The sequence below is a fragment of the Klebsiella sp. G-Nf4 genome (assembly GCF_002810615.1).
Lineage (GTDB): Bacteria > Pseudomonadota > Gammaproteobacteria > Enterobacterales > Enterobacteriaceae > Klebsiella > Klebsiella variicola.
On record NZ_PION01000017.1, the window covers coordinates 1 to 57,671 of the forward strand.

52 protein-coding genes are annotated in these 57,671 nt (G+C 55.4%); 33 read left to right on the forward strand and 19 right to left on the reverse strand.

All coding sequences use genetic code 11. The annotated features are described in order from the left end of the window. The first annotated feature begins 379 nt into the window (after nucleotides 1-379). Together CWM57_RS25165 and mdtD are read left to right on the forward strand one after the other, a co-directional pair. The gene (locus tag CWM57_RS25165; RefSeq protein WP_074385285.1) at nucleotides 380-1,081 is read left to right on the forward strand and encodes a FadR/GntR family transcriptional regulator; all 702 of its coding nucleotides are present in this window, start codon (nucleotides 380-382) and stop codon (nucleotides 1,079-1,081) included. A 12-nt stretch (nucleotides 1,082-1,093) separates the two neighbouring features. Next, the gene (mdtD, locus tag CWM57_RS25170; RefSeq protein ID WP_100676558.1) at nucleotides 1,094-2,491 is read left to right on the forward strand and encodes a multidrug transporter subunit MdtD; all 1,398 of its coding nucleotides are present in this window, start codon (nucleotides 1,094-1,096) and stop codon (nucleotides 2,489-2,491) included. Here the strand turns inward: mdtD and rbsR are convergent. From rbsR to kup, 7 genes are all read right to left on the reverse strand, one after another. Next, entirely contained in the window at nucleotides 2,488-3,480 is a 993-nt protein-coding gene (gene rbsR, locus CWM57_RS25175) for a ribose operon transcriptional repressor RbsR (RefSeq protein ID WP_074385287.1), read from the reverse strand. The genes mdtD and rbsR overlap by 4 nt on opposite strands. A 3-nt stretch (nucleotides 3,481-3,483) precedes the next feature. Further along, nucleotides 3,484-4,416: a ribokinase gene (gene rbsK, locus CWM57_RS25180; protein WP_162678220.1), complete on the reverse strand. Its 933-nt coding sequence runs from the start codon at nucleotides 4,414-4,416 to the stop codon at nucleotides 3,484-3,486. Nucleotides 4,417-4,516: 100 nt separating this feature from the next. Then, entirely contained in the window at nucleotides 4,517-5,407 is an 891-nt protein-coding gene (rbsB, locus tag CWM57_RS25185) for a ribose ABC transporter substrate-binding protein RbsB (protein ID WP_012969238.1), read from the reverse strand. Between the two features lie 27 nt (nucleotides 5,408-5,434). After that, nucleotides 5,435-6,400: a ribose ABC transporter permease gene (gene rbsC / locus CWM57_RS25190; RefSeq protein WP_048268358.1), complete on the reverse strand. Its 966-nt coding sequence runs from the start codon at nucleotides 6,398-6,400 to the stop codon at nucleotides 5,435-5,437. A 5-nt stretch (nucleotides 6,401-6,405) separates the two neighbouring features. Next, the gene (gene rbsA, locus CWM57_RS25195) at nucleotides 6,406-7,911 is read right to left on the reverse strand and encodes a ribose ABC transporter ATP-binding protein RbsA (protein ID WP_022064880.1); all 1,506 of its coding nucleotides are present in this window, start codon (nucleotides 7,909-7,911) and stop codon (nucleotides 6,406-6,408) included. A gap of 10 nt (nucleotides 7,912-7,921) precedes the next feature. Next, nucleotides 7,922-8,341: a D-ribose pyranase gene (gene rbsD, locus CWM57_RS25200; protein ID WP_002882527.1), complete on the reverse strand. Its 420-nt coding sequence runs from the start codon at nucleotides 8,339-8,341 to the stop codon at nucleotides 7,922-7,924. 185 nt (nucleotides 8,342-8,526) lie between these two features. Further along, nucleotides 8,527-10,395, reverse strand: coding sequence for a low affinity potassium transporter Kup (gene kup / locus CWM57_RS25205; protein ID WP_012543298.1), 1,869 nt, complete (start codon nucleotides 10,393-10,395; stop codon nucleotides 8,527-8,529). A gap of 217 nt (nucleotides 10,396-10,612) precedes the next feature. On the opposite strand from kup, the gene ravA reads away from it, so the two are divergent. Both ravA and viaA read left to right on the forward strand, forming a co-directional pair. Then, entirely contained in the window at nucleotides 10,613-12,112 is a 1,500-nt protein-coding gene (gene ravA, locus CWM57_RS25210) for an ATPase RavA (RefSeq protein WP_100676559.1), read from the forward strand. Next, a complete protein-coding gene (gene viaA / locus CWM57_RS25215; RefSeq protein ID WP_008806714.1) occupies nucleotides 12,109-13,557 on the forward strand; it encodes an ATPase RavA stimulator ViaA in 1,449 nt (482 codons plus the stop codon). The genes ravA and viaA overlap by 4 nt, the downstream gene beginning before the upstream one ends. 4 nt (nucleotides 13,558-13,561) lie before the next feature. On the opposite strand, the gene asnA is transcribed toward viaA, so the two are convergent. Next, on the reverse strand, nucleotides 13,562-14,554 hold the full coding sequence (asnA, locus tag CWM57_RS25220) for an aspartate--ammonia ligase (RefSeq protein WP_032733977.1): 993 nt from the start codon (nucleotides 14,552-14,554) through the stop codon (nucleotides 13,562-13,564). A 151-nt stretch (nucleotides 14,555-14,705) separates the two neighbouring features. Between asnA and asnC the strand changes: the two genes are divergently transcribed. From asnC to CWM57_RS25345, 23 genes are all read left to right on the forward strand, one after another. Further along, nucleotides 14,706-15,164, forward strand: coding sequence for a transcriptional regulator AsnC (gene asnC / locus CWM57_RS25225; RefSeq protein ID WP_002882510.1), 459 nt, complete (start codon nucleotides 14,706-14,708; stop codon nucleotides 15,162-15,164). Between the two features lie 98 nt (nucleotides 15,165-15,262). Continuing rightward, the gene (gene mioC / locus CWM57_RS25230) at nucleotides 15,263-15,703 is read left to right on the forward strand and encodes an FMN-binding protein MioC (RefSeq protein WP_008806716.1); all 441 of its coding nucleotides are present in this window, start codon (nucleotides 15,263-15,265) and stop codon (nucleotides 15,701-15,703) included. A 381-nt stretch (nucleotides 15,704-16,084) separates the two neighbouring features. Further along, a complete protein-coding gene (gene mnmG, locus CWM57_RS25235; protein ID WP_061156287.1) occupies nucleotides 16,085-17,974 on the forward strand; it encodes a tRNA uridine-5-carboxymethylaminomethyl(34) synthesis enzyme MnmG in 1,890 nt (629 codons plus the stop codon). Between the two features lie 116 nt (nucleotides 17,975-18,090). Next, nucleotides 18,091-18,714 (forward strand): 16S rRNA (guanine(527)-N(7))-methyltransferase RsmG, encoded by a 624-nt coding sequence (gene rsmG / locus CWM57_RS25240; RefSeq protein WP_050887797.1) that lies wholly within the window; start codon nucleotides 18,091-18,093, stop codon nucleotides 18,712-18,714. A 616-nt stretch (nucleotides 18,715-19,330) separates the two neighbouring features. After that, complete coding sequence (gene atpI / locus CWM57_RS25245; protein ID WP_008806719.1) at nucleotides 19,331-19,711, forward strand: F0F1 ATP synthase subunit I; 381 nt, start codon at nucleotides 19,331-19,333, stop codon at nucleotides 19,709-19,711. A gap of 7 nt (nucleotides 19,712-19,718) precedes the next feature. After that, a complete protein-coding gene (atpB, locus tag CWM57_RS25250; RefSeq protein WP_016162026.1) occupies nucleotides 19,719-20,534 on the forward strand; it encodes a F0F1 ATP synthase subunit A in 816 nt (271 codons plus the stop codon). Between the two features lie 48 nt (nucleotides 20,535-20,582). Then, nucleotides 20,583-20,822: a F0F1 ATP synthase subunit C gene (gene atpE / locus CWM57_RS25255; RefSeq protein ID WP_000429386.1), complete on the forward strand. Its 240-nt coding sequence runs from the start codon at nucleotides 20,583-20,585 to the stop codon at nucleotides 20,820-20,822. A 50-nt stretch (nucleotides 20,823-20,872) separates the two neighbouring features. Further along, nucleotides 20,873-21,343, forward strand: a complete 471-nt coding sequence (atpF, locus tag CWM57_RS25260; RefSeq protein ID WP_004107293.1) for a F0F1 ATP synthase subunit B — start codon at nucleotides 20,873-20,875, stop codon at nucleotides 21,341-21,343. Between the two features lie 14 nt (nucleotides 21,344-21,357). Then, nucleotides 21,358-21,891 (forward strand): F0F1 ATP synthase subunit delta, encoded by a 534-nt coding sequence (atpH, locus tag CWM57_RS25265; RefSeq protein ID WP_004202307.1) that lies wholly within the window; start codon nucleotides 21,358-21,360, stop codon nucleotides 21,889-21,891. A gap of 12 nt (nucleotides 21,892-21,903) precedes the next feature. Next, nucleotides 21,904-23,445 (forward strand): F0F1 ATP synthase subunit alpha, encoded by a 1,542-nt coding sequence (atpA, locus tag CWM57_RS25270; protein WP_012543303.1) that lies wholly within the window; start codon nucleotides 21,904-21,906, stop codon nucleotides 23,443-23,445. Nucleotides 23,446-23,495: 50 nt separating this feature from the next. Then, nucleotides 23,496-24,359, forward strand: coding sequence for a F0F1 ATP synthase subunit gamma (gene atpG, locus CWM57_RS25275; protein WP_008806722.1), 864 nt, complete (start codon nucleotides 23,496-23,498; stop codon nucleotides 24,357-24,359). 26 nt (nucleotides 24,360-24,385) lie between these two features. Further along, the gene (gene atpD / locus CWM57_RS25280; RefSeq protein ID WP_008806723.1) at nucleotides 24,386-25,768 is read left to right on the forward strand and encodes a F0F1 ATP synthase subunit beta; all 1,383 of its coding nucleotides are present in this window, start codon (nucleotides 24,386-24,388) and stop codon (nucleotides 25,766-25,768) included. Nucleotides 25,769-25,788: 20 nt separating this feature from the next. After that, the gene (locus tag CWM57_RS25285) at nucleotides 25,789-26,208 is read left to right on the forward strand and encodes a F0F1 ATP synthase subunit epsilon (protein WP_008806724.1); all 420 of its coding nucleotides are present in this window, start codon (nucleotides 25,789-25,791) and stop codon (nucleotides 26,206-26,208) included. Between the two features lie 693 nt (nucleotides 26,209-26,901). Beyond that, on the forward strand, nucleotides 26,902-28,272 hold the full coding sequence (gene glmU, locus CWM57_RS25295) for a bifunctional UDP-N-acetylglucosamine diphosphorylase/glucosamine-1-phosphate N-acetyltransferase GlmU (RefSeq protein WP_061156290.1): 1,371 nt from the start codon (nucleotides 26,902-26,904) through the stop codon (nucleotides 28,270-28,272). 183 nt (nucleotides 28,273-28,455) lie between these two features. After that, nucleotides 28,456-30,285: a glutamine--fructose-6-phosphate transaminase (isomerizing) gene (glmS, locus tag CWM57_RS25300; RefSeq protein WP_061156291.1), complete on the forward strand. Its 1,830-nt coding sequence runs from the start codon at nucleotides 28,456-28,458 to the stop codon at nucleotides 30,283-30,285. 336 nt (nucleotides 30,286-30,621) lie between these two features. Beyond that, nucleotides 30,622-31,662 (forward strand): phosphate ABC transporter substrate-binding protein PstS, encoded by a 1,041-nt coding sequence (pstS, locus tag CWM57_RS25305; RefSeq protein ID WP_061156292.1) that lies wholly within the window; start codon nucleotides 30,622-30,624, stop codon nucleotides 31,660-31,662. 128 nt (nucleotides 31,663-31,790) lie between these two features. Further along, entirely contained in the window at nucleotides 31,791-32,750 is a 960-nt protein-coding gene (gene pstC, locus CWM57_RS25310) for a phosphate ABC transporter permease PstC (RefSeq protein WP_061156293.1), read from the forward strand. Then, nucleotides 32,750-33,640 carry a phosphate ABC transporter permease PstA gene (gene pstA, locus CWM57_RS25315; protein WP_061156294.1) on the forward strand — a complete coding sequence of 297 codons (891 nt, stop codon included), beginning with the start codon at nucleotides 32,750-32,752 and terminating at the stop codon, nucleotides 33,638-33,640. Before pstC ends, pstA begins: the two co-directional genes overlap by 1 nt. Before the next feature lie 47 nt (nucleotides 33,641-33,687). Further along, nucleotides 33,688-34,461, forward strand: a complete 774-nt coding sequence (gene pstB / locus CWM57_RS25320; RefSeq protein ID WP_004145006.1) for a phosphate ABC transporter ATP-binding protein PstB — start codon at nucleotides 33,688-33,690, stop codon at nucleotides 34,459-34,461. 50 nt (nucleotides 34,462-34,511) lie between these two features. Further along, entirely contained in the window at nucleotides 34,512-35,237 is a 726-nt protein-coding gene (gene phoU, locus CWM57_RS25325) for a phosphate signaling complex protein PhoU (RefSeq protein WP_004145007.1), read from the forward strand. Between the two features lie 482 nt (nucleotides 35,238-35,719). Then, a complete protein-coding gene (locus CWM57_RS25335; RefSeq protein ID WP_074385291.1) occupies nucleotides 35,720-37,354 on the forward strand; it encodes a carbohydrate porin in 1,635 nt (544 codons plus the stop codon). A 38-nt stretch (nucleotides 37,355-37,392) separates the two neighbouring features. Then, nucleotides 37,393-38,559: an alpha/beta hydrolase-fold protein gene (locus tag CWM57_RS25340; RefSeq protein WP_074385292.1), complete on the forward strand. Its 1,167-nt coding sequence runs from the start codon at nucleotides 37,393-37,395 to the stop codon at nucleotides 38,557-38,559. Between the two features lie 49 nt (nucleotides 38,560-38,608). Beyond that, nucleotides 38,609-39,328 carry a glucosamine-6-phosphate deaminase gene (locus CWM57_RS25345; protein ID WP_074385293.1) on the forward strand — a complete coding sequence of 240 codons (720 nt, stop codon included), beginning with the start codon at nucleotides 38,609-38,611 and terminating at the stop codon, nucleotides 39,326-39,328. Nucleotides 39,329-39,407: 79 nt separating this feature from the next. Here the strand turns inward: CWM57_RS25345 and yieH are convergent, their stop codons facing one another. Continuing rightward, the gene (yieH, locus tag CWM57_RS25350) at nucleotides 39,408-40,073 is read right to left on the reverse strand and encodes a 6-phosphogluconate phosphatase (protein ID WP_074385294.1); all 666 of its coding nucleotides are present in this window, start codon (nucleotides 40,071-40,073) and stop codon (nucleotides 39,408-39,410) included. Between the two features lie 170 nt (nucleotides 40,074-40,243). On the opposite strand from yieH, the gene CWM57_RS25360 reads away from it, so the two are divergent. Then, a complete protein-coding gene (locus CWM57_RS25360) occupies nucleotides 40,244-41,581 on the forward strand; it encodes an NCS2 family permease (RefSeq protein ID WP_074385295.1) in 1,338 nt (445 codons plus the stop codon). Between the two features lie 45 nt (nucleotides 41,582-41,626). Here the strand turns inward: CWM57_RS25360 and CWM57_RS25365 are convergent, their stop codons facing one another. The 10 genes from CWM57_RS25365 to rpmH form a co-directional block, all read right to left on the reverse strand. After that, nucleotides 41,627-42,193: an NADPH-dependent FMN reductase gene (locus CWM57_RS25365; RefSeq protein ID WP_074385296.1), complete on the reverse strand. Its 567-nt coding sequence runs from the start codon at nucleotides 42,191-42,193 to the stop codon at nucleotides 41,627-41,629. 36 nt (nucleotides 42,194-42,229) lie between these two features. Next, a complete protein-coding gene (locus tag CWM57_RS25370) occupies nucleotides 42,230-42,799 on the reverse strand; it encodes a 4'-phosphopantetheinyl transferase family protein (protein WP_165784261.1) in 570 nt (189 codons plus the stop codon). Nucleotides 42,800-43,107: 308 nt separating this feature from the next. Further along, complete coding sequence (gene yidZ, locus CWM57_RS25375) at nucleotides 43,108-44,067, reverse strand: HTH-type transcriptional regulator YidZ (protein WP_061156302.1); 960 nt, start codon at nucleotides 44,065-44,067, stop codon at nucleotides 43,108-43,110. Continuing rightward, the gene (locus tag CWM57_RS25380; protein WP_100676561.1) at nucleotides 44,042-45,220 is read right to left on the reverse strand and encodes an MFS transporter; all 1,179 of its coding nucleotides are present in this window, start codon (nucleotides 45,218-45,220) and stop codon (nucleotides 44,042-44,044) included. The genes yidZ and CWM57_RS25380 overlap by 26 nt, the downstream gene beginning before the upstream one ends. 99 nt (nucleotides 45,221-45,319) lie before the next feature. After that, nucleotides 45,320-45,739, reverse strand: a complete 420-nt coding sequence (locus tag CWM57_RS25385; protein WP_004151539.1) for a GNAT family N-acetyltransferase — start codon at nucleotides 45,737-45,739, stop codon at nucleotides 45,320-45,322. Between the two features lie 119 nt (nucleotides 45,740-45,858). Beyond that, nucleotides 45,859-47,223 (reverse strand): tRNA uridine-5-carboxymethylaminomethyl(34) synthesis GTPase MnmE, encoded by a 1,365-nt coding sequence (gene mnmE / locus CWM57_RS25390; RefSeq protein ID WP_008806740.1) that lies wholly within the window; start codon nucleotides 47,221-47,223, stop codon nucleotides 45,859-45,861. Between the two features lie 194 nt (nucleotides 47,224-47,417). After that, nucleotides 47,418-49,064 carry a membrane protein insertase YidC gene (yidC, locus tag CWM57_RS25400; RefSeq protein ID WP_061156305.1) on the reverse strand — a complete coding sequence of 549 codons (1,647 nt, stop codon included), beginning with the start codon at nucleotides 49,062-49,064 and terminating at the stop codon, nucleotides 47,418-47,420. Between the two features lie 2 nt (nucleotides 49,065-49,066). Beyond that, nucleotides 49,067-49,324 carry a membrane protein insertion efficiency factor YidD gene (gene yidD, locus CWM57_RS25405; protein WP_004151536.1) on the reverse strand — a complete coding sequence of 86 codons (258 nt, stop codon included), beginning with the start codon at nucleotides 49,322-49,324 and terminating at the stop codon, nucleotides 49,067-49,069. Next, the gene (rnpA, locus tag CWM57_RS25410; RefSeq protein WP_004151535.1) at nucleotides 49,288-49,647 is read right to left on the reverse strand and encodes a ribonuclease P protein component; all 360 of its coding nucleotides are present in this window, start codon (nucleotides 49,645-49,647) and stop codon (nucleotides 49,288-49,290) included. Before rnpA ends, yidD begins: the two co-directional genes overlap by 37 nt. Nucleotides 49,648-49,662: 15 nt before the next feature. Next, nucleotides 49,663-49,803: a 50S ribosomal protein L34 gene (gene rpmH / locus CWM57_RS25415; protein WP_000831330.1), complete on the reverse strand. Its 141-nt coding sequence runs from the start codon at nucleotides 49,801-49,803 to the stop codon at nucleotides 49,663-49,665. Between the two features lie 621 nt (nucleotides 49,804-50,424). Here rpmH and dnaA point away from each other — a divergent pair. From dnaA to yidA, 5 genes are all read left to right on the forward strand, one after another. Beyond that, nucleotides 50,425-51,828 (forward strand): chromosomal replication initiator protein DnaA, encoded by a 1,404-nt coding sequence (gene dnaA, locus CWM57_RS25420; RefSeq protein WP_061156307.1) that lies wholly within the window; start codon nucleotides 50,425-50,427, stop codon nucleotides 51,826-51,828. 4 nt (nucleotides 51,829-51,832) lie between these two features. Then, nucleotides 51,833-52,933: a DNA polymerase III subunit beta gene (gene dnaN / locus CWM57_RS25425; protein ID WP_008806743.1), complete on the forward strand. Its 1,101-nt coding sequence runs from the start codon at nucleotides 51,833-51,835 to the stop codon at nucleotides 52,931-52,933. 146 nt (nucleotides 52,934-53,079) lie between these two features. Further along, entirely contained in the window at nucleotides 53,080-54,153 is a 1,074-nt protein-coding gene (gene recF, locus CWM57_RS25430) for a DNA replication/repair protein RecF (protein WP_074385299.1), read from the forward strand. Nucleotides 54,154-54,181: 28 nt separating this feature from the next. Further along, nucleotides 54,182-56,596, forward strand: a complete 2,415-nt coding sequence (gyrB, locus tag CWM57_RS25435) for a DNA topoisomerase (ATP-hydrolyzing) subunit B (RefSeq protein ID WP_074385300.1) — start codon at nucleotides 54,182-54,184, stop codon at nucleotides 56,594-56,596. Nucleotides 56,597-56,799: 203 nt separating this feature from the next. Then, on the forward strand, nucleotides 56,800-57,612 hold the full coding sequence (yidA, locus tag CWM57_RS25440; RefSeq protein ID WP_074385305.1) for a sugar-phosphatase: 813 nt from the start codon (nucleotides 56,800-56,802) through the stop codon (nucleotides 57,610-57,612). Nucleotides 57,613-57,671: the final 59 nt, after the last annotated feature.

Sequence of the window (57,671 nt, forward strand, 5' to 3'; positions counted from 1 at the left end):
CACTTTGAGTGCCCACACAGATTGTCTGATAAATTGTTAAAGAGCAGTGCCGCTTCGTTTTTCGCTGCGGCGCGGGGTGTGCATATTACGCTTTCCCGCTGCAGAGTCAAGCATTTATTTTTGCTTTCCCCCGCGAGGTTCTCACCGGAACCCCGCTGACCCGGCGGCTTGCTTGCCGTTGTTCCGTGTCAGTGGAGGCGCATTATAGGGAGTAATTCTGAGGTGACAAGGGGAAATTCAAAAAAACTTTTCAACCGTCTCTTTTTTCAACAAAGCGGCGAGGAATGTCGCAAAAAACCGCCGTTTTGCTGTTTTAACCGACGAAACGGGGCGCCTGGTGGCATACTGTTAGAGTAAAGAAAAGAAAGGAACGGCATTTATGTCTTTAAGCGCACAGCAACTGGCGGCACAAAAGAACATCTCCTGGGTACTGGCCGAGAAGCTCGCCCAAAAAATACTGACTGGCGAATATCAGCCGGAAAGCATTCTTCCCGGCGAGATGGAGTTGGGGGAGCAGTTCGGCGTAAGCCGTACCGCCGTCCGTGAAGCGGTGAAGACGCTTACGGCAAAAGGCATGTTGCTACCTCGACCTCGCATTGGCACCCGGGTGATGCCGCGCAGCAGCTGGAACTTCCTGGATAAGGAACTGCTGTCCTGGTGGCTAACAGAAGATAACTTCGAAGAAGTGGTGAGCCACTTTCTCGTCATGCGCAGCAGCCTGGAGCCACAAGCCTGTTTTCTCGCTGCCGCTAATGGCACCACAGAGCAAAAAGCGCAGCTCAATACCTTAATGGAAGAGATGATTGCCTTGAAACGTCATTTTCAGCGCGATCGCTGGATAGATGTCGATATGGCCTGGCATGAACACATCTATGAAATGAGCGGTAATCCATTCCTCAGCTCATTCGCTTCTTTATTTCATTCGGTCTACCACACCTACTTCACGTCGATTACGCAAAATGAAGTGGTGAAGCTCGATCTCCACCAGGCGATTGTCGATGCCATTCTCAACAGTGATGCGCCAGGTGCCTTGCTCGCCTGTCAGGCGTTGTTGAACGCCCCTCACCACGTAAATCAATAACAAGGAATTGGCATGAGCAGAAAAAAAGGGCGCAGCATGGCCGGCCTGCCGTGGATCGCGGCGATGGCCTTCTTTATGCAGGCGCTGGATGCCACCATTCTCAACACCGCCCTCCCGGCTATCGCCCACAGTCTTAATCGTTCTCCCTTAGCAATGCAGTCTGCCATTATCAGCTATACGCTGACGGTGGCGATGCTGATCCCGGTCAGCGGCTGGCTAGCCGATCGCTTTGGTACGCGCCGGGTCTTTATCATCGCTGTTAGCTTGTTCACTTTGGGGTCCCTCGCCTGCGCGCTCTCCAGCTCATTAATGGAGCTGGTCATTTTTCGGGTAATTCAGGGGATCGGCGGGGCGATGATGATGCCGGTGGCGAGACTGGCGCTGCTGCGCGCCTATCCCCGCAGCGAGCTGCTTCCGGTACTCAACTTTGTGACCATGCCAGGTCTGGTGGGGCCGATACTGGGCCCCGTGCTCGGTGGGGTGTTTGTCACCTGGGCCAGCTGGCATTGGATTTTCCTGATAAACATTCCCATCGGCATCATCGGTATTCTCTATGCCCGCAAATACATGCCAAATTTCACGACGCCGCGCAGGCGCTTCGATATAACCGGTTTTCTGTTATTTGGCTTAAGCCTGGTACTGTTTTCCAGCGGTATTGAACTGTTTGGAGAAAAAATCGTGGCGACATGGCTGGCGCTGGCCGTAATTGCCGTCAGTCTGTTACTGCTCGCGGCCTATGTTCGCCACGCGCGCCGCCATCCTGCGCCGCTTATCTCGCTCTCTTTATTTAAGACGCATACTTTCTCAGTCGGCATTGCTGGCAACCTTGCCACGCGTTTAGGTACCGGCTGCGTACCATTCCTGATGCCGCTGATGCTGCAGGTTGGCTTCGGCTATCCGGCCATTATCGCCGGCTGTATGATTGCCCCTACCGCTATCGGCTCCATTATTGCGAAATCTACCGTTACCCAGGTGCTGCGCTGGTTTGGCTATCGTAAGACCCTGGTGGGGATCACGGTATTTATTGGCCTCATGATTGCCCAGTTCTCGCTGCAGTCGCCAGAGATGCCGCTGTGGATGCTTCTTCTGCCACTGTTTGTGCTGGGGATGGCGATGTCCACGCAGTTCACCTCGATGAATACCATTACGCTGGCCGACCTGACGGATGACAATGCCAGCAGCGGTAACAGCCTGCTGGCGGTGACCCAGCAGCTTTCAATCAGTCTCGGGGTGGCCATCAGCGCTGCGGTGTTGCGCTTCTATGAAGGTTTTGACAATGCCAGCACGGTACAGCAGTTTCACTACACCTTTATCACCATGGGCGTGATCACCATCGTGTCGGCATTGATGTTTATGCTGTTAAGAGCGAAGGATGGCCGCAATCTGATTAGCGAGCGGCACAAACGCTAAGCGGAGCCACGAACCACCAGCTCCGGCGTTAACTGAACGCGCTGCTGTTTTTGCTGCGGATCGGCCATTCGATGGATCAGCACATCGATGGCCAGTTCTCCCAGCTCATCTTTTGGCTGGTGAATGGTGGTCAACGGCGGCGTCATATAGCGTGCCAGCTCAATATCATCGTAGCCCACCAGCGCCATGTCCTGCGGGATCTGCAAACCGGCCTGGTACAACGCCTGATAAGCGCCAACCGCCATGGCATCGTTGCCGACAAATACCGCCTGCGGCCGCTGCGGCAAAGCCAGCAGCTGCTGCATCGCGCTAAACCCGCCGCCAAACTCAAAATCACTGGTCACCACGTATCCATCGGCAACCGGCAGGCCGCAGCGCGCCATCGCAGCATGGTAACCTTCAAGGCGCAGACGCGCCGGGGTTTTATCCAGCGGGCCGGCAATACAGGCAATGCGCGAATACCCCTGGTCAATCAGATACTGAGTCGCCATATCGCCGCCAAGCAGCGAGTTATCCTGAATCAGATCGCTATCGCCATCAAAGGGGGCCCAGTCCATCATGACCGTCGGTACCGACGGATAGCGCTGCATAATTTCCGGAGAAGGCTGATGGGTCTCCGTGCACAGCAGCAGTAGTCCATCGACGCGTTTTTGCATTAGCGTCTCCAGATTACGATTCATTCGCTGCTCATCACCTTCCGTATTACAGAGTACGAGGCTATAACCCCGCTCAAAACAGCTGCGCTCCACGCCCCTCACCAGCTCCGAATAAAACGGATTGGTACTGGCGGTAATGAGCATGCCGATAGTGCGGGTTTGATTAAGCTTGAGGCTACGCGCCAGCGCAGAGGGCGCGTAGTTGAGGCTTTTGATCGCAGCGTCTACTTTGGCGGTAATCGCCTCGCTGACAAAACGGTCCTTATTGATGACGTGTGACACCGTCGATGTGGAAACGCCCGCGATGCGGGCCACATCTTTCATCGTAGCCAAGCATTACCCCTGTTGCGCTAAAAATTCATCAATCTCTGTGCGCCACGGCACGGACGGCTGTGCGCCTTTGCGGGTCACGGCGATCGCCGCCGCGGCATGCGCAAAGCGGATCGCTTCTGGCAGGGAAGTCCCTTCCAGCAACGCGGTTACCAGCGCGCCGTTAAAGGTATCACCGGCCGCGATAGTATCAATGGCCTGCACGCGAAAGCCCGGGATCCGACGACTTTCGCCTTCGGCACTGAGCCAGACGCCGCGGCTGCCGAGGGTGATCATCACCGTACCAATGCCTTTGGCATGCAGCACGTCGGCGGCTTTTGCCGCATCCTCGTCGCTCTCAACGCGAATACCGGTCAGCTTTTCCGCTTCGGTTTCGTTGGGGGTAATGATATCCACCAGCGCCAGCAATTCATCTGAGAGCTCACGCGCTGGCGCGGGGTTCAGCACCACGGTAGTCTGATGGTGATGAGCGATTCTCGCCGCCGCCAGCACGCTCTCCAGCGGCGTCTCCAGCTGCATTAACAGTGCCTGTGCGCTGGCGATACGTTCTTTTTCGGCCTCAACCTGGGAGACGGAAAGCGCCGCATTGGCGCCGGCATGAATACCGATGACATTCTCACCTTCGGCGTTCACGAAGATTAACGCCACGCCGGTCGCTTCCCCGGCGACCGCGCGCACGGGCGCCACGTCGATTTTGTCGCTCGCCAGCTGACGACGGATGCGTTCACCGATATCGTCATCGCCGGTGCAGGCGATAAACGCGATATCCGCTCCGCTGCGCCCGGCGGCCACCGCCTGGTTAGCCCCTTTACCACCGAACGCCACCTGATAGTGGTTGCCGGTGACGGTCTCACCCGGCGTCGGGAAAGTGTCAAGGTTAAGAATGTGATCGGCATTGATACTGCCAAGGACGACAAGTTTGCCTGCAGTTTTCATCATTTCTGTTCCCGGGAAAGCGCGCCACCGGAATCCGGTGGCGCATGCCCTGCTTTTCTTTTTTTATATTGTCCCTCGGACCGTTGCCAGTCCGAATCGCATATTACTGCTTAACGACCAGTTTCAGCTCAACCGGGTAGTTAGCTTCCACTTTTTCGCCCTTCAGTACCTTATCAGCCGTCTCAACGCCTTTCGCGCCGATCTGCTCCGGCAACTGTGCGACGGTCGCCGCCAGTTTGCCACTGTTTACTGCTTTTTCGCCATCCGGAGTGCCGTCAAATCCAACCACCATCACATCGGATTTGCCTGCAGTCTGCAGCGCACGCAGAGCGCCGAGCGCCATTTCATCATTTTGCGCGAACACCGCCTGCACGTCAGGGTGTGCGGTCAGCAGGTTCTGCATCACGTTCAGCCCTTTGGTACGGTCGAAATCGGCCGGCTGGCTGGCCAGGACGTTAAACTTGTGCGCCGCCACGGCCTGTTTAAAGCCTTCGCCGCGCTCGCGCGCCGCAGAAGTCCCGGCAATGCCCTGCAGCTCAATGACTTTCGCACTTTCACCCACTTTTTTCGCGATGTAATCGCCAGCCATTTTTCCGCCCTGCACGTTGTCAGACGCAATATGGCTCACGACATCGCCTTTTGTGGCCTGACGGTCAAGGGTGATGACCGGGATTTTCGCCTGGTTTGCCATCTTCACGGCGTTGCCGACGGCATCAGAGTCGGTGGGGTTGATCAGCAGCAGCTTGGCGCCGCGCACCGTTAAATCCTGGACGTTCGCCAGCTCTTTCGCCGGGTTGTTCTGAGAGTCCAGCACCACCAGGTTGTAGCCCAGCTTGTCAGCTTCTTTTTGCGCGCCGTCTTTCAGCGACACGAAGAATGGGTTGTTGAGAGTAGAGATAACCAGAGCGATGGTGTCTTTGGCCATCGCGTTTGCGCTGACGGTCGCACTTAGCGCAACAGCAGAGACCAGGGTCGCCAGTTTTTTCATATTCATAGTTAAGATGTCCTGTAGAGTTCTCAGTTACTGCTTTTTGTTATCTACCAGTACCGCCAGCAAAATCACCACCGCTTTAACGATCATCTGGTAATAGGAAGAAACGCCTAAAAGATTAAGACCATTATTCAGGAAGCCAAGGATCAGCGCGCCAATCAGCGTGCCGACAATGCGTCCTTTGCCGCCCGCGAGGCTGGTGCCACCGAGCACCACCGCCGCAATGGCGTCCAGCTCATAGCCCGTCCCCGCCGTCGGCTGCGCGGAAGAGAGACGCGCCACTTCGATGATCCCGGCCAGCGACGCCAGCATCCCGCACAAGGCGTAGACGATAATTTTGACTTTATTGACGCTAATCCCGGACAGACGCGTCGCCGCTTCATTACCGCCCAGCGCGTAAATATAACGGCCCAGGCGAGTATGGTGCAGCATGTACCAGGCCGCCAGGAAGACAATCGCCATGATCCATACCGGCGTCGGGATCCCCAGCGGACGCCCGATGCCAAACCAGCCAAACAGATCGGCGTTATCGCTAAAGCCGGTGTTGATCGGACTGCCGTTGGTGTACACCATGGTCACGCCGCGCAGCAGCAGCATCATCACCAGAGTGGCGATGAAGGCCTGCACGCGGCCTTTCGCCACAATCACCCCGGTGACTGCGCCGATCGCGGCACCCAATGCGAGGGCAGCAGCGACCGCCACCAGCGCATTAACCTCAATGCCAACAATCGACGCTGCCACCGCACCGGTGAGCGCCAACAGGGAGCCGACGGACAGGTCGATCCCCGAGGTCAGTATAACCAGCGTCATCCCTACCGCCATGATGGCGTTAACGGAGGTCTGTTGCAGGATATTGAACAGGTTAGTGACGGTAAAAAAGTTGGGGCTCATGGTCGATACCACCGCGATCAGCACCAGCAGGGCAATCAGCGATTTTTGCTCCATCAGCCACGCTTTCGTGAAATAACGGCGACCAGTAACAGCCTGGGTTGTCATCTTTCTTACTCCTGATTCACACGGTTAAGCTTGCCCACAGCGGCAGCCATCAATACTTCCTGGGTGGCCTGCTCGCGTGTGAATTCACCGCCGAGATGCCCTTCATGCATAACAATGATGCGATCGCTCATGCCCAACACCTCCGGCATCTCAGAGGAGACCAGAATGATGCTCAGGCCATCGGCTTTGAACTGATTGATGAGCTGGTAGATCTCTTTCTTCGCCCCGACGTCGACGCCGCGGGTCGGTTCATCAAGGATCAGCACCTTTGGCCGGGTCATCAGCCCGCGGGCAATGGCGACCTTTTGCTGGTTGCCGCCGGAAAGCAGGCCGATCGCCTGCTCCATGGACGGCGTTTTGACGTTAAACAGCCGAATGAAATCACTGACCGCCTGCTGTTCATCTTTATGTTTGAGGCTGCCGCCCGCCCGGCTGAAGTAGCGCAGCGCAGTCAGGGACATGTTTTCTTTTACCGACATCCCGAGAACCAGGCCATCGCGCTTACGATCTTCGGAGATATAGACAATGCCGTTCGCCAGACCGTCCTGCGGCGAGCGGGTCACCACTTCATGGCCATCCAGCGTCACGGAGCCGCTGCTGCGCGGCAGCGCGCCGTACAGCACTTTCATCAGTTCGGTCCGTCCGGCGCCCATCAGCCCGGCGACACCCAGGATTTCCCCCTGGCGCAAGGTAAAGGTCACGTTTTCCACGCCCGGGCCGCAGAGATTATCGACCTTCAGGCGCACCGCGCCCGGCGCCTTATCGAGATGTGGATATTGATCTTCCAGCTTACGGCCGACCATCATCTCGATCAGTCGGTCCTCATCCAGCGAAGCCACTTCGCGCTCGGCGATAAACTGCCCGTCGCGAAAGACGGTGACGTCGTCGCAAATCTCGAAGATCTCTTTCATACGGTGGGAGATATAGACAATGCCGCGCCCCTGTGACTTCAGTTCGCGGATGACGCGGAACAGCGATTCAGTTTCGGTATCGGTCAGCGCATCGGTCGGTTCATCCATAATGATGACCTTTGACTCGAAGCTCAGCACTTTGGCGATCTCCACCATTTGCTGATCGCCAATCGACAGATCGCCCACCAGCTTCTGGCTGTTAAAGCGGAGATTCAGCTTTGCCAGCAGCTTGTCGGCTTCGGTATACATCTGCTTCCAGTCGATTTTGCCGAAGCGGTTAACGAACTCGCGGCCAAGGAAGATGTTCTCGGCAATCGTTAATTGCGGGATCAGGTTCAGTTCCTGGTGGATGATGCCGATCCCGGCTTCCTGGGAGGATTTTGGGCCGTTAAAGGTCGTCTCTTTGCCTAACCACAGCAAAGAGCCGGCATCACGGGTGTAGATCCCGGTCAGCACCTTCATCATAGTGGACTTGCCAGCGCCATTCTCTCCTACCAGCGCCATTACCCGACCGGCATAGACATTCAGCGCCGCGCCGGAGAGCGCCTTGACGCCAGGGAACGCTTTATCGATCCCTTTCAGTTGCAATAAGGCTTCCATGACGGCGACCTCAGAACGTGACGCCGGCACAGAGAATGATATTCGCAAACGGGGAACACTCCCCGCTGCGAATTACCGCCTGACTGTCTGCGGTTTGTTTTTTGAACTGCTCATGGCTGGTGTAACGAATTTCAATGGTATTTCCCTGGTGCTGCTGCAGCTGCTCAAGGTGAGTGAGCAACGTCGCGTGGAGCTGCGGATTATGGGTTTTAATCTCTTCCGCGATAACAGCCGCTTCAACCTGCATTTCCGTCGTCACCACTTCCAGCACCTGCATAAATGAAGGTACGCCCTGCGTCAGCGCCATATCAATGCGCGTGCTGCTGCGGGGAACCGGTAATCCGGCATCGCAGACCACCAGCGTATCGGTGTGGCCCAGGCGGGAGATGACCGCGGAAATATCAGCGTTAAGTACGGTGCCTTTTTTCATTTTTTCTCTTTTGCTCCACTAGCGAAACGTTTCGCTAACATAATTATTATCAATGCGTGAGCAGAAAACCATCATCAGAGAAGAGAAATGTGATCGCCATCGAAACGTTTCGCGAAGCATAGACAGGACGTTACAGCCGGAGTGAGAAACAAAAAGCCCTTCGCAATGGAAGGGCTTTTTTTACATCATATTTCGACCTGGGTACCGAGCTCGATAACCCGGTTTGGCGGGATTTCAAACTGATCCGGCGCGCGCAAGGCGTTACGCTGCAGCAGCAGATAAAGCTTGCCGCGCAGACGCAGATACCACGGTCGTTTGCCGATAATCAGCGACTCATGCGACATAAAGAACGAGGTCTCCATCATCCGGCAGCTGAGTCCTTCCAGGCCACAGCGATGGAATACTTCTTCAACGTTTGGCGTTTCCCGCCAGCCGTAGCTGGCCACCACCCGCCAGAACGACGGCGACAGCTGCTCGATCTGCACCCGGCGAACGTTATGCACGTAAGGCGCGTCTTCGGTGCGCAAGGTCAGAAGGATCACTCGCTCATGCAGCACCTTGTTGTGCTTCAGGTTATGCAGCAGGGCAAACGGGATCACGTTCAGGGCGCGGGACATATACACCGCGGTACCCGGCACACGCACCGGCGGTGACTTCTCCAGCGAAGAGATCATCGCTTCCAGCGAGTTACCGTGCTCGTGCATCCGGCGCAGCAGGCGGAAACGCTCGCTCTTCCAGGTGGTCATCACCGTAAACATCACCAGCCCCAGAGACAACGGTAGCCAGCCACCGGAGACAATCTTATCGAGGTTCGCCGAGAACAGCGGGATATCGATACACAGGAAGGCCACCAGCATCAGGCCGACAAACAGCTTATTCCAGTGCCAGTTTTTGCGCGCCACCGTTGCCGACAGAATGGAGGTCAGCACCATGGTGCCCGTTACCGCGATACCGTACGCCGCCGCCAGATTAGACGAATGCTCAAAGCTGACAATGACGATGACCACAGAAACGTACAGCAGCCAGTTAATGAACGGGATGTAAATCTGCCCGGACTCCATTTCCGAGGTGTGGATAATGCGCATCGGCGACAGATAGCCCAGACGCACTGCCTGACGGGTCAGGGAGAAGACCCCGGAGATCACCGCCTGCGAGGCGATAACCGTCGCCAGCGTGGCGATAATCAGCATCGGGATCAGCGCCCACTCCGGCGCCAGCAGGAAGAACGGGTTTTTAATCGCTTCCGGGTGCTTCAGCAGCAGCGCGCCCTGGCCAAAGTAGTTCAGCACCAGCGAGGGCAGCACGACGGAGAACCAGGCCACGCGGATCGGCAGTTTGCCAAAGTGCCCCATATCGGCGTACAGCGCTTCCACCCCGGTAATCGACAGCACCACCGCACCGAGCGCAATAAAGGAAACCGTTTTGTACTGCAGGAAAAAGTGCACCGCCCAGTAGGGGTTTAGTGCCTGCAGAACTTCCGGGTTATCGAGGATGCTGCGCGCGCCAAGCACTGCCAGCAACAGGAACCAAATCAGCATAATCGGCGCAAACAGCTTACCGACCATTCCGGTCCCGTGCTTCTGGATCACAAACAGCAGGGTCAGCACGATAATGGAGATAGGGACAATCCAGGTATCAAGCTGCGGGGCGATAATTTCTAACCCCTCTATCGCCGACATAACGGAAATCGCCGGCGTAATCACCACTTCGCCATAGAAGAAGCTACCGCCGATCAGGCCGAGGATCACCAGTACGGAGGTCATTCGGGCCGAGGTATTACGTCCGGCCAGCGACATCAGCGTTAAGATCCCCCCTTCCCCGGCGTTATCCGCCCGCATTACGAAGGTGATGTATTTAATCGATACGGTAAAGATTAACAGCCAGAAAATCAGCGACAAAAAGCCAAACACGGCATCGCGCTCAACGCCAAAGCCGAACTGACCTGACAGGCATTCGCGCAAGGTATACAGTGGACTGGTACCGATATCGCCGTACACCACGCCGATGGCCGCCAACGTTAATGCCGGCAACGATTGTTTATTATCAGTGCTCATAGACTAGTCTTTTCGTTTATAAAACAAATGTGTGCCTAGTCCCTTGGCCCACAAAAAGCGCACAGTATGCACGATTATTTGCGAAATCGTACCCCTAACAGACACCATATTAACCTGGCTCAAAAAAAATAAATCGATTCTTCAGGCTATTACCGCCCCTGCTCTAACATCTATACTCGACCCAATAACGATACATGACAAAGCACGCAACTCAATTATGGCTCAAACACATTTACTGGCTGAAAGAATTTCCCGGCTCAGCACCGCACTCGAAAAAGGACTCTTTGAACGCAGCCACGCGATACGCCTTTGCCTGCTGGCGGCGCTCAGCGGCGAGAGCGTTTTTTTGCTCGGCCCACCGGGGATCGCCAAAAGCCTGATTGCCCGCCGCCTCAAGTTCGCCTTCCAGCAGGCGCGCGCTTTTGAATACCTGATGACCCGCTTCTCCACCCCGGAAGAGGTTTTTGGGCCACTGTCCATTCAGGCGCTGAAAGATGAAGGCCGTTACGAACGTTTAACCGCCGGCTACCTGCCGGAAGCAGAAATCGTGTTTCTCGATGAAATATGGAAAGCGGGTCCGGCCATCCTCAACACCCTGCTGACGGCGATTAACGAACGTCACTTCCGCAATGGCGCGCACGAAGAGAAAATCCCGATGCGCCTGCTGGTGGCCGCGTCGAACGAACTCCCCGAAGCCGACAGCAGTCTGGAAGCGCTGTATGACCGAATGCTGATCCGTCTGTGGCTTGATAAAGTGCAGGATAAAGGTAATTTCCGTTCAATGCTGGTCAGCCAGCAGGATGAAAACATCAATCCAGTGCCCAGCGCGCTGCAGGTTAGCGACGAAGAGTTTACCCAATGGCAGCAGCAGATCGGCAATATCAAACTGCCAGACGCGGTGTTTGAGCTGATATTCCAGCTCCGCCAGCAGCTGGATGCTCTACCAAATGCGCCGTACGTCTCGGATCGCCGTTGGAAAAAGGCCATTCGCCTGCTGCAGGCCAGCGCCTTCTTCAGCGGGCGCGACAGCATCGCGCCGATAGATCTGATCCTGCTGAAAGATTGTCTGTGGCACAACGTCGAGAGCATGAACCTGATGTCGCAGCAGCTGGAAACGCTAATGACCTGCCACGCCTGGCAACAGCAGGCGATGCTGACGCGGCTGGGGGCCATTGTCCAGCGACGCATTCAGATCCAACAGCAGCAAAGCGACAAAACGGCGCTGAAGGTCACCCGCCTTGGCGGGATGTTTAGCCGCAAACCGCACTATGAACTGCCGGCGGAGATCCAGGGGGCCACCCTGACGCTGCTGCTGCAGCAGCCGCTCAAACTTCACGATATGGAAGTGATCCACATTACTTTTGAACGCGAGGCGTTAGCCAGCTGGCTGGAAAAAGGCGGTGAGATCCGCGGTAAGCTCAACGGGATCGGCTTTGCCCAACTGCTCAATATGGATGTCGACACCAGCCAGCACCTGGTCGTCCGCGACGTCAGCCTGCAGGGCTCACGCCTCGCGCTGCCCGGTAGCGCATCGCAGGAGAACATGCCGGCAGAAATTCGCCAACAGCTGGAGGCGCTCGATGATGAGTGGCACCAGCAACACAACCGCTTCAGCGAGCAGCAAAAGTGTCTGTTTATCCCGGTCGAGTGGCTGGGAAGAATCGAAGCCAGCCTGCAGGACGTCGGCGCGCAGATTAAACAGGCGAAGCAGCCATGACGCTCGATATGCTGAATGTCATGCTGGCAGTCAGCGAAGAGGGAATGATCGAGGAGATGCTGCTGGCGCTGCTGGCCTCTCCTCAGCTGGCGGTGTTCTTTGAGAAATTTCCCCGCCTGAAAAACATCATCGCGGCGGATATTCCACGCTGGCGTGAAGCCGTTCGCGCCCGTTTGAAAGAAGTTAACGTCCCGCCGGATCTGGACGCCGAAGTGCAAACCTATCAGCAGGCTCAGCTGCTCTCTACCTCGCAGTTTATCGTCCAGCTCCCGCAGATCCTCGGCAAACTGCACCAGCTACAGTCTCCTTTTGCCGCTCAGGCGCAGAAGCTGGTGGATGACAATGCCACCTTTACTCCGGCGCTGCATACGCTGTTTTTACAGCGCTGGCGCCTGAGCCTGGTGGTGCAAGCCACCAGCCTTAACCAGCAACTGCTGGATGAAGAACGCGACCAGTTACTCAGTGAGGTCCAGGAACGAATGACGCTCAGCGGTCAGCTCGATCCGGTACTGGCGGAAAATGACACTGCCGCCGGGCGTCTGTGGGATATGAGCGCTGGCGAACTCAAACGCGGCGACTATCAGCTGATCGTGCGCTATGGCGATTTTCTCAACCAGCAGCCGGAACTGCTGCAGCTGGCGGAACAACTCGGGCGTTCACGGGAAGCGAAATCCGTGCCGAAGAAAGACGCCCCGATGGAAACCTTTCGCAGCCTGGTGCGCGAGCCGGCGACAGTACCGGAGCAAGTCGACGGCCTTCAGCAGAGTGACGACATTCTGCGGCTGCTGCCGCCGGAGCTGGCGACGCTCGGCATCACGGAGCTGGAGTTTGAATTTTATCGCAAGCTGGTGGAGAAGCAGCTGCTCACCTACCGGCTGCATGGCGACGCCTGGCGTGAGAAAATCACCGAACGCCCGGTAACACGGCAGGATTTTGATGAACAGCCGCGCGGGCCCTTTATTGTCTGCGTCGATACGTCAGGGTCGATGGGCGGTTTTAACGAGCAGTGCGCTAAGGCCTTTTGTCTGGCCCTGATGCGCGTCGCGCTGGCCGATAACCGTCGCTGCTTTATTATGCTGTTCTCCAGCGAAGTGGTGCATTACGAACTGACCAGCGAGCGCGGGCTGGAGCAGGCGATCCGCTTTTTAAGCCAGCGCTTTCGCGGCGGTACCGATCTGGCCAGCTGTTTTCGCGCCATTATTGAACGTCTGCAAAACCCGCAGTGGGTGGATGCGGATGCCGTCGTGATCTCTGACTTTATCGCCCAGCGGTTGCCGGATGAGGTGATTGCTCAGGTGGGGGAGTTACAGCGTAAGCACCAGCACCGTTTTCACGCGGTGGCGATGTCGGTACACGGCAAACCCGGCATCATGCGCATCTTCGATCATATCTGGCGCTTTGATACCGGGCTGCGTAGCCGCCTGCTGCGACGCTGGCGGCGCTAATTCATTACAGCAGCGCGGAAACGCTTTCGCGAACCTGGGCCGGCCATACGCCGCACTGTACCTGGCCGATATGGTCAAGCTGCAGCAGCAGCATCGTCAGACGAGACTGGCCAATGCCGCCGCCGATAGTCTGCGGCATCTCGCCGCGCAGCAGCGCCTGGTGCCATTCAAGCTGTAGGCGATCTTCATCGCCGGTCACGGCCAGCTGGCGCTTCAGCGCTTCGGCGTCAACGCGGATCCCCATTGAGGAGATCTCGAAAGCATCTTCCAGCACCGGGTTCCACACCAGGATATCGCCGTTCAGACCGGCAAAGCCTTCAGAAACCTCTGTGCTCCAGTCATCGTAATCCGGCGCACGCACGTCGTGGCGCTTACCGTCAGACAGTTTGCCGCCGATACCAATTAAGAAGACGGCCCCCAACTCTTTGGCAATGGCTCGCTCACGGCCTTTGGCATCAAGATCGGGATAGCGGCTCAGCAGCTCCTGGCTGTGAACAAAATGGATCTGTTCCGGCAGAAACGGCTTCAGGCCAAATTCCTGGCTGACCGCCAGCTCGGTAGCTTTGATCCCGGCGTAGATCGCCTCGACGGTTGCCTTCAGAGTGCCGACGTGACGCTCTTCATCGCCCATCACGCGCTCCCAGTCCCACTGGTCGACATAGACGGAATGGATAGGCGTCAGACGGTCTTCATCGGGGCGAAGGGCCTTCATGTGCGTGTAAAGCCCTTCGCCCGCGCTGAAGTCGTGTTGTCCCAGGGTTTGACGCTTCCACTTCGCCAGCGAATGAACCACTTCGAACTGGGCGTCGGGCAGTGTTTTCACTTTTACCTGAACCGCTTTCTCGCAGCCGGACAAGTTATCCTGCGTCCCATCGCCCACGCGGCTTAAGATTGGCGCCTGGACTTCAATCAGGCCAAGCTTCTCTTCCAGCTGACGGGAAAAGTGGGATTTAACGAAACTGATCTGGCGTTGTTTTGCGATATATGCGGTTTTCATTTTTATAACTCCTGCGTCCTGTTGCCATTGATTAAGCAACAAAACAGGGCCGCAATACAATAATCAATCAATAAAAAGCCGCATCGACTTTTAATTCATCAAAATATGGCGCTAAAATAGCAAGAACCCTCAAACTTCATAAGAAAAAGATATGGAAAATTATCAGATCGACAATCTGGACCGCGGCATTCTCGATGCGCTGATGGCCAACGCTCGTACCGCCTACGCCGAACTGGCCAAACAGTTCAGCGTCAGCCCAGGCACCATCCACGTACGTGTTGAGAAGATGAAGCAGGCGGGCATCATTACCGGCGCGCGCATTGACGTTAGCCCCAAGCAACTGGGCTATGATGTCGGCTGCTTTATCGGCATTATTCTCAAGAGCGCCAAGGACTACCCTTCCGCCCTTGCTCGCCTGGAAAGCCTGGAGGAGGTCACCGAGGCTTATTACACCACCGGCCACTACAGCATCTTTATTAAGGTGATGTGTAAATCCATCGATGCCCTGCAGCAGGTACTTATCAACAAGATCCAAACAATTGATGAAATTCAGTCCACCGAGACGCTGATCGTGCTGCAGAACCCGATCATGCGTACCATCAAGCCCTGATCGCTTTTTTTAATCCCACATTTTTCCACAGGTAGATCCCAGCTCGCTCACAGCGTACAATACGCCACTCTGAACAGTTGAGCGGGCGATCGGCGATCATGGCAGACATTACACTTATCAGCGGCAGCACCCTGGGCAGTGCGGAATATGTAGCAGAGCATCTGGCGGAAAAGCTGGAAGAAGCCGGCTACAGCACTGAAATCCAGCACGGTCCGCTGGTTGACGATCTGCAGGCGGAAGGGATCTGGTTAGTTATCTCTTCAACGCATGGCGCCGGCGACATTCCCGACAACCTGGTTCCCTTCTATGACGCATTGCTGGAGCAGAAGGCCGATCTTTCCGCCGTGCGCTTTGGCGCCATCGGGATCGGCAGCCGCGAATACGACACCTTCTGCGGCGCGATCGATAAATTAGAAGCAGCATTGAAGGCCAGCGGCGCAAAACAGATCGGCGAAACGCTGAAAATTAACGTACTGGAACATGAAATTCCGGAGGATCCAGCGGAAATCTGGCTGGGATCCTGGAAAAATTTGCTCTGAGAATTGTAAAGATCGTCGGATCTTCTGTGGATAACCATGCTTAAAAGCTTGGATCAACCGGTAGTTATCCAAAGAATAACCGTCGTATGGTTTTTGTGCTGTGTATAACCCTTCATTTTGATCCCAGCTTATACGGACCAGGATCACCGATCATTCACAGATAGTGATCCTTCTTAAGCATTTGATCTTACTTCGCGGATCCGACTTATCCACAAAGAGAGTCGATCCTAATAAGAGATCACAATAGAACAGATCTCTATATAAAGATCTTCTTTTTAATACTCAGGATCCCGGAGTCTTTCTCAAAAGAGCAAAGCCGAGTAGAATCCACGGCCCGGGCTTCAATCCATTTTCAAACCGCGTTATGCGAGGCAGATCACCATGTTTTATCAGGATCCTTTTGACGTCATTATCATTGGCGGGGGTCATGCAGGCACTGAGGCCGCGATGGCCGCAGCGCGAATGGGCCAACAAACCCTGCTTTTGACACACAATATCGACACGCTGGGGCAGATGAGCTGCAACCCGGCGATTGGCGGCATTGGGAAAGGACACCTGGTAAAAGAAGTGGACGCACTTGGCGGGTTGATGGCAACCGCAATCGATCAGGCGGGTATTCAGTTTAGGATACTAAACGCCAGCAAAGGGCCCGCGGTACGTGCCACTCGTGCCCAGGCAGACCGCGTGCTGTATCGTCAGGCGGTACGCACCGCGCTGGAGAACCAGCCGAACCTGATGATCTTCCAGCAGGCGGTGGAAGATCTGATTGTGGAAAACGATCGCGTCGTGGGTGCCGTCACTCAGATGGGCCTCAAATTCCGCGCTAAAGCGGTGGTGTTGACCGTCGGGACCTTCCTCGATGGCAAAATTCATATTGGTCTGGACAACTACAGCGGCGGCCGTGCCGGCGATCCGCCGTCAATCCCGCTGTCTCGTCGTCTGCGTGAGCTGCCGCTGCGTGTAAGTCGTCTGAAAACAGGTACCCCGCCACGTATTGACGCCCGCACCATCGATTTCAGCGTGCTGGCGCAACAGCACGGCGATAACCCAATGCCGGTCTTCTCGTTCATGGGATCCGCGGATCAGCATCCGCGCCAGGTGCCGTGCTATATCACCCATACCAACGAGAAAACCCATGACGTGATCCGCAATAACCTCGATCGCAGCCCAATGTACGCCGGAGTGATCGAAGGGATCGGGCCACGCTATTGCCCGTCGATCGAAGACAAAGTCATGCGCTTTGCCGATCGCAATCAGCATCAGATCTTCCTTGAACCGGAAGGCCTGACCTCAAACGAAATTTATCCGAACGGTATCTCCACCAGCCTGCCGTTTGATGTGCAAATGCAAATCGTCCGCTCAATGCAGGGGATGGAGAACGCGCGGATCGTCCGTCCTGGCTACGCCATTGAGTACGATTTCTTCGACCCACGCGATCTGAAGCCAACACTCGAGAGCAAATTCATTCAGGGTCTGTTCTTTGCCGGACAGATCAACGGTACCACCGGTTATGAAGAAGCCGCTGCTCAGGGTCTGCTGGCCGGTCTTAACGCCGCCCGCTTCTCTGCGGAAAAAGAGGGCTGGGCGCCACGTCGCGATCAGGCTTATCTCGGCGTGCTGGTGGATGACCTGTGCACCCTGGGTACCAAAGAACCGTACCGCATGTTTACCTCCCGTGCCGAATATCGTCTGATGCTGCGCGAAGATAACGCCGACCTGCGCCTGACCGAACAGGGGCGCGAACTGGGTCTGGTGGACGATGAACGCTGGGCGCGGTACAACGAGAAGCTGGAAAGCATTGAACGTGAACGCCAGCGTCTGAAATCGACCTGGGTGAACCCGCAGGCAGAGAGCGCTGCCGAAGTGAACGCTCACTTGACCGCGCCGTTGTCACGTGAAGCGAGTGGTGAAGATCTGCTGCGTCGTCCAGAAATGACCTACGAACAGCTGGTACAGCTGTCGCCGTTCGCGCCAGGCCTGCAGGATCAACAAGCGGCCGAGCAGGTAGAGATCCAGGTGAAGTATGAGGGTTATATCGCGCGCCAGCAGGATGAGATCGAGAAACAGCAGCGTAACGAGAATACCGTGCTGCCGGCGACGCTCGATTACCGCCAGGTCACCGGGCTGTCTAACGAAGTGATCGCCAAACTGAACGACCATAAGCCGTCGTCGATAGGGCAGGCGTCACGTATTTCCGGGATCACGCCGGCGGCGATCTCTATTTTGCTGGTCTGGCTGAAAAAGCAGGGGATGCTGCGCCGCAGCGCCTGATTGCGGCCACCTGCCAGCGCTGATTTCGCAGTTGCATAATCAGCGTTCGCCTTTATCATTCATAGCCCGGTAAGCGTTAGCGCCTCCGGGCTCATTATTTTTTGAAGGTACTGACCGTGCTCAACAAACTTTCTCGTCTGCTGGATGAAGCGGGTATTTCGCTCACCGATCACCAGAAAAACCAGCTGGTGGCCTACGTCGGGCTGCTCGATAAGTGGAACAAAGCCTATAATCTGACTTCCGTTCGCGATCCGAATGAGATGCTGGTGCGTCATATCCTCGACAGCATCATCGTGGCGCCTTATCTGCAGGGTTCGCGCTTTATCGATGTCGGGACCGGACCGGGGCTCCCTGGCATTCCACTGGCCATCGTGCGTCCGGAGTCGCATTTCACCCTGCTGGACAGTCTTGGCAAGCGCGTGCGCTTCCTGCGTCAGGTGCAGCATGAACTGAATCTGGAGAACATTACTCCGGTGCAAAGTCGCGTGGAAGCCTTCCCTGCCGAACCGCCGTTTGATGGGGTCATCAGTCGCGCCTTCGCGTCGCTCAATGATATGGTGAGCTGGTGCCATCATCTGCCGGCGGCGAACGGTCACTTCTATGCGCTCAAAGGGTTAGCGCAAAAAGAAGAAATGGAAAATCTGCCGGAAGGGTATGCCATTGCCGAGGTGATTGAGCTGCATGTTCCTCAGCTGGAAGGGGAGCGGCACCTGGTGGTGATCACGCCAAAATCGCGTTAGTTTTTATCAAAAAATGTGGAAAAAATGTGGCCTGCGGATGTTACAAAAATAAAGGTCACCTTCCGATATTATCGGGCTGCATTTAACCATGTTTTTACTATGGCTTTTCTTGCAGTTAACTTAGCGTAAGTGATTCACTGACAAAATAGTCAACTTTGAAAATATCAGGGTGCTAAAAATCGACACGGATAAACAGCATAGTGATGTTAAATTTTTATTATAAATGTCAATAAAAGGTTTTTATTGTATGTGGGGTTGTTTTAGATAATGTCCTCACTTTTTATCTTGAATATCAAAAGCATGAAAAATAGTGTTTTATGTCCTTGATTCATTAAAGGGCACGTGAAATGTTTATTATGTGATCTAATGCACGCTTTAATTGCCGTGTTTACTCACTATTTGCAGTTTTGTATGACCGCTCACAGAACGCTGAAATGCACGGAAAGTTGTCCGTTGGAAAATAATTAAACATTTATTCACTATTTTGCTACTTATTGTTTGAATTCACGGGGCGTCACCGTATAATTTGTCCGCTTTTTGATGCTTGACTCTTCGTCTTAAAGGACGTTTTATACGACACGCGACATACCTCAAAGGGAGCAGGAGTAAAAACGTGATGTCAGTGTCGCTCTTGAGTCGAAACGTTGCTCGCAAGCTTCTGTTTATTCAGTTACTGGCAGTAATAGCAAGTGGACTGCTGTTCAGCCTCAAAGACCCCTTCTGGGGCATTTCCGCAGTATGCGGCGGTTTGGCAGTGGTTTTGCCAAACCTGATGTTTATGATTTTTGCCTGGCGTCATCAGGCGCATACACCAGCAAAAGGCCGTGTGGCCTGGACCTTCGCCTTCGGTGAAGCCTTCAAGGTGTTGCTGACCTTCGCCCTTCTGGCGATGGCGCTGGCTGTTTTAAAAGTGGTATTTATGCCGCTGATCGTGACGTGGGTTTTGGTGCTGGTGGTACAAGTTCTGGCGCCAGCTGTAATTAACAACAAAGGGTAAAGGCATCATGGCTTCAGAAAATATGACGCCGCAGGATTACATAGGACACCATCTGAACAACCTTCAGCTGGACCTACGTACATTCTCGCTGGTGGATCCGCACAACCACACAGCCACCTTCTGGACGCTCAACATTGACTCCATGTTTTTCTCGGTGGTTCTCGGTCTGCTGTTCCTTGCCATGTTCCGTAGCGTTGCTAAGAAAGCGACCAGCGGCGTACCAGGGAAATTCCAAACCTTCATCGAAATGATCATCGGCTTCGTCCATGGCAGCGTCAAAGACATGTACCATGGCAAGAGCAAGGTTATCGCGCCACTGGCGCTGACCGTGTTCGTCTGGGTCTTCCTGATGAACCTGATGGACCTCTTGCCTATCGATTTCTTACCTTGGATCGGTGAGCACATACTCGGCCTGCCTGCACTGCGCGTGGTTCCGTCTGCCGACGTGAACATCACCCTGTCGATGGCGCTTGGCGTGTTCATCCTGATCATTTTCTACAGCATCAAAATGAAAGGCGTAGGTGGGTTCGTTAAAGAACTGACCATGCAGCCGTTCAATCACTGGGCGTTCATTCCTGTCAACTTAATCCTTGAAGGGGTAAGCCTGCTGTCCAAACCGGTTTCTCTTGGTCTGCGACTGTTCGGCAACATGTATGCCGGTGAGCTGATTTTCATTCTGATTGCTGGTCTGTTGCCGTGGTGGTCACAGTGGATCCTGAATGTGCCTTGGGCCATTTTCCACATCCTGATTATTACGCTGCAAGCCTTCATCTTCATGGTTCTGACGATTGTCTATCTGTCGATGGCGTCCGAAGAGCATTGATTTTTACCAACACTACTACGTTTTAACTGAAACAAACTGGAGACTGTCATGGAAAACCTGAATATGGATCTGCTGTACATGGCTGCCGCTGTGATGATGGGTCTGGCGGCAATCGGTGCTGCGATCGGTATCGGCATCCTCGGAGGTAAATTCCTGGAAGGCGCAGCGCGTCAACCGGATCTGATTCCTCTGCTGCGTACTCAGTTCTTTATCGTTATGGGTCTGGTGGATGCTATCCCGATGATCGCTGTAGGTCTGGGTCTGTACGTGATGTTCGCCGTCGCGTAGTAAGTTGTTAGAAACCTAAGCCACAGAGTTAATTAAAGAGGTATTGTGCTGTGAACATGAACGCAACAATCCTCGGCCAGGCCATCGCGTTTGTTATCTTCGTATGGTTCTGCATGAAGTACGTATGGCCGCCTTTAATGGCTGCCATCGAAAAACGCCAGAAAGAGATTTCTGACGGTTTAGCTTCTGCAGAACGCGCTAAGAAAGATTTGGACCTTGCACAGGCCAACGCGACCGACCAGCTGAAAAAAGCGAAAGCGGAAGCCCAGGTAATCATTGAGCAGGCGAACAAGCGTCGCTCTCAGATTCTGGACGAAGCTAAAGCTGAAGCAGAACAGGAACGCACCAAAATCGTTGCACAAGCGCAGGCTGAAATTGATGCTGAGCGTAAACGTGCACGTGAGGAGCTGCGTAAGCAGGTCGCTATCCTGGCTGTTGCTGGCGCCGAGAAGATCATCGAACGTTCCGTGGATGAAGCTGCTAACAGCGACATCGTGGATAAACTTGTCGCTGAACTGTAAGGAGGGAGGGGCTGATGTCTGAATTTGTAACGGTAGCTCGCCCCTACGCCAAAGCAGCTTTTGACTTTGCCGTCGAACACAACAGTGTTGAACGCTGGCAGGATATGCTGGCGTTTGCCGCCGAAGTGACCAAAAACGACCAAATGGCAGAGCTTCTCTCCGGTGCTTTGGCGCCGGAAACGCTCTCAGAAGCGTTTATCGCTATCTGCGGTGAGCAACTCGACGAAAACGGCCAGAACCTGATTAAGGTGATGGCGGAAAACAATCGTCTGAAAGTGCTCCCGGACGTTCTTGAGCAATTCATTCACCTGCGCGCGGCCAGTGAGGCCATCGCAGAGGTAGAAGTAATATCTGCCAACCAACTGAGTGATGAACAGCTTGCCAGGATCGTCAGCGCGATGGAAAAACGTCTGTCACGCAAAGTTAAGCTGAATTGCAAAATCGATAAGTCTGTTATGGCAGGTATTATCATCCGTGCGGGTGATATGGTCATTGATGGTAGCGTACGCGGCCGTCTTGATCGCCTTGCAGACGTCTTGCAGTCTTAAGGGGACTGGAGCATGCAACTGAATTCCACCGAAATCAGCGAACTGATCAAGCAGCGCATTGCTCAGTTCAATGTTGTGAGCGAAGCTCATAACGAAGGTACTATTGTTTCTGTAAGTGACGGTGTTATCCGCATCCACGGCCTTGCCGAATGTATGCAGGGTGAGATGATCTCCCTGCCGGGTAACCGTTACGCTATCGCATTGAACCTGGAGCGCGACTCCGTTGGTGCCGTGGTGATGGGTCCGTATGCTGACCTCGCCGAAGGCATGAAGGTTAAATGTACTGGCCGTATCCTGGAAGTTCCGGTTGGCCGCGGCCTGCTGGGCCGTGTGGTTAACACCCTGGGCGCGCCAATTGATGGTAAAGGTCCGCTGGAAAACGACGGTTTCTCCGCCGTAGAAGCGATCGCACCGGGCGTAATCGAACGTCAGTCCGTCGATCAGCCGGTACAGACCGGTTATAAATCCGTTGACGCCATGATCCCAATCGGTCGTGGTCAGCGTGAACTGATCATCGGCGACCGTCAGACCGGTAAAACTGCGCTGGCTATCGATGCCATCATCAACCAGCGTGATTCCGGTATCAAGTGCGTCTATGTTGCTATCGGCCAGAAAGCGTCCACCATCTCTAACGTGGTGCGTAAACTGGAAGAGCACGGCGCGCTGGCTAACACCATCGTGGTGGTAGCGACTGCATCCGAATCTGCTGCACTGCAATACCTGGCGCCATACGCTGGTTGCGCAATGGGCGAATACTTCCGCGACCGCGGCGAAGATGCGCTGATCATTTACGATGACCTGTCTAAACAGGCTGTTGCTTATCGTCAGATCTCCCTGCTGCTCCGTCGTCCGCCAGGACGTGAAGCCTTCCCGGGCGACGTATTCTACCTCCACTCTCGTCTGCTGGAGCGTGCTGCGCGTGTTAACGCCGAATACGTTGAAGCTTTCACCAAAGGTGAAGTGAAAGGGAAAACCGGTTCTCTGACTGCGCTGCCGATTATCGAAACGCAGGCGGGCGACGTTTCCGCATTCGTTCCGACCAACGTAATCTCCATTACCGATGGTCAGATCTTCCTGGAAACCAACCTGTTTAACGCCGGTATTCGTCCTGCGGTTAACCCGGGTATCTCCGTATCCCGTGTTGGTGGTGCAGCGCAGACCAAGATCATGAAGAAACTGTCCGGTGGTATCCGTACCGCACTGGCGCAGTATCGTGAACTGGCAGCGTTCTCCCAGTTTGCATCCGACCTTGACGATGCAACCCGCAAACAGCTGGACCACGGTCAGAAAGTGACCGAACTGCTGAAACAGAAACAGTATGCGCCGATGTCCGTTGCGCAGCAGTCTCTGGTTCTGTTCGCAGCAGAACGTGGTTACCTGGCTGATGTAGAACTGGCGAAAATCGGTAGCTTCGAAGCCGCTCTGCTGGCTTACGTCGACCGTGATCACGCTCCGCTGATGCAAGAGATTAACCAGTCCGGTGGCTATAACGACGAAATCGAAGGCAAGCTGAAAGGCATCCTCGATTCCTTCAAAGCAACCCAGTCCTGGTAACGTCTGGCGGTCTGTCTTAGGGCAGGCCGCAAGGCATTGAGGAGAAGCTCATGGCCGGCGCAAAAGAGATACGTAGTAAGATCGCAAGCGTCCAGAACACGCAAAAGATCACTAAAGCGATGGAGATGGTCGCCGCTTCCAAAATGCGTAAATCGCAGGAGCGCATGGCGGCCAGCCGTCCTTACGCAGATACTATGCGCAAAGTGATTGGTCACCTTGCGAACGGTAATCTGGAATATAAGCACCCTTACCTGGAAGAACGCGACGTTAAGCGCGTGGGCTACCTGGTGGTGTCGACCGACCGTGGTCTGTGCGGCGGCTTGAACATTAACCTGTTCAAGAAACTGCTGGCGGAAATGAAAGCATGGTCCGATAAAGGCGTTCAGTGCGACCTCGCAATGATCGGCTCTAAAGGCGTCTCTTTCTTTAACGCCGTTGGCGGTAACGTGGTTGCACAGGTGACTGGTATGGGGGATAACCCCTCCCTGTCCGAACTGATCGGCCCGGTAAAAGTGATGTTGCAGGCCTATGATGAAGGCCGTCTGGACAAGCTGTACGTTGTCAGCAACAAATTTATTAACACCATGTCTCAGGTTCCGACGATCACTCAACTGCTGCCGTTACCGGCATCAGAAGACGCTGATCTGAAACGTAAATCCTGGGATTACCTGTACGAACCCGATCCGAAAGCGCTGCTGGATACCCTCCTGCGTCGTTATGTCGAATCTCAGGTCTATCAGGGCGTGGTAGAAAACCTGGCCAGCGAGCAGGCCGCACGTATGGTGGCGATGAAAGCCGCGACCGACAATGGCGGCAGCCTGATTAAAGAGCTGCAGTTGGTATACAACAAAGCTCGACAGGCCAGCATTACTCAGGAACTCACCGAGATCGTCGGTGGTGCATCCGCGGTATAACCAGGTTAATTCGTAGAGGATTCAAGATGGCTACTGGAAAAATTGTCCAGGTAATCGGCGCCGTAGTTGACGTCGAATTCCCTCAGGATGCCGTACCGCGCGTGTACGAAGCTCTTGAGGTGCAGAATGGTAAAGAAGTTCTGGTGCTGGAAGTTCAGCAGCAGCTCGGCGGCGGTATCGTTCGTACCATCGCCATGGGTTCTTCCGATGGTCTTCGCCGCGGTCTGGAAGTAAAAGACCTCGAGCACCCAATCGAAGTCCCGGTAGGTAAAGCAACACTGGGTCGTATCATGAACGTACTGGGTCAGCCGGTCGACATGAAAGGCGATATCGGTGAAGAAGAGCGTTGGGCTATCCACCGTGCAGCACCTTCCTATGAAGAGCTGTCCAGCTCTCAGGAACTGCTGGAAACCGGTATCAAAGTTATCGACCTGATGTGTCCGTTCGCGAAGGGCGGTAAAGTTGGTCTGTTCGGTGGTGCGGGTGTAGGTAAAACCGTAAACATGATGGAGCTGATCCGTAACATCGCGATCGAGCACTCCGGTTACTCTGTGTTTGCGGGCGTCGGTGAGCGTACTCGTGAGGGTAACGACTTCTACCACGAAATGACCGACTCCAACGTTATCGATAAAGTATCCCTGGTTTACGGCCAGATGAACGAGCCGCCGGGAAACCGTCTGCGCGTTGCACTGACCGGCCTGACCATGGCTGAGAAATTCCGTGACGAAGGTCGTGACGTTCTGCTGTTCGTCGATAACATCTATCGTTACACCCTGGCCGGTACTGAAGTATCCGCACTGCTGGGTCGTATGCCTTCAGCGGTAGGTTATCAGCCGACTCTGGCGGAAGAGATGGGCGTTCTGCAGGAACGTATCACCTCCACCAAAACCGGTTCTATCACCTCCGTACAGGCGGTATACGTACCGGCGGATGACTTAACTGACCCATCCCCAGCCACTACCTTTGCTCACTTAGATGCAACCGTAGTACTGAGCCGTCAGATCGCTTCCCTGGGTATCTACCCGGCCGTTGACCCGCTGGACTCCACCAGCCGTCAGCTGGATCCGCTGGTTGTTGGTCAGGAACACTACGACACCGCGCGTGGCGTTCAGTCCATCCTGCAGCGTTATCAGGAACTGAAAGACATCATCGCCATCCTCGGTATGGACGAACTGTCTGAAGAAGACAAACTGGTGGTAGCTCGCGCACGTAAGATCCAGCGCTTCCTGTCCCAGCCGTTCTTCGTAGCAGAAGTCTTTACCGGTTCTCCGGGCAAATACGTGGCGCTGAAAGACACTATCCGTGGCTTTAAAGGCATCATGGAAGGCGAATACGATCACCTGCCAGAGCAGGCGTTCTACATGGTCGGTTCCATCGACGAAGCCGTGGAAAAAGCCAAAAAACTTTAACGCCTTAATCGGAGGGTGATATGGCAATGACTTACCACCTGGACGTCGTCAGCGCAGAGTTACAAATGTTCTCTGGTCTGGTCGAAAAAATCCAGGTAACGGGTAGCGAAGGTGAACTGGGTATTTACCCGGGACACGCGCCGCTGCTCACCGCCATTAAGCCTGGTATGATTCGCATCGTTAAACAGCACGGTCATGAAGAGTTTATCTATCTGTCTGGCGGCATTCTTGAAGTGCAGCCTGGCAGCGTGACCGTTCTGGCGGATACCGCAATTCGCGGTCAGGACCTCGACGAAGCGCGAGCGCTGGAAGCGAAACGCAAAGCCGAAGAGCACATTAAGAGCTCCCACGGCGATGTGGATTACGCTCAGGCGTCTGCGGAACTGGCCAAAGCGATCGCTAAACTGCGCGTTATCGAGTTGACCAAAAAAGCGATGTAACACCGGCTTGAACGTAAAAAGCCAGTCTGGTTTCCAGGCTGGCTTTTTTTATGGCCAGCGGCTGGCGAGCGGGTAAAGTGAAAACAGGATCCACCCTTAATTGTTATTGATTAGTTAAATGATGAGGCGTAGACTCTATTTTGTGATGTATGTCACATAAAAGAACGTTATCAAACTGCACCTGCGTCAGGAAATCATCATGAAACTGTTCCATAAAATCATCGCCAAATTCAGCGTACTGAGCTTCTAAGCCACGCGCTATTCCCCGGCTTGCACGACGTATCGCCCATCAAAACGACAACACTGGCGATGTGAAACCGGTAAATGAAGGTCACCTGACGGTGGCCTTTTGTATTTTATTGATGCCACCAATCACTTCAGCTCTCCTCTGCCTGCGGCTGATTTCCACTCAGTCGGCTCATATCCTGTTGATCTCCGCCAATAGGGCCGCGCTCTGCCGCTTTATTCAGGTGGCGAAAAAACAGCAAAAGCAGTGAGATAGTCAATGATTACCCTCCCCACCCTCCTTTTTCAGCGTTAAACTGATTTGCAGTGGTCAAAAATAGCGTCATAAAATGGTGTATAACCGCGAGCCTGGACGTTTTCTCCACGTCTCGTTTTATGATGAAAAATATGTAGAAATTTCAACGTGAAAGGCTTTTACTTTCCGTTCTAACTACCGTCAGGATGAGTATGTCAAATAGTGCGATGAGCGTGGTTATCCTTGCCGCAGGCAAAGGGACCCGCATGTATTCCGATCTTCCTAAGGTGCTGCATACCCTGGCCGGGAAGCCTATGGTGCAGCATGTCATTGATGCCGCTAACGATTTAGGCGCATGTGCGGTGCATCTGGTGTACGGTCACGGTGGCGATCTGCTGCGTCAGACCCTCCATGAAGACAACCTGAATTGGGTGCTGCAGGCCGAGCAGCTCGGAACCGGACACGCCATGCAGCAGGCAGCACCCTTCTTCAATGATGATGAAGACATCCTGATGCTCTATGGCGACGTGCCGCTGATTTCCGTTGAGACGCTACAGCGCCTGCGCGCCGCGAAACCACAGGGTGGTATTGGTCTGCTGACGGTGAAGTTGGATGACCCAACGGGCTACGGCCGCATTACCCGTGAAAATGGCCAGGTGACTGGCATCGTTGAGCACAAAGATGCCAGCGAGGCGCAGCGCCAGATCCAGGAAATCAACACCGGGATCCTGATCGCCGGCGGAGCAGACCTCAAGCGCTGGCTGGCGAAGCTCACCAATAACAACGCTCAGGGCGAATACTACATCACCGATATCATCGCCATGGCGTATCAGGAAGGGCACGAGATCGTCGCGGTGCATCCGCAGCGCCTGAGCGAAGTCGAAGGCGTCAACAATCGCCTGCAGCTTGCGCGCCTGGAGCGCGTTTACCAGGCTGAGCAGGCAGAAAAATTACTGCTGGCGGGCGTGATGCTGCGCGATCCGGCGCGTTTCGATCTGCGCGGTACGCTGCAGCACGGGCGCGATGTGGAGATCGATACTAACGTTATTCTGGAAGGCAATGTGGTGCTGGGCGATCGTGTGAAAATCGGCGCCGGCTGCGTGATCAAAAATAGCACCATCGGCGATGACTGCGAAATTAGCCCCTATAGCGTGGTGGAAGATGCCCTGCTGCAGGCTGCCTGCACCATCGGCCCATTTGCCCGTCTGCGCCCGGGCGCCGAACTGCTGGAAGGCGCCCACGTTGGCAACTTCGTGGAAATGAAAAAAGCGCGTCTCGGGAAAGGCTCCAAGGCGGGTCATCTGACCTATCTGGGCGATGCGGAGATCGGTGATAACGTCAATATCGGCGCCGGCACCATCACCTGCAACTACGATGGCGCGAATAAACACAAAACGATTATTGGCGATGATGTCTTTGTCGGCTCGGATACCCAGCTGGTGGCGCCAGTCACGGTAGGCAACGGTGTTACTATCGCCGCCGGGACCACCGTTACGCGCAATATCGCCGATAACGAACTGGTGTTGAGCCGCGTACCGCAGGTCCACAAGCAGGGCTGGCAGCGTCCGGTGAAGAAGAAATAATTTGGATTGTCGCCGGGGAAATATGCCCGGCGAACCAGGATGAGAGGGTCAATATAGACCCCCGTCCGCAGGCAGTACCATAACAATAACCCCACTCTCTACAAGGCTCGGGGCGCCCGGAAAACGGGCAAATACAGGTCAGCGACAACGCATGGCATATCGCCATTATCAGGAAATTTAACTATGTGTGGAATTGTTGGCGCAGTCGCGCAGCGTGATATTGCTGAAATCCTTCTCGAAGGTTTACGTCGTCTGGAATACCGTGGGTATGACTCTGCCGGTCTGGCGGTGGTCGACAGCGAAGGTCATATGACCCGCGTGCGTCGCCTGGGTAAAGTTCAGATGCTGGCTCAGGCGGTAGAAGAGCAACCGTTACATGGTGGTACCGGGATCGCCCATACTCGCTGGGCGACGCACGGCGAACCGTCTGAGAGCAATGCGCATCCGCATGTTTCTGAACACATTGTGGTGGTCCATAACGGGATCATCGAGAACCATGAGCCGCTGCGTGCCCTGCTGCAGTCTCGCGGCTATGTCTTCGTCACCGAGACCGATACCGAAGTTATCGCCCATCTGGTGCACTGGGAACTGGAACAAGGCGGTACCTTGCGTGAAGCCGTGCTGCGCGCTATTCCGCAGCTGCGCGGCGCCTACGGTACGGTGATCATGGATACCCGTGACCCGGGAACCCTGCTGGCGGCCCGCTCCGGTAGCCCGCTGGTGATTGGCCTGGGAATGGGCGAAAACTTTATCGCTTCCGACCAGCTGGCATTGCTGCCAGTGACCCGCCGCTTTATCTTCCTCGAAGAGGGCGATATTGCCGAAGTCACTCGCCGCTCGGTGGTGATTTTCGATAAATCCGGCGCGGAAGCGAAGCGCCAGGAGATCGAATCTAATCTGCAGTATGACGCTGGCGATAAAGGTATCTACCGCCACTATATGCAGAAAGAGATTTACGAACAGCCGAACGCGATTAAAAACACCCTGACCGGGCGCATCAGCCACGGCGAAGTGGATCTCAGCGAGCTGGGGCCGAATGCCAATGAAATGCTGGCTCAGGTTGAACATATTCAGATTGTTGCCTGCGGGACTTCCTATAACTCCGGGATGGTCTCCCGTTACTGGTTCGAAGCATTAGCCGGCGTCCCGTGCGATGTGGAAATCGCCTCGGAATTCCGCTATCGCAAGTCCGCGGTGCGTCGCAACAGTCTGATGATCACCCTCTCCCAGTCGGGTGAAACCGCCGATACCCTGGCGGCGCTGCGCCTCTCTAAAGAGCTGGGCTATCTCGGCTCGCTGGCCATCTGTAACGTGGCGGGTTCGTCACTGGTGCGTGAGTCCGATCTGGCGCTGATGACCAAAGCCGGTACTGAAATCGGCGTGGCCTCAACTAAAGCCTTTACCACTCAGCTGACCGTGCTGTTGATGCTGGTGGCGAAACTGGCGCGTCTGAAAGGTCAGGATGCGGCGATTGAGCACGATATCGTGCACGGTCTGCAGGCGCTGCCGAACCGTATCGAGCAGATGCTCTCCCAGGACAAGCGTATTGAACAGCTGGCAGAGCGTTTCTCTGATAAGCACCATGCGCTGTTCCTCGGCCGCGGCGATCAGTACCCGATCGCCATGGAAGGAGCGCTGAAGCTGAAAGAGATCTCCTACATTCACGCGGAAGCCTATGCGGCAGGTGAGCTGAAACATGGCCCGCTGGCGCTGATTGATGCGGAAATGCCGGTGATTGTGGTGGCGCCGAACAACGAGCTGCTGGAAAAACTGAAATCCAACATCGAAGAGGTTCGTGCCCGCGGCGGCGAGCTGTACGTCTTCGCCGACGGTGACGCCGGCTTCAACGGTAGCGATAACATGCACATCATTGAGATGCCGCATGTCGAAGAGATGATCGCCCCTATCTTCTATACGGTACCGCTGCAGCTGTTGGCTTATCACGTCGCGCTGATCAAAGGCACTGACGTTGACCAGCCGCGTAACCTGGCGAAATCGGTGACTGTGGAGTAAAGCATCATATCTTGCAAAGGGCTGCCGGCGGCAGCCCTTTTTATTTTCACCTGCTGTTCATCACCGAACTTGCGCGAAATATTTTGGCTGGCGGTAGATGACAAACGATCGTTTTGCGGTTCGATTTTTCTGTCATAAAAAGAAAATTATTCTGTCATTGCACGGTCATGATTACAGATAACCATCTGAGTTATATGACTATTATTTGCTATAAAATCCCTTCTTTCGACATGTCATAAAACTGTCATAATTCGTACATTTTACTGTCACCTCTTTGACCTATTTTGCTCACCATAGCCTCGAAACAATGATTTACGAATCCCAGCAGGAGACATTATGAACGTTATGCGTACCACCGTCGCAACAGTTGTCGCCGCGACCTTATCGATGAGCGCTTTCTCTGCCTTCGCAGCAGCAAGCCTGACTGGCGCAGGCGCAACTTTCCCTGCGCCGGTGTATGCCAAATGGGCTGACACCTATCAGAAAGAAACGGGCAATAAAGTGAACTACCAGGGCATTGGTTCCTCTGGTGGCGTTAAGCAGATTATTGCTAACACCGTTGATTTCGGTGCTTCTGATGCTCCGCTGGCTGATGACAAACTGACTCAGGAAGGGCTGTTCCAGTTCCCCACCGTAATTGGCGGCGTGGTGCTGGCGGTTAACCTGCCTGGCGTGAAATCCGGCGAACTGGTGCTGGATGGCAAAACCCTCGGTGATATCTATCTGGGTAAAATTAAAAAATGGGATGACGAAGCGATCGCTAAACTCAACCCGGGCCTGAAGCTGCCTTCACAGAACATTGCCGTGGTTCGCCGCGCTGATGGTTCCGGTACCTCCTTCGTCTTCACCAGCTACCTGTCCAAGGTGAATGAAGAGTGGAAATCGAAAATCGGTGCAGGTTCTACCGTAAACTGGCCAACCGGACTGGGCGGCAAAGGTAACGACGGTATCGCCGCCTTTGTTCAGCGTCTGCCGGGCTCTATTGGTTACGTCGAATACGCTTACGCCAAGCAAAACAACCTCGCGTACACCAAGCTGGTGTCCGCTGGTGGCAAGCCGGTTAGCCCGACTGAAGATAACTTCGCTAACGCCGCGAAAGGCGTTGACTGGAGCAAGTCCTTCGCACAGGACCTGACCAACCAGAAAGGTGAAAATGCATGGCCGATCACCTCAACCACCTTCATCCTTGTGCATAAGGCGACCAACAAGCCGGAACAGACCGCTGAAGTGTTGAAGTTCTTCGACTGGGCGTATAAAAACGGCGCGAAAGAAGCAAATGCACTGGATTACGCGACGCTGCCGGAAAGCGTGGTAGAGCAGGTTCGTGCAGCATGGAAAACCAACGTCAAAGACAGCAGCGGTAAAGCGCTGTACTAACAGTAGATTTTTGACGAAGATGGCGGGGGCGTTCAGGCGCTGCCCGCCCTACGGTTCAGACTGTAGGCCCGGGAGCGAACGCCACCGGGCATTTATTCGAACAAGTTTTAATACGTAAAGAGTAATCTATGGCTGCAACCAAGCCTGCATTTACCCCTCCGGGGAAAAAGGGTGACATGATTTTCAGTGCGCTGGTAAAACTGGCTGCGCTGATTGTCCTGTTGATGCTGGGCGGCATCATCGTTTCCCTGATCATCTCTTCCTGGCCGAGCATTCAAAAGTTTGGCTTTGCCTTTTTGTGGACCAAGGAGTGGGATGCGCCAAACGAAATCTTCGGCGCGCTGGTACCGATTTACGGAACCCTGGTCACCTCCTTTATCGCGCTGCTGATTGCCGTCCCGGTGAGTTTTGGCATCGCGCTGTTTCTGACCGAACTTTCCCCGGCCTGGCTCAAGCGCCCGCTGGGTATTGCGATTGAGCTGCTGGCGGCAATCCCGAGTATCGTATACGGCATGTGGGGCCTGTTTATTTTCGCCCCGCTGTTTGCGACTTACTTCCAGGAGCCGGTCGGCAACGTCCTGTCAACGATCCCGTTCGTCGGTGCGCTGTTTGCCGGTCCGGCGTTTGGTATCGGTATCCTGGCCGCTGGCATCATTCTGGCCATCATGATCATCCCTTATATCGCCGCGGTCATGCGTGATGTTTTCGAACAGACGCCGGTGATGATGAAAGAGTCGGCCTATGGCATCGGCTGCACCACCTGGGAAGTTATCTGGCGCATTGTCTTACCGTTCACCAAGAATGGGGTGATCGGCGGGGTGATGCTCGGTCTGGGCCGCGCGCTGGGTGAAACCATGGCGGTCACTTTTATCATCGGCAACACCTACCAGCTCGACAGCATCTCGTTGTATATGCCAGGGAACAGCATTACTTCCGCGCTGGCTAATGAGTTCGCCGAAGCGGAAACCGGACTGCACGTGGCGGCGCTGATGGAGCTGGGCCTGATCCTGTTCGTTATCACCTTTATCGTTCTGGCCGCGTCTAAGTTCATGATTATGCGCCTCGCGAAGAATGAGGGGGCACGCTAATGGCGACCATTGAATTGCAAACCACTACCGAGCTGGCGGAGTCCCGTCGCAAGATGCAGGCCAAACGCCGCATGAAGAACCGTATCGCTCTGGCGCTGTCCATAGCGACCATGGCGTTTGGTTTGTTCTGGCTTATCTGGATCCTGATGGCGACGATAACCCGCGGTTTCGATGGCATGAGTCTGGCGCTGTTCACCGAAATGACGCCGCCGCCGAACACGGCAGGCGGTGGCCTGGCCAACGCCCTCGCCGGCAGCGGCCTGCTGATCCTGTGGGCGACCGTCTTTGGTACGCCGCTGGGGATCATGGCGGGTATCTATCTGGCGGAGTACGGCCGCAAGTCGGTACTGGCGGAAATCATCCGTTTTATCAACGATATTCTGCTTTCCGCGCCGTCTATCGTGGTCGGCCTGTTCGTCTACACCATCGTGGTGGCGCAGATGCAACACTTCTCGGGCTGGGCGGGCGTTATCGCGCTGGCGCTGCTGCAGGTGCCTATCGTTATTCGTACCACCGAAAATATGCTGAAGCTGGTGCCGGATAGCCTGCGTGAAGCGGCCTATGCGCTGGGGACGCCGAAGTGGAAGATGATCTCGGCGATTACCCTGAAAGCGTCCGTCTCGGGGATTATGACCGGGATCCTGCTGGCAATCGCTCGTATTGCCGGGGAAACGGCTCCCCTGCTGTTCACCGCGCTCTCCAACCAGTTCTGGAGCACCGACATGATGCAGCCGATTGCCAACCTGCCGGTGACCATTTTCAAATTTGCCATGAGTCCGTTTGCGGAGTGGCAGCAACTGGCATGGGCCGGGGTATTGATTATCACCCTGTGCGTCTTGCTGCTGAACATCCTGGCGCGCGTTATCTTCGCCAAGAAGAAACACGGTTAATTTTTTGCGGCGCAGCGGCTGCTGCGCTGAATGAGGAAGAGATTGAGATGAGTATGGTGAATACAGCTCCGGGTAAGATTTCAGTTCGTAACCTGAACTTCTACTACGGCAAATTCCATGCCCTGAAGAACATCAACCTGGATATCACCAAAAACCAGGTGACGGCGTTTATCGGTCCGTCAGGCTGCGGTAAATCCACCCTGCTGCGCACGTTCAACAAAATGTTTGAACTGTATCCGGAGCAGCGCGCGGAAGGCGAGATCCTGCTGGATGGCGATAATATTCTGACCAACACCCAGGATATCGCCCTGCTACGCGCCAAGGTTGGCATGGTATTCCAGAAACCGACGCCGTTCCCGATGTCCATTTATGACAATATCGCCTTCGGCGTGCGCCTGTTTGAAAAGCTGTCCCGTGCCGATATGGACGAGCGCGTGCAGTGGGCGCTGACCAAAGCCGCATTATGGAACGAAACCAAAGATAAACTGCACCAGAGCGGGTATTCTCTCTCCGGTGGCCAGCAACAGCGCCTGTGCATCGCGCGCGGTATCGCGATCCGTCCGGAAGTCCTGCTGCTTGATGAGCCCTGCTCCGCGCTGGACCCGATCTCCACCGGGCGTATCGAAGAGCTGATCACCGAGCTGAAACAGGACTACACCGTCGTTATCGTGACTCACAACATGCAGCAGGCTGCGCGTTGCTCCGACCATACGGCATTTATGTATCTTGGCGAGCTGATTGAGTTCAGCAACACGGACGACCTGTTCACCAAGCCCGCGAAGAAACAAACTGAAGATTATATTACTGGCCGCTACGGTTGATTTGCCCTTGTGCTTTCAGGCTCTCACCAGTTGGGCAATCAGGAGACACCATGGACAACCTAAATCTTAACAAACATATATCCGGCCAGTTCAACGCTGAACTGGAGTACATCCGCACCCAGGTGATGACCATGGGTGGGCTGGTGGAGCAGCAGCTTTCTGATGCGATCACCGCGATGCATAATCAGGACAGCGATCTGGCGAAACGCGTCATCGACGGCGACAAGCAGGTCAACATGATGGAAGTGGCGATCGACGAGGCCTGCGTGCGCATCATCGCCAAGCGCCAGCCGACCGCCAGCGACCTGCGCCTGGTGATGGCGATCATCAAGACTATCGCTGAGCTGGAACGCATCGGCGACGTGGCGGATAAAATCTGCCGCACCGCGCTGGAGAAGTTTTCCCAGCAGCATCAGCCGCTGCTGGTGAGCCTCGAATCGCTGGGCCGTCACACGGTGCAGATGCTGCATGACGTGCTGGATGCGTTTGCGCGTATGGATCTCGACGAAGCGGTACGTATTTATCGCGAAGATAAGAAAGTCGACCAGGAGTATGAAGGCATCGTGCGCCAGCTGATGACCTACATGATGGAAGACTCGCGCACTATCCCGAGCGTCCTGACCGCGCTGTTCTGCGCGCGTTCGATCGAGCGCATCGGCGACCGCTGCCAGAATATCTGCGAATATATTTTCTACTTCGTCAAAGGTCAGGATTTCCGTCACGTTGGCGGCGATGAGCTTGATAAACTGCTCGCCGGCAAAGATCCGAAAGAGTAATAATCATTCTGTCTAATTCTGGTAAATGGATTTATCAGGATTAGATATAATTTTTCCCGCGGCAGCGAGATTGCTGAGATTATCGTCACAATTAACCGGCTGCCCATTTGAGTTCTTCATTTTATCGCGTAACAATTAACGCCCACTCCTGAGCTTAAACGCTCAGGGTGGTTTAACCGGATTGTGACTGCGACAGCAGGCAAAACCTGATATTGCCCCTACGGCGGCGGTATCAGGTTTTTTTGTTTTATGCGGGCCAATAATGGCTGAATGAGGGTTGCTACCGCGATGCGCGGGCAAAACCTGAAGAGGATTATCTGTTAAGGCAGATCGTCTTCTTCAGGTTTTTTTTTGCTTTTGTCTAACCGCAAAAATAACAGCCGCCGCGACCTCAAACGGTATGGATACGGCTATTCGAACCTGCGCGGGATGCTTGTTGCTGTCGTGTTTTATTTACGCCAATACTTATATAAGGGAATATTATGATGAGAAAAACCAGGATCGCTCCGGCGATGGTATTGCTGGCACCGCTTTGTTATTCCACCACTCTGATAGCGAGCCCGTTGACGGTGGAGCAACGGCTTGAGCTGCTGGAAAAAGCGCTCAAAGACACGCAAAAAGAACTCAAAAAATATCAGGACCAGGAGAGAAAAAGAGACCAGATTTGGGCCTCATGGTCTCCGCCAGCAGAAGGTCAGAAGCGCAAGACCGGGGTGGCGACCGCCGGGCCGAAAACAGCGGTGAAACCGGACGCGGTGCTGGTCAAAAATCAACAACCAGCCACGGACGGCGCGCCAGCCTATAGCGCGATGACGCTGAAAGATTTTAGCACGTTCGTGAAAGATGAAATTGGCTTTAGCTATAACGGCTACTTCCGTTCCGGATGGGGTACCGCCTCGCACGGCTCGCCAAAATCGTGGGCGATTGGCTCGCTTGGCCGCCTGGGCAATGAATATTCCGGCTGGTTCGATCTGCAGCTGAAGCAGCGGGTGTTTCAGGAAGGCGATAAACGCGTTGATGCCATCGTGATGCTCGACGGTAACGTCGGCCAGCAGTATTCCGCTGGCTGGTTTGGTGACAACGCTGGCGGCGAAAACTACATCCAGTTCTCGGATATGTACGTTAACACCAAAGGGTTCCTGCCGTTTGCCCCGGAAGCCGATTTCTGGGTCGGCAAACACGGGGCGCCAAAAATCGAAATCCAGATGCTGGACTGGAAAACGCAGAGAACCGATGCGGCGGCCGGCGTGGGGCTGGAAAACTGGCAGGTGGGCGCCGGGAAATTCGATATCGCATTGGTCCGAGAAGATGTCGATGATTACGACCGTTCTTTGAGCAATAAGCAGCAAATTAACACCAACACCCTGGACGTCCGCTACAAAGCGATTCCGCTGTGGGATAAAGCCAGCCTGATGGTCAGCGGGCGCTATGTCGCTGCCAACCAAAGTTCCTCGGAGAAATATAAAGAGGGCAATGAAGGTTATTATCCGTGGAAAGATACCTGGATGGCAGGCACCTCGTTAACGCAGAAATGGGCTAACGGCGGCTTTAACGAATTCTCTTTCTTACTGGCGAATAATTCTATTGCCAGCAGCTTCTCGCGCTATGCCGGATCCAGCCCCTATACCACTTTTAACGGCCGCTATTATGGCGATCATACCAATGGCACCGCGGTGCGCTTAACCTCGCAGGGAGAAACCTATTTACGCGATGACATTATTATGGCGAATGCCATCGTCTACTCCTTTGGTAACGACGTCTATAGCTACGAGACCGGGGCCCACTCCGATTTTGAATCCATTCGCACGGTCCTGCGACCGGCTTATATCTGGGATAAATATAACCAGACCGGCGTCGAGCTGGGATACTTCAAACAGCAAAACAAAGATGTTACCGGCAAGAAATATAACGAGTCCGGCTACAAGACCACGCTGTTCCATACCTTCAAAGTCAATACCAGTATGCTGACCTCGCGCCCGGAAATTCGCTTCTATGCCACCTATATTAAAGCGAAGGATATCGACCTGGATAAGGCAGCGAATAATACCACCAGCATTTTTGAAGACGGTAAAAACGATCAGTTTGCCGTGGGGGCGCAGGCGGAAATCTGGTGGTAAGACGATAACAGAACGGACACAACGGAAGAGGAATAACGATGAAACGACATGCAATTTATTTCGCACTGGCGCTGGCGGGCGCGGCGTTTACCCTCCAGGCGGCGCCATTACCCGCGATGCCGGATCCCACCCTGCCGGTGAGCCACTTTATTACCCAGGTTAACGCGGATAAGAGTATCACTTATCGCCTGTTTGCTCCCGATGCCCGGCGGGTCTCGGTAGTGACCGGCGCCACGCCGGACTCCTTTGTCTCACACGACATGACCAAAGAGGCTCAGGGGGTGTGGACATGGAAAAGTGAGCCGATGAAACCCAATCTCTATGAATACTATTTCGATGTGGATGGCTTCCGCTCGGTGGATACCGGCAGTCGCTATCAGAAGCCGCAGCGCCAGGTGAATACCAGCTTGATTCTGGTACCTGGTAGTATTCTCGACGATCGGGCGGTCGCGCATGGCGATCTGCGCACCCTCACTTATCACTCGAAGGCACTGAACGCCGAACGTCGTCTCTATGTCTGGACGCCGCCGGGCTATAGCGGAACCGGCGATCCGCTGCCAGTGCTCTATTTCTATCATGGCTTTGGCGACAGCGGTCTGTCGGCCATCGATCAGGGGCGTATCCCGCAGATCATGGATAACCTGCTGGCGGAGGGCAAAATCAAGCCGATGCTGGTGGTGGTCCCGGATACCGAAACCGACACCCCGGAAGCGGTCGCGGAAAACTTCCCGCCGCAGGAGCGGCGCAAAAACTTCTATCCGCTCAATGCACAGGCGGCGGATAACGAGTTGATGCAGGATATTATTCCGCTGATCGATACCCGGTTTAACGCGCGTAAAGATGCCGATGGCCGGGCGCTGGCTGGCCTGTCACAGGGCGGTTATCAGGCGCTGGTTTCCGGAATGAACCATCTGGATAGTTTTGGCTGGCTTGCCACCTTTAGCGGTGTCACGACCACCACGGTGCCGAATGCCGGCGTGGAAGCGCAGCTGAAGCATCCTGACGCGATCAATAAGCAACTGCGTAACTTTACCGTGGTCGTCGGGGAAAAAGATTCCGTAACCGGTAAAGACATCGCTGGTCTGAAAAGCGAGCTGGAAAAACAGAAGATCAACTTCGACTATCACTCGTATCCCGGCCTGAACCATGAAATGGACGTCTGGCGCCCGGCCTACGCCGAGTTTGTGCAGAAACTGTTTAAATAACCGTTAGGGGGCCTTCAGCCCCCGTTTTGTGCTTGTGAAGGACGACAAGATGAAAATGATTGTGACTGAAGATTATGAAGAGATGAGCCTGGTCGCCAGCCATCATGTTCTGGGCTATATCACGGCGCCGCGGCGGGTGAATCTCGCCGTGACGGCCGGCAGCACGCCAAAGCGGATGTATGAGCATCTAACCGCCGCCGTGAAAGGCAAAGCATTCTATGATCGGGTGCACTATTACAACTTCGATGAGATACCCTTTCGCGGCCAGTCGCGAGAAGGCGTCACGATATCTAATCTGCGCCAGCTGTTTTTTACCCCGGCGCAGATCAAAGAAGAGAACATTCACAAGCTGACGCTGGACAACGCCGCTCAGCACGATCGCCAGCTGGAAGAGGCTGGTGGCCTTGACCTGATGGTGCTGGGGCTGGGGGCCGACGGCCATTTTTGCGGCAACCTGCCGAATACCACCCGCTTTCATGATCAGACGGTTGAAGTGCCGATTCATGGGGAAATGATTGATATTGTCGCTAACGGCGAGATGGGTGGGGATTTTTCCGTCGTGCCCGATAGCTATGTCACCATGGGGCCGAGAAGCGTGATGGCGGCAAAAAATCTGCTGTTGATCGTGAGCGGCGCGGCGAAGGCGCAAGTCCTTAAGCAGGTGGTTGAAGGCCCGGTCAGCGAGCAGGTGCCGGCGTCGGTGCTCAAATTACACCCTTCACTGGTGATTATTGCCGATAAGGCGGCAGTCACTGAATTGCAGCCATAACCAGTCGCTGGTTCTATTCCCCGCTTGCGCAGACGCTTAGCGGGGCTACATCGATGCCAATGTGCCGCTCACCAGGCCCTTAACGCGTGATATCCCAGCCGCGCGCTTGCCACAATGCCGGCAGCTCTGCCAGATCGGTAAAGGTGGTCACTTTGGGATGAACGATCGGCTGGTTGTGCGGATCCGCGCAGAAATAAAACACCTCCATACCGGCGGCAATCCCCGACTGAGCACCGGCGCTGGAGTCATCCACCAGGATACAGTTTTCGGCTTTTACCTGCATGGCCTCTGCCGCATGAAACATCAGCGCCGGGTCAGGCTTCCAGCGCTGAATATCGTAGCCGCTGTACAAGCGGTCAGCGAAATGGTGCAGCAGGCCGGTGCGGCCAAGAGAGTGCTGCATTTTACTGACCGGGCCATTGGAAACCACGCACATCGGGACGCTTACCGCATCCAGCAGCGCCTGGGCTCCGGCAATCACCTCCAGTTCGCTATCAAACAGGCGAGCGACCTCCGCACGGTAAATGGGCTCCAGCGTCGCTTTTTGCAGGTTAACGCCATGCTCAGCGTTGATAGTGTCGATAATTTCGTACAGCTTCACCCCTTTGAAGCGCTTAAAAATCTCGGCAAGGTCCAGCGTAATGCCGAATTCCTGGAACATGTGAACGTAGGCGCGGGAGCAAATCACCTCACTGTCGACCAGTGTGCCGTCACAGTCAAAAAATACTGCTTCTGGTTGAGTCATAGTCTTTCCGTATTAACAAGTTTAACGTTTTCGTCATGCCCAATGCCGCGACGCAATCGTTGCCGTATAAGCAAAATAAATGAAAAAAATTACCATACAACTGCGCCGGGTGCCCTGTTTTGGTATAGGATAGCCTCGAATTTTCCCTCCTTTACGTTCGGAAACCGATAATGAGTCAACAACAAACCAGCCAGTCTTCTGGCCAGGGTCTGCTGGAGCGCGTATTTAAGCTGCGCGAGCACGGCACCACAGTGCGTACGGAAGCGATCGCCGGTTTCACCACGTTCCTGACGATGGTGTATATCGTTTTTGTTAACCCACAAATTCTTGGCGTAGCGGGCATGGATACCAGCGCCGTGTTTGTGACTACCTGTCTGATTGCTGCGTTCGGCAGTATCCTGATGGGTCTGTTCGCGAACCTGCCGGTGGCTCTTGCGCCGGCGATGGGTCTGAACGCCTTCTTCGCCTTTGTGGTGGTACAGGCGATGGGCCTGCCGTGGCAGGTAGGCATGGGCGCGATTTTCTGGGGCGCCGTCGGTCTGCTGCTGCTGACGATTTTCCGTGTACGCTACTGGATGATCGCCAATATTCCGGTGAGCCTGCGCGTCGGTATCACCAGCGGTATCGGCCTGTTTATCGGCATGATGGGTCTGAAAAATGCCGGGGTTATCGTCGCTAATCCGGAAACGCTGGTCAGCATTGGTCATCTGACCTCCCACAGTGTGCTGCTGGGCATACTGGGCTTCTTTATCATCGCAATTCTGGCATCACGTAACATTCATGCCGCGGTCCTGGTGTCTATTGTGGTCACCACCCTGCTGGGCTGGATGCTGGGCGATGTGCACTACACCGGCATCGTCTCCGCGCCGCCGAGCGTGACGTCGGTGATTGGTCATGTCGATCTGGCGGGCTCCCTGAACCTGGGCCTGGCCGGCGTGATCTTCTCGTTTATGCTGGTCAACCTGTTTGACTCCTCCGGGACGCTGATTGGCGTTACCGATAAAGCGGGTCTGGCTGATGCACAGGGTAAATTCCCGCGCATGAAGCAAGCGCTGTTTGTCGACAGCGTCTCGTCGGTGGCGGGTTCCTTCATCGGTACTTCGTCGGTGACGGCCTATATCGAATCCTCCTCCGGCGTTTCCGTGGGCGGGCGCACCGGCCTGACCGCCGTTGTCGTTGGGATCCTGTTCCTGCTGGTTATCTTCCTGTCTCCGCTGGCGGGGATGGTTCCAGCCTATGCGGCCGCCGGCGCGCTGATTTACGTTGGCGTGCTGATGACCTCCAGCCTGGCGCGCGTGAAGTGGGATGACCTGACGGAAGCGGTACCGGCGTTTATCACCGCGGTGATGATGCCGTTTAGCTTCTCGATCACCGAAGGTATCGCCTTAGGCTTTATCTCTTACTGCGTGATGAAGATCGGAACCGGCCGCCTGCGCGAGCTCAGCCCGTGCGTGGTGATCGTCTCGCTGCTGTTTGTGCTGAAGATTGTCTTTATCGATGCACATTAATCCGCACGCATGATGAAAAAGCCCGGCATCGCTGCCGGGCTTTTTTTATGCTTTAACCCGCTGAATATAGTCGCCAAAGGCGGTCAGCTGGCCGCGCAGATGGTCGAGGGTGCTCTGATCGACTACTTCACCTGACTGCGGATCCACTTTGTTCTGGATCACACCGCCCATAAATTCCGGTTTATTCATCACCATCGCATCGAGGAAGACCAGAATCTGGCGCAGATGATACTGGCAGCGTGCGCCGCCGATGGCACCCATTGAGCTGGTCTGAATCAGTACTGGTTTGCCGGACAGCGGCTGCTCGGGCAGGCGTGACAGCCAGTCGATAGCGTTTTTCAGGCCGCCAGGCACGGAATAGTTATACTCGGGAGTGACAATCACCACGCCATCCGCCTCGCGGATCTGTTGCGCAATATCCTGCACGCTCTGTGGGAACCCCTCTTCCTCCTGAATATCAGCATCGTACAGCGGGATATCACCGATCGACGGCAGCGCGGAGATGTCCATGCCCGCGGGCGCGATGCCGGGCAGAGTGCGCGCGACCATTCCATTAAACGACCCTTTGCGCAGGCTGCCGAGTAACGTAACCACTTTTAAGGTATCTGACATGATTGCTCCTTTGTATCATGATGCCGGCAAAACCGGTCAATTGAGGGATAAGGTTTTTTCCATCGGTAAGCTGGTAAAGCGCATCAGGCGGGCCGACGGTTCGCGTGCGCGCCGCTGAGCATCCGGCAGACTATGCCATTCGCCCCCCTTAGCGTCATATTCCCAGACCTTCAGTGAGCCGATATTTGGGCTGGCGGCAATCGACCACACCAGCAGCGATTCGGCGTCACAGACGGCTTCGATCGGCTGGCTACCGGCGGTGCGCAGGCGGCCAGAGCCCGGCAGCAGCTGCGTTGATGCTTCACCGGTCAGTTTCAACACGCTTCGCCGCAGCGCCACCAGCTGGCTACGCGCTTCATCCGGGTCATGCTGAATGTTAATCCACAGATTTTCATTGTTACTGAAATTGTGCCGGTCAGCGTCGTGTCCACGCACCGTGCGCTGCAGTTCCATGTCGAGGCCACAATCCCCCTCGGTGGTCAGCGCGACGCCAACAATATTGCCAGTATAAGAGATAGAAAAGTGGGGAAGATGACGATCGCTAAAAACCGGTCTGCCATTGGCGGCGTTGACGATTTCAGGCAGCTCGCTGATGCCGTATAGCATAAACAGCAGTTCGGCGAGCAGCGAACGCGAAGCACGAAAGCGAGCCTGGCGGTATTCAGGGAGTAGACGTGCGGATTGATGACAGGCCGCCGACAAACGTGTCGATAGCGGCTCCCCGGTACTGAGTATCCCTCGTGCAAAATGCGTTGCCATACGTCGCTCCGTGAGTAATGGTCTGGTAAAAATTGCGCGCGTTATTATCGCCTGGTATTAACAGGTTTTAATGCCGAAATGCCCCGTTGAAAAGAGAATTTGTTTGAATTTTACAAATTCTTGCGCAATAAGGTGCGATGGACACGAAACAAGGCTTACAGCGTACCGGAATAGAGTTCTTTTAACGTATCTCTAAGCCAGACGAGCTTGGGGTTGTAGCTGTTGCGCTTATGCCATAGCAAGGTGAAGGGGACGCGGAGCTTTTCCAGAAGCTGAGGTTCCAGCGGCAGCGGGCGAGAGACCAGCGGTAGCTGGTGCTGCTGATTATAGTGCTGGCAGTAGCGCGGCGCGGTGGCCAGCATGGTGTGCTGCGGCTGAGCGGCCATAAAGAGCGATTGTTCAAACCCCGGCACGGTCAGCGCCACGTTACGCTTATACCCCAGCTCCTGCAGCACATCGTCCAGTGCCCAGGTATCGCTCTGTTCCCAGCAGATAGTGATATGCGGATAGCGCAAGAATGCCGCCAGATCCCATTCCTCTCTGAGCGCCGGATGATCGGCGCGCAGCCAGACCTGCGGCAGGTCGGTGAACAGGACATCAAAATCGATATACCACGGCAGCAGGCTCAGCTGCTCCCGCGACTGCGGATGGCTTTCGCGCCCGCAGAAGCCGATATCCACCTCGCCGCGAATAATGGCGTCCAGGGAGTCGTAGTCCCAGTTGCGCAAACGAATCAATGCCTGCGGATAGCGCTGATAGATGCGTTGGGAGAGGGTGTTAAACAGGATCATCAGCAGCGGCGTTTCCGCCGCCAGCTCGAATTTGAGGCCGCTGGGCATGGTGTGGTGCGGTTTATCGAGGATCTGGTTGCCCATCTGCATCCAGTCCGCCAGATCCTGCTCCATGCTGCTGACCAGCGGCGTAGGCGCCAGACCCAGAGGGGTTTTCACAAACAGCGGGTCGTCAAACCAGGCGCGCAGTTTGGCCAGCGACTTGCTCACCGCTGACGGCGAAACGTTCATCCGTTTCGCCGTACGGGTAACGCTGAGCTCCTGGGTCAGGAGCTGCAGGCAGAGGAGTAAATTAAGATCAAGACTCGACAGCGGCTTCTTCATCGTATTGCGCAACCCGCGGTGGGGTGACGACCAGTAATAAAACAAGGCTCATTATGCTACAGGCAATGAGTATCCCGATCAGCATATTCATCGCGCTGAGTCCGATGATGGCGGCGAGCCAAATCCACAGCGATGAACCGCACACCTGCGCGATGCCGAGAACCGAGCTGGCGACGCCCGCGCGCAGCGTGAAGGGCCCCAGCGCCTGGCTCATCGCGACGCCGAATCCAATGGAGAAGCCGGCGCAAATCATGCCCAGCCCGATCAGGGTGACGGACTGGCGGGTGGCGAGGCTCAGCGCCAGGCCTGCCGCCAGAAACAGCACCTGCGAGGTCAGCATTAAGGTGCGGGGGTTAAACAGCGACAGGGCGAACGGCGTCGAGAAGGAGACTGCCATGCTGATCATCGCCATCAGGGCCATCGCCATTGAGTAAGTTCCCCGGTCGAACCCCATCTCTTCCATCATCAGTACCGGAGAGACGTTCACGTAGGTCAGGATCGCCGTCACGCTGAGGGTGGTGATGAGAATGCGGCTGAGAAAAAAGCGGTTCAGCAGCGACTCACTGCCGCCATGCTGTGGTGTCGCAGTCTGCGGGTGTGCCGTCGGGCGCGTCTCGCGCAGGATAAAGACCGACAGCAAACCGACCATGACGCCCATGCCGGTCATGGTGTAGAACAGGCTCTGCCACGGATATTTCAGCATAATCAGGTGACCAATCACCGGCGCCAGGACGGGGATAATGCAGGTAATGCCGTTGAGCAACGACAGCACCTTGGCGCGGCGACGATCGTCCAGCGTATCGCGCAGGATAGCGAAAGCCACCACGTAGCAGCTGCCGGCGCCGATCCCCTGGATAAAGCGTCCGGCGAGGAAGTGGCTGCTGGTGTGCGCCTGGGCGCAGAGCAGGGAGGCGACAACAAAGATCACCGCGCCCACAATGGCGACAGGCTTACGTCCAGACCGGTCGGCGATGCGACCAGCAAACAGCATTGCGGAGGCCATACCGGCCAGATAGACCGAAAAGGCGATATGTAATTGTGCCTCGCTGGCTCCCAGGTCCTGAGCAATACGCGGCAGGCCGACCAGATACATATCGATGCCGGAAGGATAGAGCAGAACCAGGGCGAAACTGCAGAGAAGAAAGCGTGTCATGGGATCCTCGCGATGTGAATGGCGTTCAGCATAGTGAGGAACGCGGCACAAGACGAGTTGCCATTTGGACAACACTCTTTTCCTGGCAGGAAACCCGAGTTAACGACTCCGGGTACGCCAGACGCGGGCCATCCCTTCGCTTTCCGGCCGAACGCTTTCAAAGCCGAACTTCGCATACAGCTCCGGCACATCCGCCACCAGCGTGACATAGGCCCCGTCAAAGGCGTTAGCGTCCAGCCAGGCGACCAGCTTCTCCATCACCAACCGGCCCAGGCCTTTTCCCTGATGAGCCGGATCGACGGCGACGTCGACAATATCGAAATTAATCGCGCCGTCGCCGACGATGCGTCCCATCGCGATCGGCGTCTCCTGCCAGAGGATATGTACGCCGTAACAGCTATGCGGCAGTCCGGCTCTGGCGCCTTCCAGGGGGCGTGGCGACATGCCCGCCGCCACCCGCAGGTGGCAAAACGCTTCGGCGGAGGGCACCTTCTCGATCACGGTATATTCAACGGTCATGCTTTAGTCTCGTGGTAAAAGGGGAGATAAAAGTAGAGAACGTTGCGCCGCAAAGGGCAAGAAAAAACCCGCATTAACGCGGCGTTAATGCGGGTGAGTGAACGTTTACGGACTAAACGTTATTTGCCGATGCAGAAGCTGGAGAAGATGCGGCCCAACAGGTCGTCGGAGGTGAACTCCCCGGTGATCTCGCTCAGCGCCTGCTGCGCGAGGCGCAGCTCTTCCGCCAGCAGCTCCCCGGCCCAGGCGCCCAGCAGCTGGGCTTTGCCCTGCTGCAGATGGTTCGCCGCCTCTTCCAGCGCCTGCAGGTGACGGCGGCGGGCAAGGAAGCCACCTTCCATGCTGGTATCGAAGCCCATGCTCTGCTTGAGATGGTTACGCAGCACCTCCACGCCTTCGCCGGTACGTGCCGACAGGCGGATCAGTGAGTGGCCATTGACTTCGCTGAGCCCCAGCGCCTCGCCAGTGACGTCGGCTTTATTGCGCACCACGGTAATCGGCAGTTTAGCGGGCAGGCGCTCGATAAAGTCCGGCCAGATCTCCGCCGGGTCAACGGCGCTGGTGGTGGTGCCGTCGACCATAAACAGCACCCGATCCGCCTGCTCAATCTCCTGCCAGGCGCGCTCGATGCCGATACGCTCCACTTCGTCACTGGCGTCGCGCAGGCCCGCGGTATCGATGATATGCAGCGGCATGCCGTCGATATGGATATGTTCGCGCAGCACGTCGCGGGTGGTGCCCGCAATGTCGGTGACGATCGCCGCTTCGCGGCCCGCCAGGGCGTTCAGCAGGCTCGATTTACCGGCATTTGGTCGCCCGGCGATCACCACTTTCATCCCTTCGCGCAGCAGACTGCCCTGACGAGCTTCAGCGCGGACGGCGTCGAGGTCGGCCATCACGCCGTTCAGCTGGGCTTCAATTTTGCCGTCGGAGAGGAAATCAATTTCTTCATCCGGGAAATCGATCGCCGCTTCCACGTAGATGCGCAGGTGAGTGAGCGCTTCCACAAGGTGGTTAACCCGCGCGGAGAAGGCCCCTTGCAAGGAGTTCAACGCCGAGCGCGCCGCCTGTTCTGAACTGGCGTCGATGAGGTCGGCGATGGCTTCTGCCTGCGCCAGGTCGAGCTTGTCGTTGAGGAACGCGCGTTCGGAAAACTCGCCCGGCCTGGCGATGCGTACGCCGGGCAACGTCAGAATACGTTTGAGCAGCAGATCGAGAATGACCGGGCCGCCGTGACCCTGCAGCTCAAGCACATCCTCCCCGGTAAAGGAGTTCGGCCCGGGGAACCACAGCGCAATCCCCTGATCCAGCGGCGTACCGTCAACGTCGTTGAACGGCAGGTAGTCGGCATAACGCGGCTTCGGCAGCTTGCCCAGTACCGCCTGCGCGACGTCGCGCGCCTTAAGGCCGGAGATACGCAGGATGCCCACCCCACCGCGTCCCGGAGGGGTTGCCTGGGCGACGATAGTGTCGTTATGGCTCATGGTGACTCTCTATGTAGATGTAAAAAAGGCGGTCCATTGACCGCCTTCTCTGGCATTAACGCTACCGTAGATACTCGAAATAATTCAAGTTGCAGAAAGGCGGCAAGTTAGTGAGGCCCCAGGAGCTTACTGTAGTAAGTGACTGGGGCGAACTAATGAAGCCAACGCATCTGCGGCTTGAAGAATGAAGAGTATCAGGATTTCTTCTTCTCGCGGCTATGCAGGCCACGCTTCTCCAGACCACGGTAAATCAGCTGCTGCTGAATAATGGTGACCAGGTTGCTGACGATGTAGTACACCACCAGGCCAGACGGGAACCACAGGAAGAACACCGTGAAGATGACCGGCATAAAGGTCATGATCTTCTGCTGCATCGGGTCGGTCACAGTGGTCGGCGACATCTTCTGGATGAAGAACATGGTCGCGCCCATGATGATCGGCAGGATGTAGTACGGGTCTTGTGCAGACAGGTCGTGGATCCACAGGATAAACGGCGCATGACGCAGTTCAACCGAGGCGCTCAGCATGTAGTACAGCGCAAGGAAGATCGGCATCTGAATAATCAGCGGGAAGCAGCCACCCAGTGGGTTCACTTTTTCCGCTTTATACAGCGCCATCATCTCCTGGCTTTGACGTTGTTTATCGTCGCCCAGACGCTCACGCATGGCCTGAATCTTCGGCTGCAGCATACGCATCTTCGCCATGGAGGTGTACTGCGCTTTGGTCAGCGGGTACATGATGCCACGAACGATAAAGGTGATAACGATGATCGAGAAGCCCCAGTTGCCGAGGAAGCTGTGGATGAATTTCAGCAGCTTGAACAGCGGTTGGGAGATGAACCACAGCCAGCCGTAGTCGACGGTCAGATCCAGGTGCGGCGCAACGGCAGCCATTTTGTCCTGAATAGCCGGACCGACCCACAGCACGCTCTGCAGCTTGTCGGTTTGACCAGGCTGCACCAGTACCGGCTGCGATTTGTAGCCAATAGCCACAATGCCGTTGCCGAGGTTGGCGGTGTAAAAGTTATTCGTTCCATTATTCTGCGGCACCCATGCGGTGGTGAAGTACTGCTGCAGCATGGCAACCCAACCGTTTTTGGTGCTGACGTTCAGGTTTTCGTTGTCCAGAATGGTATCGAATTTATATTTTTCGTATTTCGAATCCGCGGTGGAGAACGCTGCGCCACGGAAAGTATGCATCGTGGACAGGCCGCCGGTCTGCGTATCGCGACTGGTCGGCAGCGCCGCGGTCTGCTTCAACTGACCGAAGGTCGAGACTTCCAGAGGCTTCTCGCTGGCGTTCTGCACGCTATAACCGACGTTCACCGCATAGCCACCACGTTTCAGGGTGAAGGTTTTGGTGAAGACGTTGCCGGCTTTATCGGTGTAGGTCAGCGGAATGACGATTTCATCCTGGCCATCAGCCAGCACAAACGCCTCTTTATCGACGTTGTACAGCGGACGCGGGCCATTCGCCGGGTTATCCGGACCATCACGGCCGGTTAAGCCGCTCTGCGCCTGGTAGACAAACTGCGGCGTGGTTTCCAGTAACTGGAACGGTTCGGTCGACTTCAGCGTTTTTGGATACGCCAGAAGCAGCGCCTGCTCAATATCACCACCGTTGGTGTTGATAGTCAGCTCAAGCACGTCGGTTTTAACCGTAATCAGTTTCCCCTGGCCACTGGCCGGTACGCCCTGGTCGGCGGCGCTACCCGCTGCTGTGGTCGTAGTCTGCGTGGTCTGCTGCTGGGGCTGCGGATTTTTGTCCTGCTCCCAGGCTTGCCAGATCATGAAAGACACGAACAACAAAGCGATGATAAGAAGATTGCGTTGCGAATCCATCGTTAGTGTTCTCTGGTATCAAATGGTCCGGGCGGGACGGGATCGTCACCACCAGGGTGTAAAGGGTGGCATTTTAATACGCGTTTCATTGTCAACCAACTGCCTTTTATCACACCAAACCTGCGTAAGGCCTCAATTCCGTATTGAGAACAGGTTGGGGTGAAACGACAATGCGGCCCGAGTAGCGGACTAATCAGGCGCTGATAAACTCTAATCAGGCCGATCAGGACCCGCGAGCCAGGCGACAATGGCGGCGCCATAATTTTTCCAACGCTTCCGAGAGAGCACGGTTATCGAGGTCGGCAACCCCTCTTTTCGCCACCACCACGAAATCCATTGGCGGGAGTTCATGTTGACGCAAACGAAAACTTTCACGCGTCAGACGTTTAATCCGATTGCGTTCATGTGCGCGTTTTACGTTTTTCTTGGCGACCGTAAGACCGATGCGGGGATGCCCCAGCGAATTCAGGCGGCCGAGGATGGTGATTTGCGGCGTGCCAGCCCGTTGTGGCTGCTGGAAGACGAAAGTGAAATGACTGGGAGTTAACAAACGTAACTCCCTGGGAAATGCGAGCTTAACCACGCAGGGTTAGCTTTATTACTTGGAAACGGTCAGACGAGCGCGGCCTTTAGCACGACGACGTGCCAGAACCTGACGACCATTTTTAGTAGCCATACGAGCACGGAAGCCGTGAGAACGGTTGCGCTTCAGTACAGACGGTTGAAAAGTGCGTTTCATGGCGATTTCTACCTAAACTTGAATAAATTCACTGACTTTTGCGTAGACCCGAACGAACTTCGAACGACTTACGCCTCAGCGTGGGTGATTAAAGAGGCCGGATTGTAATAATTGTACACTCCGGAGTCAATTCTCTTTCCTTATTTCTCGCACCTTGTCGCACAAAAAATAAGCTGAGACGCGTGACGAAAACGGGCATTACGCGCCGGGTGGGGGATTATACGGCCTGGCCAGTAAAGCGCAAGGATCCGGAAGGATCTTTGTTAGATCGTTTCCGCCCAAAACCAGCATAGCTCATTAATTTTTCCAATATGCGGCGGAAATCGTGCTTCACTCTCCCCAGGATCGATTACACTTACCCGGTTTCGATCCTTCCTGTGGATAAATCGGGAAGAATCTGTTGAGAAACACAAGATCTCTTTCTCAGTTTAGGCTATGATCCCCGGTCCCGATCGCGATCCCCGGATCCGCAACGGGTAATAACCGCAGATAGCGGTTCGCACGTCACCCCTTTAGTGCAGGGGCTTTTCGGCTAATGCAGGGTCTTGTCGACGTGTGCCAACAATCACGATTGTTTCTGTTTTTCTTTGATATCGATTTTATGTTCGAGTGGAGTCCGCCGTGTCACTTTCGCTTTGGCAGCAGTGTCTTGCCCGATTGCAGGATGAGTTACCAGCCACAGAATTCAGCATGTGGATCCGCCCATTGCAGGCGGAACTGAGCGATAACACGCTGGCACTGTATGCGCCAAACCGTTTTGTGCTCGACTGGGTAAGGGACAAATACCTCAATAATATCAATGGACTCCTCAATGATTTTTGCGGTGCTGATGCCCCGCAGCTGCGTTTTGAGGTGGGAGCTAAGCCAGCCAGCTCACTGCAGAAAGGAGCGGTAAGCCCGGCCACAGCGGCCATCCCGGCAGCGCAGGTGCAGACCGCGCGCGTGGCGCCGACGATCGTGCGCCCTGGCTGGGATAATGTTCCGGCACCGGCGGAGCCGACCTACCGCTCTAACGTTAACGTGAAACACACGTTTGATAACTTCGTCGAAGGTAAATCTAACCAGCTGGCCCGCGCGGCGGCGCGTCAGGTGGCCGATAACCCGGGCGGCGCCTACAACCCGCTGTTCCTTTATGGCGGCACCGGTCTGGGGAAAACCCACCTGTTGCACGCGGTGGGTAACGGCATTGTGGCGCGTAAGCCGAACGCGAAAGTGGTCTATATGCACTCCGAGCGTTTCGTCCAGGACATGGTCAAAGCGCTGCAAAACAACGCCATCGAAGAGTTTAAGCGCTACTACCGCTCCGTTGACGCCCTGCTGATCGATGACATTCAGTTCTTTGCCAATAAAGAACGATCCCAGGAAGAGTTTTTCCACACCTTCAATGCCCTGCTGGAAGGTAATCAGCAGATCATCCTGACCTCGGATCGTTATCCAAAAGAGATCAATGGCGTTGAAGATCGTCTGAAATCCCGCTTCGGCTGGGGCCTGACGGTGGCGATCGAGCCGCCGGAGCTGGAAACCCGCGTCGCGATCCTGATGAAAAAAGCCGATGAAAACGACATTCGCCTGCCAGGCGAAGTGGCGTTCTTTATTGCCAAGCGCCTGCGCTCAAACGTGCGTGAGCTGGAGGGGGCGCTGAACCGCGTTATCGCCAACGCCAACTTCACCGGCCGGGCGATCACCATCGATTTCGTGCGCGAAGCGCTGCGCGATCTGCTGGCGCTGCAGGAAAAACTGGTCACCATCGACAATATTCAAAAGACGGTGGCGGAGTACTACAAGATTAAGGTAGCGGATCTGCTGTCCAAGCGCCGCTCCCGTTCGGTGGCGCGTCCTCGCCAGATGGCGATGGCGCTGGCCAAAGAGCTGACCAACCACAGCCTGCCGGAAATCGGCGATGCGTTTGGCGGCCGCGACCATACCACCGTGCTGCACGCCTGCCGTAAGATTGAGCAGTTGCGTGAAGAAAGCCACGACATTAAAGAAGATTTTTCCAATTTAATCAGAACATTATCCTCGTGACGCTATGAAATTTACCGTAGAACGTGAACATTTATTAAAACCGCTGCAACAGGTGAGCGGTCCGTTAGGTGGTCGTCCGACGCTGCCCATTCTCGGTAACCTGCTGCTTCAGGTCGCGGACGGCGCACTGTCGCTGACCGGTACCGATCTTGAAATGGAGATGGTGGCGCGCGTGGCGCTGGTTCAGCCGCACGAAGCGGGCGCAACGACCGTTCCGGCGCGTAAATTCTTTGATATCTGCCGCGGCCTGCCGGAAGGCGCGGAGATCGCGGTTCAGCTGGAAGGCGATCGGATGCTGGTGCGTTCCGGCCGCAGCCGCTTCTCGCTGTCGACGCTGCCTGCTGCCGACTTCCCGAATCTGGATGACTGGCAGAGCGAAGTGGAATTTACCCTGCCGCAGGCGACCATGAAGCGTCTGATCGAAGCCACTCAGTTCTCGATGGCGCACCAGGATGTTCGTTACTACTTAAACGGTATGCTGTTTGAAACCGAAGGTAGCGAACTGCGCACGGTGGCCACCGATGGTCACCGCCTGGCGGTCTGTTCGATGCCGCTGGAAGCGTCGCTGCCGAACCATTCGGTGATCGTGCCGCGTAAAGGGGTGATTGAGTTGATGCGGATGCTCGATGGCGGCGATACCCCGCTGCGCGTGCAGATTGGCAGCAACAATATCCGCGCTCACGTGGGCGATTTTATCTTTACGTCGAAGCTAGTTGATGGCCGTTTCCCGGATTATCGCCGCGTATTGCCGAAAAATCCGGATAAACATCTCGATGCTGGCTGTGACATTCTCAAGCAGGCCTTCGCCCGCGCGGCAATCCTCTCGAACGAGAAATTCCGCGGCGTGCGGCTGTACGTCAGTGAAAACCAGCTGAAAATCACCGCCAATAACCCGGAGCAGGAAGAGGCGGAAGAGATTCTGGATGTGACCTACGCCGGAACGGAGATGGAGATTGGCTTCAACGTTAGCTATGTGCTGGATGTGCTGAATGCGCTGAAGTGCGAGAATGTGCGCATTTTGCTGACGGATTCGGTGTCGAGCGTGCAGATTGAGGATGCGGCTTCGCAATCCGCAGCCTATGTCGTCATGCCTATGAGATTGTAGTGGAAAATATCGGGCTATCTTACTTGCCATTTTCAACCTGGGCTGTGCTCGCCCCTGTCACGTACTTCGTGTACGCTCCAGGGTCTGCGCGCAGTCCGCGTTGAAACTGGCTGCGCCGATAACGCCCTGGCCCAAAGAACGCTGATATGTCACTGACGCGCTTGCTCATCAAAGATTTCCGCAATATTGAAAATGCGGATCTCGCTTTATCCCCCAGCTTTAACTTCCTGGTTGGCGCAAACGGCAGCGGCAAAACCAGCGTGCTGGAAGCTATCTATACGCTCGGTCATGGCCGGGCGTTTCGTAGTTTGCAAATTGGCCGGGTGATCCGCCACGAGCAGGAGGCTTTTGTCCTGCACGGCCGCCTGCAGGGCGAAGAGCGGGAAACCGCCATCGGCCTGACCAAAGACAAACAGGGCGACAGCAAGGTGCGCATCGACGGCACCGACGGCCACAAAGTGGCGGAGCTGGCGCACCTGATGCCGATGCAACTGATTACGCCGGAGGGGTTTACTTTACTCAATGGCGGCCCCAAATACAGAAGAGCATTCCTCGATTGGGGATGTTTTCATAACGAAGCCGGATTCTTCACCGCCTGGAGCAACCTGAAGCGCCTGGTCAAGCAGCGCAACGCCGCGCTGCGTCAGGTCAGCCGCTATGCCCAGCTGCGACCATGGGATCTGGAACTCATTCCGCTGGCGGAACAAATCAGCCGCTGGCGTGCCGAATACAGCGCCGCTATCGTCGAAGACATGGCGGATACTTGTCAGCAATTTTTACCAGAATTCACGCTCACCTTCTCTTTCCAGCGCGGTTGGGAAAAAGAGACCGACTACGCGGAGGTGCTGGAGCGGAATTTCGAGCGCGACAGAATGTTAACCTACACCGCCCACGGCCCGCATAAAGCGGATTTCCGTATTCGCGCCGACGGGGCGCCGGTGGAAGATACCTTGTCGCGCGGGCAGCTTAAGCTGCTGATGTGCGCCCTGCGTCTGGCGCAAGGTGAGTTCCTCACCCGCGTCAGCGGGCGGCGCTGCCTGTACCTGATAGATGATTTTGCCTCGGAACTTGATGATGCCCGCCGCGGTCTGTTATCCAGCCGCCTGAAAGCGACGCAGTCGCAGGTTTTCGTCAGCGCGATCAGCGCTGAACACGTTATGGACATGTCGGACAAAAATTCGAAGATGTTCCGCGTGGAAAAAGGTAAAATAACGGATTAACCCAAGATTAAATGAGCGAGAAACGTTGATGTCGAATTCTTATGACTCCTCCAGTATCAAAGTCCTGAAAGGGCTGGATGCGGTGCGTAAGCGCCCGGGTATGTATATCGGCGACACGGATGACGGCACCGGTCTGCACCACATGGTATTCGAGGTTGTGGATAACGCTATCGACGAAGCGCTCGCGGGTTACTGCAAAGATATCGTTGTGACCATCCACAGCGATAACTCCGTCTCCGTACAGGATGACGGTCGCGGCATCCCAACCGGCATTCACCCGGAAGAGGGCGTCTCCGCAGCGGAAGTTATCATGACCGTCCTGCACGCCGGCGGTAAATTCGATGATAACTCCTATAAAGTGTCCGGCGGTCTGCACGGCGTAGGCGTCTCGGTGGTTAACGCCCTGTCGCAGAAGCTGGAGCTGGTTATCCAGCGCGATAACAAAGTCCACAAACAGATTTATGTGCACGGTGTACCGCAGGCGCCGCTGGCGGTGACCGGCGAGACCGATAAAACCGGCACCATGGTGCGTTTCTGGCCGAGCCATGAAACCTTCACCAACGTTACTGAATTCGAATATGAGATCCTGGCGAAACGTCTGCGCGAGCTGTCGTTCCTGAACTCCGGGGTTTCAATCCGCCTGCGCGATAAGCGCGACGGCAAAGAAGACCATTTCCACTACGAAGGCGGCATTAAGGCGTTTGTTGAGTATCTCAACAAGAACAAAACGCCGATCCACCCGAATATCTTCTATTTCTCCACCGAAAAAGACGGTATTGGCGTGGAAGTGGCGCTGCAGTGGAACGACGGTTTCCAGGAAAACATCTACTGCTTTACCAACAACATTCCGCAGCGCGACGGCGGTACTCACCTGGCGGGCTTCCGCGCGGCGATGACCCGTACCCTCAATGCCTACATGGATAAAGAGGGCTACAGCAAAAAAGCGAAAGTCAGCGCCACCGGCGACGACGCGCGTGAAGGCCTGATCGCCGTGGTATCCGTGAAAGTGCCGGATCCGAAATTCTCCTCGCAGACCAAAGACAAGCTGGTCTCTTCCGAGGTGAAATCGGCGGTAGAACAGCAGATGAACGAACTGCTGAGCGAATACCTGTTGGAAAACCCGTCCGATGCCAAAATTGTGGTCGGCAAAATTATCGACGCCGCACGCGCCCGCGAAGCTGCGCGTCGCGCCCGTGAGATGACCCGTCGTAAAGGCGCCCTTGACCTGGCAGGCCTGCCGGGCAAACTGGCGGATTGCCAGGAACGCGACCCGGCGCTGTCTGAACTGTACCTGGTGGAAGGGGACTCCGCGGGCGGCTCTGCTAAACAGGGTCGTAACCGTAAGAACCAGGCGATCCTGCCGCTGAAGGGTAAAATCCTCAACGTTGAGAAAGCCCGCTTCGATAAAATGCTCTCTTCCCAGGAAGTGGCGACGCTGATCACCGCCCTTGGCTGCGGCATCGGCCGCGATGAGTACAACCCGGATAAACTGCGCTATCACAGCATCATCATCATGACCGATGCGGACGTCGACGGCTCGCACATTCGTACCCTGCTGTTGACCTTCTTCTACCGTCAGATGCCGGAAATCGTCGAACGCGGCCATGTCTACATTGCCCAGCCGCCGCTGTACAAAGTGAAGAAAGGCAAGCAGGAACAGTACATTAAAGACGACGAAGCGATGGATCAGTATCAGATCGCTATCGCTCTTGACGGTGCGACCCTGCATACCAACGCCAATGCGCCGGCGCTGGCGGGCGAACCGCTGGAAAAACTGGTTGCCGAGTTCAACGCCACCCAGAAAATGATTGGCCGCATGGAGCGCCGCTTCCCGAAAGCGATGCTGAAAGAGCTTATCTATCAGCCGACCCTGACCGAGGCCGATCTGGCTGACGAGCAGAAGGTGACCCGCTGGGTGAACACCCTGGTCTCCGAGCTGAATGAGAAAGAGCAGCACGGCAGCCAGTGGAAATTTGATGTCCGTGAGAACACCGAGTTGCAGCAGTTTGAACCGATTATCCGCGTCCGTACCCACGGGGTGGATACCGACTATCCGCTGGATAACGAGTTCGTCATGGGGCCGGAATATCGCCGTATCTGTACCCTGGGTGAGAAACTGCGTGGCCTGATGGAAGAAGATGCCTACATCGAGCGCGGCGAACGCCGTCAGCCGGTAGCCAGCTTCGAGCAGGCCCTCGACTGGCTGGTGAAGGAGTCCCGTCGCGGTCTCTCTATCCAGCGCTATAAAGGTCTGGGTGAGATGAACCCGGATCAGCTGTGGGAAACCACCATGGATCCGGACAGCCGCCGCATGCTGCGCGTCACCGTTAAGGATGCGATCGCTGCCGACCAGCTGTTCACCACTCTGATGGGCGATGCCGTTGAGCCGCGTCGCGCCTTTATCGAAGAGAACGCCCTGAAAGCGGCGAATATTGATATCTAAAGCGTAAGTTCTCCCGGTAAGCAGCGTTACCGGGATGGCACAATGCGCAGGCCCGGTAGGCGTAAGCTTCACCGGGCTTTTCTTTACCGCTAAAAGGGGATTCTTCGTCCCCGCTTCCATCCCCCTTTCTGCCCGACACTTTTACTGTTTTTTGAGCGGAATCGCGTTAGCATGAGGGAAGACTCATCTTACCCGGGGATCCTATGGCTATTAAACTGATTGCAATCGATATGGACGGCACGCTGCTGCTGCCAGACCATACCATCTCTCCTGCGGTGAAAACCGCCATCGCCGCGGCGCGCGAGCGGGGTGTCAACGTGGTGCTGACCACCGGCCGCCCTTACGCCGGTGTTCACAGCTATCTGAAAGAGCTGCATATGGAACAGCCGGGTGATTACTGCATTACTTACAATGGCGCGCTGGTACAGAAGGCCGGTGATGGCAGTACTGTCGCACAAACCGCGCTGAGCTATGACGACTATCGCTTCCTCGAGCAGCTCTCCCGCGAGGTCGGCTCTCACTTCCACGCGCTCGATCGCAACACGCTCTACACTGCGAACCGCGATATCAGCTACTACACCGTCCACGAATCCTACGTGGCGACCATCCCGCTGGTGTTCTGTGAAGCGGAAAAAATGGACCCTGAGATCCAGCTGCTGAAGGTGATGATGATCGATGAGCCGGCGATCCTGGATAAGGCCATCGCCCGTATCCCGGCGGAAGTGAAAGAGAAGTACACCGTGCTGAAAAGTGCGCCGTACTTCCTCGAAATTCTGGATAAACGCGTCAATAAAGGCACTGGCGTGAAGTCCCTGGCCGATGCGCTGGGTATCAAACCGGAAGAGATTATGGCGATTGGCGATCAGGAAAATGATATCGCGATGATTGAGTTTGCCGGCGTCGGCGTGGCGATGGATAACGCCATTCCCGCGGTCAAAGAAGCGGCGAACTTCATCACCAAATCTAACCTCGAAGATGGCGTCGCCTTCGCCATTGAAAAATACGTTTTAGCGTAAGCGTTCTTCAGGCCCGGCGATGTCCGGGCCAGTCTTCTCTTTTTTCATGAACAGATGTT

Coding starts and splice junctions, on each gene's coding strand:
- CWM57_RS25165 (WP_074385285.1), top strand. CDS start 380: ATGTCTTTAAGCGCACAGCAACTGGCGGCACAAAAGAACATCTCCTGG.
- mdtD (WP_100676558.1), top strand. CDS start 1,094: ATGAGCAGAAAAAAAGGGCGCAGCATGGCCGGCCTGCCGTGGATCGCG.
- rbsK (WP_162678220.1), bottom strand. CDS start 4,416: ATGATGAAAACTGCAGGCAAACTTGTCGTCCTTGGCAGTATCAATGCC.
- rbsB (WP_012969238.1), bottom strand. CDS start 5,407: ATGAATATGAAAAAACTGGCGACCCTGGTCTCTGCTGTTGCGCTAAGT.
- rbsC (WP_048268358.1), bottom strand. CDS start 6,400: ATGACAACCCAGGCTGTTACTGGTCGCCGTTATTTCACGAAAGCGTGG.
- rbsA (WP_022064880.1), bottom strand. CDS start 7,911: ATGGAAGCCTTATTGCAACTGAAAGGGATCGATAAAGCGTTCCCTGGC.
- rbsD (WP_002882527.1), bottom strand. CDS start 8,341: ATGAAAAAAGGCACCGTACTTAACGCTGATATTTCCGCGGTCATCTCC.
- kup (WP_012543298.1), bottom strand. CDS start 10,395: ATGAGCACTGATAATAAACAATCGTTGCCGGCATTAACGTTGGCGGCC.
- ravA (WP_100676559.1), top strand. CDS start 10,613: ATGGCTCAAACACATTTACTGGCTGAAAGAATTTCCCGGCTCAGCACC.
- viaA (WP_008806714.1), top strand. CDS start 12,109: ATGACGCTCGATATGCTGAATGTCATGCTGGCAGTCAGCGAAGAGGGA.
- asnA (WP_032733977.1), bottom strand. CDS start 14,554: ATGAAAACCGCATATATCGCAAAACAACGCCAGATCAGTTTCGTTAAA.
- asnC (WP_002882510.1), top strand. CDS start 14,706: ATGGAAAATTATCAGATCGACAATCTGGACCGCGGCATTCTCGATGCG.
- mioC (WP_008806716.1), top strand. CDS start 15,263: ATGGCAGACATTACACTTATCAGCGGCAGCACCCTGGGCAGTGCGGAA.
- mnmG (WP_061156287.1), top strand. CDS start 16,085: ATGTTTTATCAGGATCCTTTTGACGTCATTATCATTGGCGGGGGTCAT.
- atpI (WP_008806719.1), top strand. CDS start 19,331: ATGTCAGTGTCGCTCTTGAGTCGAAACGTTGCTCGCAAGCTTCTGTTT.
- atpB (WP_016162026.1), top strand. CDS start 19,719: ATGGCTTCAGAAAATATGACGCCGCAGGATTACATAGGACACCATCTG.
- atpE (WP_000429386.1), top strand. CDS start 20,583: ATGGAAAACCTGAATATGGATCTGCTGTACATGGCTGCCGCTGTGATG.
- atpH (WP_004202307.1), top strand. CDS start 21,358: ATGTCTGAATTTGTAACGGTAGCTCGCCCCTACGCCAAAGCAGCTTTT.
- atpA (WP_012543303.1), top strand. CDS start 21,904: ATGCAACTGAATTCCACCGAAATCAGCGAACTGATCAAGCAGCGCATT.
- atpG (WP_008806722.1), top strand. CDS start 23,496: ATGGCCGGCGCAAAAGAGATACGTAGTAAGATCGCAAGCGTCCAGAAC.
- atpD (WP_008806723.1), top strand. CDS start 24,386: ATGGCTACTGGAAAAATTGTCCAGGTAATCGGCGCCGTAGTTGACGTC.
- CWM57_RS25285 (WP_008806724.1), top strand. CDS start 25,789: ATGGCAATGACTTACCACCTGGACGTCGTCAGCGCAGAGTTACAAATG.
- glmU (WP_061156290.1), top strand. CDS start 26,902: ATGTCAAATAGTGCGATGAGCGTGGTTATCCTTGCCGCAGGCAAAGGG.
- glmS (WP_061156291.1), top strand. CDS start 28,456: ATGTGTGGAATTGTTGGCGCAGTCGCGCAGCGTGATATTGCTGAAATC.
- pstS (WP_061156292.1), top strand. CDS start 30,622: ATGAACGTTATGCGTACCACCGTCGCAACAGTTGTCGCCGCGACCTTA.
- pstC (WP_061156293.1), top strand. CDS start 31,791: ATGGCTGCAACCAAGCCTGCATTTACCCCTCCGGGGAAAAAGGGTGAC.
- pstA (WP_061156294.1), top strand. CDS start 32,750: ATGGCGACCATTGAATTGCAAACCACTACCGAGCTGGCGGAGTCCCGT.
- pstB (WP_004145006.1), top strand. CDS start 33,688: ATGAGTATGGTGAATACAGCTCCGGGTAAGATTTCAGTTCGTAACCTG.
- phoU (WP_004145007.1), top strand. CDS start 34,512: ATGGACAACCTAAATCTTAACAAACATATATCCGGCCAGTTCAACGCT.
- CWM57_RS25335 (WP_074385291.1), top strand. CDS start 35,720: ATGATGAGAAAAACCAGGATCGCTCCGGCGATGGTATTGCTGGCACCG.
- CWM57_RS25340 (WP_074385292.1), top strand. CDS start 37,393: ATGAAACGACATGCAATTTATTTCGCACTGGCGCTGGCGGGCGCGGCG.
- CWM57_RS25345 (WP_074385293.1), top strand. CDS start 38,609: ATGAAAATGATTGTGACTGAAGATTATGAAGAGATGAGCCTGGTCGCC.
- yieH (WP_074385294.1), bottom strand. CDS start 40,073: ATGACTCAACCAGAAGCAGTATTTTTTGACTGTGACGGCACACTGGTC.
- CWM57_RS25360 (WP_074385295.1), top strand. CDS start 40,244: ATGAGTCAACAACAAACCAGCCAGTCTTCTGGCCAGGGTCTGCTGGAG.
- CWM57_RS25365 (WP_074385296.1), bottom strand. CDS start 42,193: ATGTCAGATACCTTAAAAGTGGTTACGTTACTCGGCAGCCTGCGCAAA.
- CWM57_RS25370 (WP_165784261.1), bottom strand. CDS start 42,799: ATGCTATACGGCATCAGCGAGCTGCCTGAAATCGTCAACGCCGCCAAT.
- yidZ (WP_061156302.1), bottom strand. CDS start 44,067: ATGAAGAAGCCGCTGTCGAGTCTTGATCTTAATTTACTCCTCTGCCTG.
- CWM57_RS25380 (WP_100676561.1), bottom strand. CDS start 45,220: ATGACACGCTTTCTTCTCTGCAGTTTCGCCCTGGTTCTGCTCTATCCT.
- CWM57_RS25385 (WP_004151539.1), bottom strand. CDS start 45,739: ATGACCGTTGAATATACCGTGATCGAGAAGGTGCCCTCCGCCGAAGCG.
- mnmE (WP_008806740.1), bottom strand. CDS start 47,223: ATGAGCCATAACGACACTATCGTCGCCCAGGCAACCCCTCCGGGACGC.
- yidC (WP_061156305.1), bottom strand. CDS start 49,064: ATGGATTCGCAACGCAATCTTCTTATCATCGCTTTGTTGTTCGTGTCT.
- yidD (WP_004151536.1), bottom strand. CDS start 49,324: ATGGCGCCGCCATTGTCGCCTGGCTCGCGGGTCCTGATCGGCCTGATT.
- rpmH (WP_000831330.1), bottom strand. CDS start 49,803: ATGAAACGCACTTTTCAACCGTCTGTACTGAAGCGCAACCGTTCTCAC.
- dnaN (WP_008806743.1), top strand. CDS start 51,833: ATGAAATTTACCGTAGAACGTGAACATTTATTAAAACCGCTGCAACAG.
- recF (WP_074385299.1), top strand. CDS start 53,080: ATGTCACTGACGCGCTTGCTCATCAAAGATTTCCGCAATATTGAAAAT.
- gyrB (WP_074385300.1), top strand. CDS start 54,182: ATGTCGAATTCTTATGACTCCTCCAGTATCAAAGTCCTGAAAGGGCTG.
- yidA (WP_074385305.1), top strand. CDS start 56,800: ATGGCTATTAAACTGATTGCAATCGATATGGACGGCACGCTGCTGCTG.